The following is a 57,671-nucleotide window of genomic DNA, read 5'->3' as shown; positions in this document are numbered from 1 at the left end:
GGCTGTTGTTATTCCATTAAAATTTAAGCTAGGGTGAAAATCCTCACTAAACTCCTTCTCGATACTGTTTTTCCTTTTAATAGAATATAAAGAAGTAATCCCAATATCCTTTACCTCTTTACCATTTCCTTCCTCTTCTATTCGATGATAAAAAGCCTCTAATTCTTCAACAGAAGAGAATTCCAATCGTTGTCCTACCACACTTTTTGGACTTTTTTTCCACTCCTCCTCCTCTTGATTACAGGATACAAAACCAACAAGAAGAACACTAAATAAATACATGCTACATTTTCTAATTTTCACTTTAATACTATTAAAATTTAAAATTCTTAAGTTCATCTAAGAATTCAATCGGACACCCTGCCTTTAAATTCTTAGATACCCCCAACAACAAAAATGAGTCCAAAAAAGACAACTAATTTGAATAGTATATTTAAAAAGAATAAGTATTTGAAATTATTATTGTGTGATGCGTAATTGAAGAATAAAAATGGGAAAAGGGAGATCCATCGAACACCTAACAAAACATAAACTGGGTGAGATAAATGAAAAAAAGAGTAGAATTTACTAGACAGACGATTATATCTTTATAGAAAAACTTAACCGTAAACCGTTAACTATATAAAAAAGAGGCTACTCCTAAAAAGGGTAGCCGCTCTGATTTGATTGTATTAAAGCAATTATTCATTTAAAATTACTTCCTCAAGCTTTGGCAGCTCTTCTGGTGTAAACATACGATACTGTATTTGAAATGTTTTTTGTTTGGGAATTTCCAAGGAGAATCCACCAGTTCCAAAACCATCTGCCACATCTAAAGTGAAATGGGCGTGTTTCCAATATTCATATAGATCGCGATCGACCCAAAATTCAAAACCACACACTTCTCCAATTTTCACATCTCTACGTCTTAAGTAGTATCCTCCTTTGACAAAACACATGGGTTGGGTGCCTTCACAGCATCCTCCGGCTTGATAAAACATCAAGTCTCCGTGTTCTGCTTGCAGCTCGGTAATCAAAGCTTTCGCTTTGTCTGTTACATCAATTCGGCTAACTTTTGACATCTTGCTTTATTTTTTAAAAGAATCCCATTTTGTTCTTGTTGTATGAAATCAACATATTTTTCGTTTGACGGTAGTGTCCCAACATCATTTTGTGATTTTCACGGCCGATTCCCGATTGTTTATATCCTCCAAAAGGTGCTCCTGCAGGATAATTATGGTAGTTATTTACCCAAACACGTCCTGCCTTAATAGCGCGTGGAATTTGATATAATTGATGCGCATCGCGCGTCCAAACTCCTGCTCCCAACCCATACAAAGTATCATTGGCAATTTCAATGGCTTCTTTTTCATCCTTAAACGTCGTTACGGCTAATACAGGACCAAAAATCTCCTCTTGGAAGATTCGCATCTTATTATGTCCTTTAAACAGTGTTGGTTGAATGTAATACCCTGTTTCCAAGTCACCACCCAAGTGATTTACTTCTCCTCCAACTAATACTTCTGCTCCTTCTTCTTTTCCTAATTTTAGGTACGAACTAATTTTATCGTACTGCATTTTAGAAGCTTGTGCTCCCATCATCGTAGTAGGATCTAATGGGTTCCCCACTTTAATTGCTTTAACGCGTTCTAAAACACGAGCAATAAATTTATCATAGATACTCTCTTGAATCAGCAAACGCGACGGGCATGTACAAATTTCTCCCTGATTAAAGGCAAATAATACCGCTCCTTCAATTGCTTTATCTAAGTATTCATCATCGTGATCCATGATTGATTCAAAGAAGATATTCGGGGACTTTCCTCCAAGTTCTAGCGTTACAGGAATAATATTTTCTGTTGCATATTGCATCACCAAACGCCCTGTAGCAGTGGATCCTGTAAATGCTGCTTTACTGATTTTTGGATTAGTCACTAATTTCTGTCCTAATTCCGAACCAAATCCATTGACAATATTAATAACTCCAGCAGGCACTAAATCTCCGATGAGTTCCATCAATACCATAATGGAAATTGGCGTACTTTCTGCGGGCTTTAACACCACACAGTTTCCAGCGGCCAAAGCAGGCGCTAGTTTCCATACAGCCATTAAAATTGGAAAGTTCCAAGGAATAATCTGTGCCACTACACCCAGTGGTTCATGCACAATCATCGACACGGTATGTTCATCTAACTCTACAACCGATCCTTCCTCTGCACGAATTACACCTGCAAAATAACGGAAGTGATCAATTGCTAACGGAATATCGGCATTCATTGTTTCGCGAATGGCCTTTCCGTTGTCAACGGTCTCTACTTGAGCAATATAGTCTAAATTTTGCTCCATGCGATCCGCAATGCGGAACAAAATATTACTGCGTTCGGTCGCTGATGTTTTACTCCAAGTTTCAAAGGCTTTATCCGCTGCATCAATGGCTAAGATTAAGTCCTCTTCTGTGGAGTGAGCCGCTTTTGTAAAAACCTTCCCGTTAATTGGGGTAACAGAATCAAAATATTTACCTTGAACGGGCGCTACAAATTTACCTCCAATATAGTTATCATATTTTTCTTTGAATTTTGGGAACTGCATGTTGTTTGACATATATAATTCTTTTTTTTATGGTTAATCCCCCTAATATACAACTATTTACAAGCAAACACAATGGCAATAAATGCATTATATAAATTTTAACACAACCATCTAAAACAAACCTACTTTCTTCTTTTTTCTAATTCTTACTCAATCATTGTTTATCTACAGGGATAGTTTTACTTTTGTTGAAACACGAAAAAAACATGAGAAAAATAGTTGCGCTTATCGGATTATGCTGTACCCTAAGCTATGCACAGCCCACTGCATTTAAAGAGGGAGATTTGATCTTTCAAAACCTCAAATGCGGGCCTTTATGCGATGCCATCAACGAAGTGACCTATGGCTATGAGGGACTAAATTTCAATCATATTGGAATGGTGATTGAACATGAGGGACTTTTACAAGTGATTGAAGCTACTTCGCCAGCCGTGTGTATTACGCCCATGGATCAGTTCTTAAATAAAACCACAGAGCCCGCTTACTTAGGACGTCTTATTTCAAAATACGAAAAGCTAATTCCTCAAGCGAAAGCTTTTGCTTTAGAGCAACTAGGCGTTCCTTATGACGAGAATTACTTATATGCCAATGGCAAATACTACTGTTCGGAACTCCTGTATGATGCCTTTAAGTCCGCCAATAAAAACAAAGAATTTTTTAAACTTTATCCGATGACCTATCGCTCCAAATATACAGGGGAGTATTTTCCAGTTTGGGAACAATACTTTGAGAAATTGGATCAAATTATCCCAGAAGGAGCTCCAGGATGTAATCCAGCGAGTATGTCCTGGTCAAAAAACATCACTATTGTAGGACCTATCGTACAATAGTGACTATTTTTTAGTTATCAAGGGAGGTCATCAACGCAGCCACTTCTTGTTGCACTTGTTGACCTTTATTTTTGGTGTACCATTTATTGAGCAAGATAATTCCATCCTCATCAAACGCACCGTGTTCGGTTTTATAGTCATGAACTAATTGTGCGGCATCCGCAGGGCGTGGTCCCCAATGACCGAGAACTTCCATCGTATCCTTATCTACAATTAACAATTTAGGAATGGCTCTTCCTCCGTTGGTTAGGTATTGATCCATCAACTCCAAGTTTTGATCGCGAAACACAATACGCAACTCTACTTTATCCGTGATTTCCGCCATTTTGTTTAGCATTGGTACTGATTGAGCGGCATCACCACACCAGCTTTCTGAAAGTACCAACCAAATATAGTCTTTCGCCAAGTTTTCCATAACCAGCGCCACTTCAGGTGCTACAGCTAAGGTTTTATCTAAACGGTGTAAACGCGCTTCATTTAACTCTGCATACGGCAAATAGTCCGCCGATAGATTCAATTTATCTGGGTTATTTTGTAATGCCGCTGTCACATAGGTACGGAACTCCGCATAGGAAAGGCTATTATTCCACTCTTTTGTCTCGACTTTGTTCATTTTTGTTTACTTTTAGTAGTTTGAATTCAAAGTTAACTTTTAAACCCGAATCCATCAATACTTTAGTTATGAAAACCCAAAAAATTGGTTTAGCCTTATCCGGAGGTGGTTATAAAGGAATTGCCCACGCTGGCGTGCTTTCCTTCCTAGTGGAGCAAGACATTCAGCCTAAAGTCCTAGCGGGTACCAGTGCGGGATCTATTGTTTCTTGTTTGTACTCCTTCGGATTAACTCCCCATGAAATATTGAATTTTTTTAAGTCTGTCAATATCTTAAACTGGCATTTTTTTACCTTTAAAAAAGCGGGATTAATCGACTCCAATGCCTTTGAGAAGTACTTGTTTTCGATCTTCGAAAATAGAACCCTAGACGATTTACCTATTCCCGTTCAGATTAACTCTACCGATATAGCGAAAGGAGAAATACACGTCTTTGATCCAGCTACCCGAGTCATTGATGCTATTTTAGCTTCTAGTGCCTTTCCAGCTATTTTTTCTCCTCATACCATAAACGAACAATTATTCAGCGATGGTGGGATTCTCAACAACTTTGCAACGGATTTAATTCGAGAAGATTGCGACTTCCTCATAGGGAGTAATGTTTGTCCGATTGAACAATTAGACAAAAAAAACCTAACGTCTTTGCGATCAGTAGCTATACGCGCCTATGATCTGATGGCAGCCAATCACAACCGCTCTCAATCGGCTTTATGTGATTGGTTGATTGAATCTCATCACATCACCCAATATTCTACTTTCGAGCGAAACAAACAGCGAATGGATGAAATTTTCGACTTGGGATATCAAGCAGCATCGAGAACCTTTAAAAATCATGCGGATAAATTCGCAAAAGCTGTTTTATAGTAGTATATAATCTTTATATTTGCAAAACTTTAAAAATATCATATCCATGAAATACAAAAGAATTCTACTTAAATTAAGTGGAGAGGCTTTAATGGGAGAGAATCAATATGGAATTGACCCTAAGAGATTAGCTGAGTACGCAGCTGAAGTAAAAAAAGTACACGATTTAGGAGTTGAAATAGCGATTGTTATTGGTGGTGGAAATATTTTTAGAGGCGTAGCAGGAGCAAGTGTAGGGATGGACCGCGTGCAAGGAGATTATATGGGTATGCTAGCGACAATCATCAATGGTATGGCACTTCAAGGAGCTTTGGAAGATGCGGGAATGCTAACGCGTTTACAAACAGCTTTAAAAATTGAAGCAGTAGCTGAGCCTTACATCAAAAGAAGAGCAGTTCGTCACTTAGAAAAGGGAAGAATCGTTATTTTTGGTGCAGGAACAGGAAACCCCTATTTCACTACAGATACGGCTGCCGTATTACGAGGAGTTGAAATCAATGCAGATGTTATCCTAAAAGGAACGCGCGTGGACGGTGTATACAATGCCGATCCTGAAAAAGATCCTACAGCCGTTAAATTTGAGCGAATCACCTTTAGTGATGTTTTGACGAAAGGACTAAATGTGATGGATACCACCGCTTTTACCTTGAGTAGAGAAAATGAATTGCCAATTGTAGTATTCGACATGAATAAAGAAAACAATTTACTAAAAGTTTGCCAGGGAGATGACACAGTAGGAACTACTGTTTCCGTTAACCTTAATTAATAAAAGTTATGACAGAAGAAATAGATTTAATTATTGCAAGTGCAAAAGAGGCAATGGAAGGTTCTATTGCTCACTTAGAAAAATCTTTATTAAATATTCGTGCAGGAAAAGCATCACCTCAAATGCTTGGTAGTGTTTTTGTGGAGTATTACGGTTCACAAACACCCCTATCACAAGTAGCAAGTGTAAACGTTCCAGATGCGCGTACCTTAACGGTAACCCCTTGGGAAAAAAACATGTTACAACCCATTGAAAAAGCAATTATGATTGCTAATCTAGGGTTGAATCCCATGAACAACGGGGATAATATCATCATCAATATCCCAGCATTGACTGAAGAAAGACGTAAAGAATTGGTTAAACAAGCCAAAGCGGAAACAGAAGATGCTAAAATTGGTATCCGAAATGCGCGTAAAGACGCCAACAATGACATCAAGAAAGAGGAGAAAAACGGAGTATCGGAAGATATTTGCAAAGAAGCGGAAGAGCAAGTACAAAAGTTAACGGATGCTTTCGTGAAGAAAATTGACGAAATCTTAGTGAGAAAAGAAGAAGAAATTCTTAAAGTATAAAGCCAAGAAAGAGCTTAAACAAAGTAAAAGAGGGTGTCCTAAATGGTCATCCTCTTTTTTTATTCCTGAACCTTAACTAAGCGTGAGTTGTGAAGTGTGAAGCGTGAAACATACCTGTAGGGACTGTAGGGGGTATGTTTATAGTGAGTCCATAATACCTCCATAGTGAGTCCGATAAAACAAGGTTTTTAATGGTGTCACCTCCCCCTCACTATCCTCTCTAGACGGAGCCAACAACAAAGGAACCCTACAACCTGCACAAAAACGGTATTTCAATTTTATTCTTTGATTAATAACGCAGTTGTTTACACAAATATCTATTGTTTTTTAGTACATTTGTTCGTATTTCAATTCTACGATTTGATCTACCAGGTAACAAAAATATAATCAAAAATGAAACACACCAAAATTATCGATCTACTTACTGGAAAGGCACTTTTGCATGAAGTAAAAGCAAAAGGCTGGGTAAAGGCATTTAGAAACAACCAATTTATTGCTTTAAATGATGGATCGACAATCAATAACATCCAATGTGTTGTTGACTTAGATAAGTTTCCTGCTGAATTACTGAAGAAAATTCACACAGGAGCAGCTATTTCTGTACGAGGTACCTTAGTTGAAAGTAGAGGAGCTGGACAGAATGTAGAAATTCAAGTTGAAAACTTAAAAGTGTATGGTGAATCCAATCCGGAAGAGTATCCTATTCAACCGAAAAAACACTCTTTGGAGTTTTTACGTGAAAATGCTCACTTGCGAATTAGAACTAATATTTTTGGTGCGATTATGCGCGTAAGAAGTACGCTTTCTTATGCAGTACACAAATACTTCCAAGACAATGGTTTCTTTTACTTCAATGCGCCCATCATTACAGGATCTGATGCAGAAGGAGCGGGAGAAATGTTTAAAGTAACCAACTTCAATTTAAATAATTTGCCTCGTACAGCAGAAGGAGCGATTGACTTTTCAGAAGATTTCTTCGGAAAAGCAACGAATCTTACGGTTTCGGGACAATTAGAGGCTGAGACCTATGCGATGGCGTTGGGATCGGTCTATACGTTTGGACCAACGTTCCGTGCAGAAAACTCGAATACGTCTCGTCACTTGGCGGAATTCTGGATGATTGAACCCGAAGTTGCGTTCAATAAATTGGCGGACAACATGGATTTAGCAGAAGATTTCATTAAATATGTCATCAACTATACGTTAGAGAAATGTTCGGATGATTTGGCTTTCTTAGAAAAGCGATTACTCGAAGAAGAAAAAAACAAGCCACAGGCAGAACGCAGTGAAATGGCACTATTGGAGAAACTTCGTTTTATCACGGAGAACAACTTCAAACGCGTAAGCTATACCGAAGCGATTGATATTTTAAAAGCTTCTAAACCAAACAAAAACAAGAAATTCAACTATATCATTGAAGAATGGGGCGCTGACTTACAAAGTGAGCACGAGCGTTATTTAGTGGAAAAACACTTCAAATGCCCTGTAATCCTATTTGATTATCCTGCGGATATCAAAGCGTTTTACATGCGCATGAACGAAGATGGAAAAACAGTACGCGCGATGGATATCCTATTCCCTGGAATTGGTGAAATCGTAGGAGGCTCTGAAAGAGAAGAACGCTACAACGTTTTATTGGATAAAATCGAGAAGATGGGAATCGATAAAGACGAATTGTGGTGGTACTTAGATACGCGTAAATTCGGTACGGCTCCACACAGTGGATTTGGTCTTGGATTTGAGCGTTTAGTGCTGTTCGTTACAGGAATGACTAACATCAGAGATGTAATTCCTTTCCCGAGAACGCCTCAAAATGCAGAGTTTTAATCCTTCCTAAAAAGAAACCCTCTAAATGTTTACTTTTATCGTATTTTTTCTTTAATTTAGAAGGAGTACTGATTAAAAGTAAACATTTTTATTTCGTTAATTTTATTTAGCATGCTAAAACAAAGTTTACAGCTTAAATTATCGCAAAAACTATCTCCTCAGCAAATCCAGTTGATGAAGCTGATTCAATTGCCTACACTGGCCTTTGAACAACGATTAAAAGAAGAGCTTATTGAAAATCCTGCCTTAGAAACCGGAAAGGAAGAAACCACAGATGAGTTCGATAGCTTAGATAATGATTTTGATGACTTTGACAGTGAACGCATTGACGCCGAGGATATCAATATTGATGACTACCTCAGTGATGATGAAATTCCCGATTATAAATTACAAGCCAACAACTACAGCTCGGATGACGATGACTATGAAGCTCCTATTATCGCTACAGAATCCTTTCATCAAAACCTCATCAATCAATTAAATACCTTTATTCTCTCTGACCTCGATCGAATTATTGCAGAATTCTTAGTGGGTAGTATGGATGAAATGGGCTACATCCGTCGCGATGTGCAAGATATTGTCGATGATTTGGCCTTTACTCAAGGGGTTTATACTGATATTGACACGGTTTCCCGTATTCTCTCAATTGTACACGAGTTGGAACCCATAGGAGTAGGTGCTCGTGATTTACAGGAGTGTTTATCGCTACAGCTGAAACACAAAACACCCACTGATGCCGTTAGCACTGCCAAAGACATCATTGATAATCAATTTGATGCCTTTACCAAAAAACACTATGACAAGCTCTTAACGCGTTATAATATTACTAAAGAACAATTGCGTAAAGCCATTGACGAGATTGAAAAACTCAATCCAAAACCTGGGGGAGCTTTTACTGGTTCGAATCGCTTTATTGAACAGGTGATTCCCGATTTTACCATCAAAATTGTCGATGGTGAAATTGAATTGACCCTAAACAATCGAAATGCGCCAGAGCTACACGTCTCTCGTGATTATCAAGAGATGTTGCAAACGTATAAAGATTCTTCACAGGCAAGCTCTTCACAAAAGGATGCAGTGCAGTTCATCAAGCAAAAACTAGATGGAGCCAAGTGGTTTATCGATGCAATTAAGCAGCGTCAAGAGACATTATATGTCACGATGAGCGCCATTGTACATTACCAACAGGAGTACTTCTTAACGGGAGATGAAACCAAACTCAAACCGATGATTCTAAAGGATATTGCGGATATGGTCGGCTTGGATATATCTACCATTTCTCGTGTTGCTAATAGCAAATATGTAGAGACGCCATATGGAACGAAATTGATTAAAAACTTCTTTTCAGAGGCTATGATGAATGACCAAGGGGAAGAAGTATCTACCATTGAAATTAAAAAAATTCTCGAGAACATCATCAATGACGAGGACAAGAAAAAGCCCTATCCCGATGATAAGATTGCGGATTTACTCAAAGAAAAGGGCTATCCCATCGCTCGTAGAACCGTAGCTAAATACAGAGAACAACTGGATATTCCCGTTGCTCGCATGCGCAAACAAATATAACCACCTCAACAGCCAGCCAATTTAGGTTCAGCCTTATGAAAAATCTAGCACAGCTTGTTTCCTATCTTTTTCATCCGATTCTCGTGCCTTTACAAACGGTTGGGTTGTATTTTATTGTTGAGTATTACTATTTCACGCCACTGGAGTTATCCATTATTCTCAGTCAAGTGGCTATTGTCACTTTTTTCATTCCCATCTCCCTCTACTATTTGATGCGTTCCTTGCGTATTTTACAGTCTAGTGTCATGGTGAGCGAAACCAAAGAGCGCATCTTTCCTTTTGCGCTGAATATTTTATTGCTTTACACCCTGAAATCCCTGGTGCTATACAACAACAGTGCCTATGAGCTCAAAATCTATTTTTGGGGCTTGATGCTGTCGTATTCTCTTTTGTTGGTTGGTGCCCTATGTAAACAGAAATACAGCGTGCACACGACTTTATTAACCGCTGGGCTTAGCTTTTTTACCTTATTGCTGATCCACCAAAAAACACCTGCTTTAATCTTATTGATTGGCTGTATCCTCATCACGGGATTAACAGCAAGTGCTCGTTTATATTTGCGTGCGCATACCTCCTATGAAGTTATTCTAGGTGGATTAATTGGAGCTATTCCTCAAATTTTGTGTTGGGTACTTTTACAATAATTCCATTCTTAGGTGTTAATTTTTAAATTTAATTAATAAAAAGGAATACCTTTTCCGCAAATTCAATCGTTTACCTCCCATAACAGATGAAAAGGATTCTCTTATTTTTACTATTTTCTTTAGCTGCACAGGCACAAAATGCTGCACTGGATTCCATTTGTATTGAGTATAAACTTGAACATGGGCTTTTTCTTGTTTCACAGCACAACAAATATGGTCTGATTGACAGCTTAGGAAACTCTATTGCTCCTATTATTTATGATGATATGGACAATGCAAAAAAATGGCATTTTGCATACTTACCATTTGAAGGCACAGACTATATCACCGTCAACAAAGGAGGCAAAATAGGCCTTATGGATAAAACAGGAAAACTAATTGTTCCAACAGCCTACGAGGACATTAAAATAAAATCTAACCTCAGCTTGATTATAACAAAATCAGAAGAAGGAATGCGTCTATTGGATTTGGAAGGCAAACCACTATCTCTCTTTTATGATTGGATGGATTTCAGTGGGACATATATTGTGGTAAGGAAGAAGAATAAATATGGATATGTCAATCCAAGGGGAAAAATAACCTTACCCATTTGCTACGATAAAGCAATGGATTTTAGGAGTTATGATATGTACACACAAGACTATGCGATAACAACATTAGGGGACAAGAAAGGCTTTATTCACAAAAGTGGTTCTGTTGTTGTGCCCCCTATTTATGATGAAATTGAACCGGACTTCAGAACGCCTTATATACGCATTCGTTTGGATGGTAAATACGGCGTAATAGATCGAGCTGGAACTGTATTAGTTTCGCCTGACTACGAGGAAATGGAGTTAAACTTCGAACAGGGCTATGCCCTTATCTATCACTATCGTGATTCACTTCCTAAAGCATTAAAAAACCGATTATATGGAGCCGTTAACTTTCAGAATAAACCAACCTTAGCCCCTATTTATAACCAAATTTTTCATTCCCCTACTAGTCATAAAGACCTTGCTATACTATCTACAAAGACGGGAGTAGGATTGGCAAATCCAAAAACCGGACAAATCATAGCCCCTCCAATTTTCATGACGATTGAAGACGAGTATTTAGATGAATATGGAATAGCCATTCTCATCCAAGCGAGAGAAAAAAACATATCTCGAGAATATTACTCCGAACTTCAACGCAACTATTATGCACATAAAAACCCAGGACCAAACAACTTAACCGCTTTACTAAAAAACCCAGAAGCGTACCAATATGGAGCAGTAGATAGAGAAGGGAACATCCTCGTTCCCTCTACCTATCAACATGTAGAACTTATTCGAGGATATGGGTATGAGTATCCCGTTACCTTTTTTAAAGCGCAAACATACGATAACAAAGAAGTTGCCTATGACCTAAAAGGAAAGCAAGTAGTTGCCGCAAAATATGATAAAGTACAGCCCCTATACAAGGGAGTGGACAAACAACTAGGCTATGTTATTGTCAAGCAAAACGACCAATTTGGTTTAGTTAATTCTAAAGGTAAGATCCTAATCCCCATTACCTACGATTATATAACTCAGACACCTAGTGGTTTACTTCAAGTAACAAAAGATAAGAAAAAAGGGCTGATGAACCTAAAAGGCAAAATTGTACTTCCGCTTGGTTATGATCAACTAATAAATGATTGGTACCAACCTGACCTCATCAAAATAGAACAGGACAATACGTATGGTATGCTAAAAGTAAATCGTACAGCACAGACGGTACAGCACATCATTTCGTCGGATTATTCCGCTATTACTCCAGCAATTCATAAAGAAAAAAATGAATTACTATTTTTTATCGTCAAAAAAGATCAATATTACGGTTTATATTCACCCCAAGGTACTTTAGTCTGTCCCCCTATTTATGACAACATCACCGATTACAATGGAGGAAAATACGCCTTAGTGTATAAGGACAATCAAGTCGGTTTACTGAAAATGGATGGTACATTTGCATTTCCGCTACAAACCTATACCAACTTTCGTTATAACCAGGCAAATGGTATCTGGACGTTGTATTTAGACGAAAATAAATTTACGATAGAAGAGTAAATCCGTATAAACGTCTTTTTAAAGCTATAAGATATAAAAGATAACGCCGACTTTGAACAGCCTTAGCTTTTCTGCATCCCCTTGGATGGGAGCTTCTTTATAGATTGTATTTAAGCCGTAATACGCATAGAAGTTCCACGTATTAAATCCAGCACCAATATACATACCTAAGAGCCATTTGTTAATATTTTCATCCCCTCTCAGGGTAGTAGAATAGCTATCCGTTGACGTTTTTAAGCGACTTCCCAGCACATAGCTTGCTTTAAACCCCACATATGTACGCCAGAACTTATGGCTTTCTGGGGTTGATGTTCTCCATCGTAACTCAATGGGAAAGTCCAACAAATGAAGCGAAAGGCTATTTTTCTTGTAATTGGGTAAAGGGATATAACTTCCGTCTTGGGCTATTCCAAAGTTATTGCGCAAGTTTTGGTATGAAAATCCGAAGCCAGGTGCAATTGCTACCGTACGACTTTTATTAATCGGAAAATCACGAAGAAAACCAATATCTACTCCTAAGGAAACAGAATTCCCCTTAAAACCCGCAGGTTTTCCCTGCATAAGTGTATGTGATATACCAAAGTAGAATTGATCTTCCCTATACTTATAATCCAACGCTGAGCTGTCTTTTTTACTAGTCAAATTCGCTAACACCTCATCTTCTTGTGCAAAAGAAAAGGACGAAAAGAAACAACATAAACCAAGTAAAAAGACATTCTTCATGCTACTAATTTATAAAATTAAAAGGAATAAACGAGGCCTACGCCTAGGGTTTGTTTGAATTGAACTTTAGGTCCTTCCATCACTTGTACGCCATCGCGTTCCACTTTTGTTTTTACATTATCGTCATAGATTAAGTTCACCCCAACATTGGCGCGTACGAAATCATTCACTTTCATGTCGAGTTTTAAATCCCACATAACATCAATATTGCCAAACTGATCGATGTAGTCACTGTAGAAGGTTAACTTCGTATCAATAAAAATATTGGTAAATACTTCTCTTTTCCATTCTGTACTGACTAATAACCCGACTTCTGCTTTGGAGCGTTTTCCGCGTCTTAGGATATTTCCGTCATCGTCTTTTATCGCGGGATCCACACCAAAAGCCCCTTGATCGGCCAAGCGCTGATCATTGACAAAGGTGGCTTTATAGGTCAAAGGAGAGATGTAGTATTTAATTCCTGTTTTGGAGTCCATATATTCTCCCCCAATCCCGACGAATAAGTAAGCAGGCGCAAACCATCTGGAAACAGGATCATCAGTATTGGGGTAATTAAACCCATCTGTAAATTGAGTTTTGAAATTCAACTTGGATACATAGTACCAATCTGAACCAGCTGAAGATTTATATCCAAACGTTGAATTAAGTTCCAATACGTCATCCGTTTTGCGCAGCTCGCGATCAGACTGTTTATTTACACCATAGCGTACATTTAAGACATTATCCCAGATCAAACGCCCTTTGATATACTTTCGACTAAAATCACCTTTTAGCAAGCCGGAAATCGAATTATCTCCCCCTGCACTCCAGTTGACAAAGGCAATTTGATTAAAATCTAAACCTACTCTATTATTCTTTTCCCAGTACCCTACAATTTCGTTATTCACAGGAATTGCAGATAATTGAATCTGAGGATTAAACTTCGTTTTGATTTGCGTGTACTTCGGCGCGGCTCTTTCCACAAAAACTTCGGGCTTAAAGAAGTTCAAATCTTCTCTACTACCCAAGTTCATATAGCTCATCAATAAATCTTCTTCTGCATAATTTTGACGTGGCAAAAAGTTCATTAAGGGATTGAAGGGATTCTCTTGTACTTTCAAGGTATCCTGTGCTACGGGTGTCTGAGGTTGTGGATTTCCTTGCGGCGTTTGTCCTTCTTGTGCCTGTACACCGATTCCCCAAAAACTTAATACAGCAGTTAACAAAGCAATCTTTCCTGACTTATTCAAAACTTTCACGAATTAATTTAACAATTGATTCCAGGTCTATGCCACACATTTGGTATTGTTCTTTTACCGTCGCATGTTCGATGAATTCATCGGGAACACCTAAATTGAGTACAGGAATACCGGGATAGTGTTTAGCAACAAATTGCGCAATAGCACTTCCAAATCCTCCGATAATCGTTCCATCTTCGATCGTTACAAGGCGCTCATGTGTTTGACAAATGCGATGTAAGACCTCCTCATTTAGCGGTTTCACAAACATAAAGTGCTCATGGGACCAAGCCTCTGTTTCTACTTCTTTAAAGGCATCAATAACCGTATTGCCTATTACCCCCGTAGAAATCATCGCAAATTTATTGCCTTTTCTTAAATTTTTAGTTATTGAAGCGTTAACTTTTTTAAAGTCTTCACGCCAATTGGTTTCTTTTACTCCTTTTCCTCTAGGATAGCGTATTGCCCAAGGGGTGTCAATTCCCAGTTGAACCGTATAGAGCAAATGACGCAATTCTATTTCATCTAGAGGTGCTGCAATCACCATATTGGGAATACAATTCAGATAGGCTAAATCAAAAACTCCTTGGTGGGTAGCACCATCTTCACCTACTAGCCCAGCACGATCCAAACAAAAGACAACAGGTAGTTTTTGCAAGGCCACATCGTGAATGAGTTGATCATAGGCCCGTTGTAAAAACGTAGAGTAAATAGCACAATATGGAATGAGCCCTTGTGTTGCCATTCCCGCTGCCAGTGTTACAGCATGCTGTTCCGCTATTCCCACATCCAAGGCGCGTTCAGGAAAAGCTTCCATCATATATTTCATGGAACTTCCTGTAGGCATAGCAGGGGTAATTCCGACAATCAACGGATTCTGTTCGGCCAATTCCACCAACGTATGCCCAAATACATCCTGATACTTCGCCGGATATTCTTTTTCCTCCTTGCGGATGAGCTCACCTGTAGCACTGTCAAATTTCCCTGGAGCATGATATTTCACCTGATTTTCTTCCGCTTGCTTTAACCCTTTTCCCTTAGTGGTAATCACGTGTAAAAACTTCGGCCCTTTGTGCTTTTTCAACTTGGTTAATTCCTTGATGAGTTGCTTTAAATCATGCCCATCAACAGGTCCTCGATAATCAAAATGCAAGGACTTAATCATATTGTTGCGCTTGTGATTTTTTCCTTCTTTTACCGCAGTGAGGTAGTCTTTCAATGCCCCAACACTTGGATCAATTCCAATGGCATTGTCATTTAAAATCACCAGCATATTTGCATCACTTACTCCTGCATGGTTGAGGCCTTCAAAGGCCATACCCGCAGCGATAGACGCATCGCCAATCACCGCAATATGTTGCTTGTCGTAGTCCCCTTTGAGTTTAGAGGCAATAGCCATCCCCAATACAGCAGAAATAGAAGTAGAGGAATGCCCTACACCAAAAGCATCATAGACACTTTCCTCCCGCAATGGAAAACCACTTATTCCTCCTTTTTGGCGATTGGTATCAAAAATAGCTTGACGCCCCGTTAACAATTTATGGCCATACGCCTGATGTCCCACATCCCAAACCAATTGATCTTTGGGGGTATCAAATACATAATGCAAAGCAATGGTGAGTTCTACAACCCCCAAACTCGCTCCCAAATGACCTTCTTTGGTGGCCACAACATCAATAATAAATCGTCGAATTTCAACTGCTAAGTCTTCCAACTGAGCGAGACTCAATTTTCTGAGGTCTGAAGGATCCTTGATTTGTTCTAATAACATAGGGCAATGGCTAATCGGTTCTACAAGAAAACAAAATTACAACTTTGTTTTTGCTTTTCTGCTTTTTTGTTTTTTTGCGCGGTTTGTTGTTTGTTCTTTGCTATTTGTTCTTTGTTATTTAAACCCTCACCTAATCCTCACCAATCCTCACCAAACCCTCACCAAATCGTAACGCAGCGTAGATTCATCGAACACCAAAACAAAATATAAACTAGATGAGATAAATCACCAATCTCCCCCTAAATAGTGATTTTTTAACATTATCAAAAACCGAAAACCTTTTTCAGTTAACTTTGTACAATTAACAAAAAGAGGATGGATATTTTCACAGACGAATATTTTATGCGTATTGCGCTAAGTGAAGCCCAATTAGCCTTTGAAAAAGGAGAGATTCCCGTAGGAGCGATTGTCGTTTCAGACAATAAAATCATTGCTAAGTGCCATAATCTAACTGAATTACTGCACGACGTTACGGCTCATGCCGAGCTACAAGCCGTTTCCTCAGCCGCAAATTATTTAGACGCTAAATACCTGAAGTCATGCACTTTATTTGTAACTTTAGAACCCTGTCAGATGTGTGCAGGCGCTTTATATTGGAGTCAAGTTTCTCGCATCGTGTGGGGAGCTAGTGATGAAAAAAGAGGATTTCAAGCCATGGGTGGACAACTCCATCCAAAGACAACGGTAACAAAAGGGGTATTAGCCGAGGAATGTGCGGCACTCATGCGTTCATTTTTTGAAAAAAGAAGATAAAAAACCATAAAAAAGCTATGAAGAACAAAATTGTATTAACCGTAGTATGTCTACTTTTAGCCTTTCTACAAGCGTGTAAAAAAGACGCTACCCAAGATTTTCCGCTATCCGATCCCAAGGACTTTAGCGCGTACATCGGCGCCTTTACTACAGGAATGATTTCCTCTAAATCGCCCATTGATATTGCTCTAACAAAAAACTGGGGCGAATGGACGGATCAACAAGAAGTGGATGCAAAACTATTCACGATTTCACCAGCAGTAAAAGGGAAACTACACTATTTAGCTAATCAAACCCTGCGTTTTGAACCTACTGAGCGCTTAAAACAAGACCAAAAATACTATATTACTTTTCACTTAGGAAAGCTAACTACAGTAGAGGAAGGCCAGCAGTCGTTTTCTTTTTTGGTTCACACCGTACCTCAACAATTTACTGCTGAATTCGCCGATTTACAATCAGCAGATAAGGACACTTATATCCTCAATGGAACCATCAAATCCAGTGATTGGATCAGCACAGAAAACATCAAAAAGATCGCTACAGCTCAACAAGAGAAACAAGGCCTTGAACTTACTTTTCAAACCAATGACAGTCAAGAAAGCAAAGAATTCCCCTTTAGTATTCGCGGCATCAAACGTCAAAAGGACAGCAGTGAACTGACGTTAGCCTTAGACGGAAAACCAATGCAATTGGACCAAAAAAACACGCAAACATTTGAGATTCCAGCGCAAAATGTATTTCAAGTTCATCAAGTACTAACCACAGTAGGAGATAATCACGCTTTTGCCATCAACTTTTCCAATCCCATCAAAAAGAATCAAAGTTTAGAAGGACTCATTCGCTTACAAGGATTAGAGAGTCTTCCCCTTACTTTTTTAGTAGAAGGAAACCTCATCAAAGTGTATAGCGAAAAAGCATTACCCGAAGAGGTTGTCTTAAATGTACAAGAAGGAATTAGCGATAGCTATGGCACCAAATTAAGTGGAATCTACGCAGAAACCATTACGTTTGCTATTCCGAAACCCGAGGTGCAATTGCTGCAAAATGGAACGATACTGCCCTCTTCAGAAAATTTAAAAATTAACTTCAAAGCGACTTCTTTACGAGCTGTTGATGTCAAAGTATACAAAGTATATCAAAACAATATTTTACAATTCTTACAATCCAATAATTTGGATGGTGCCTACTCGCTATACACCGTTGCGGCCCCTATTGCCAAAACAACCATTGAATTGACCAATCCGGATCCAAAAGCGCTTATGCGTTGGAATGCTTATGCGTTGGATTTATCAACCTTAATCAAACCCGATCCAGGAGCGATTTATCATGTTAAGTTCTCATTCAAAAAAGCCTATGCGATTAACTGTGTATCAGATGGAGAAGAAGAAATCGACATGGAAGAAGAAGAACTTTCTCCAGAAGATGATGAATACGAGTATTACTACCGCTATTATCCATGGGAAGAAAAAGACGACCCCTGCTCAGAGGCCTACTATTACTATATGCAAATGCCATCTACCAATGTATTGGCAAGTGATTTGGCTCTTATCATCAAAGGTGGAAATGACAATGTCTATACGGCTGTTGTAACGAATATTCTAACCACTGCCCCTGTCAATGGCGCTACGGTTGAATTTTACAGCTACCAACAACAACTAATCACGTCAGCAAAAACAGATAACAACGGAATTGCTAAGGTTAATTTAGGCAAAGACAAAGCCTATTTTGCTGTTGCCAAACAAGACAACAATACCACCTATATCAAGATTGATCAGGCCAATGCTTTATCCATAAGTAATTATGATGTGGACGGAACAACCCTACAAAAAGGGATGAATGGTTATATGTACACAGAACGTGGAGTTTGGCGACCAGGAGATGATATTCACATCGGATTTATCTTAGATGATATGGCCAATCCACTCCCTGAAAATCATCCAATTAAACTGACCCTATCGGATCCTTTCGGTAAGGTAACAGAACAACTGGTTCAGAAGAAAAATACCGCCAACCACTATGCCTTTAAAATTAAAACGGATAGTGAGGCTCCTACAGGAAACTGGGAGGCCGTGATTCAAGTAGGTGGTGCAAAATTCTATAAACGCATTAAGGTTGAAACGATAAAACCCAACCGCTTAAAAATAAAAAATAATGCAGAGGGCAAAGTCCTTACTTCCGATTATTACAACAAACAGGTAGATTATACAGTGGAGTGGCTACAGGGAAGTACCGCTAAAAACCTAAAAGCGGATGTACAAATCAAATTACTTCCAGAGCAAACGACCTTTAAAACGTTTCCAAACTATCGTTTCAACAATAGTTTATCTTCTTATGCAACAGAAGATATCAACGTATTTTCAGGACGAACAAGTGAAAATGGAACCTTCTCTTTTGCTTTAAACTTGAAAAATACGGTGGAAAATTCTGCCATGTTAAAAGCTATTTTAACTACCAAAGTCTATGAAAATGGAGGGGATGTTTCAACCGACGTCTCTACATTAACATATTCTCCTTATGCGAGTTATGTTGGAGTAAAAGCACCAGAGGCTAACAAATACGGCTATTATGAAACCGAAAAACCACTAGCTTTCTCGGTCGTAACCGTTGACAGTGAAGGGAAAGCCTTAGCGCAAAATGTACGCGTAGACGTATACCGCAAAAAAGGCTACTGGTGGTGGAGTTCAAATGAGTATGGAATATCCAACTACAATGCCTCGGATTATTACAGCTTATACAGCTCGGACGAAATAACGACCTCTTCTAAAGGAGGAACGAAATACGAGTTAAAAATTCCGGAACAAGATTGGGGGAATTATGAAGTAGTCCTAACCAATTTAAATAGTGGACATATTGCCTCTCAACAAGTTTATGTGGACTGGCCGTATTGGTCTGCCAAAACTCAGCATAGAGAAGGAAAAGATGCGATTGCCTTATCCATTGCAACCGACAAGAAGGAATATACGGTTAATGAAAAAATTAAATTGTCATTCCCATCGAGTGAAGGTGGGCGCGCACTTGTTTCGATTGAAAGTGGAAGTAGTGTATTAGAAACCCATTGGGTGCAAACCAAACAAGGAGAAACAACCTTTGAAGTTCCTGCTACCGCAGCGATGGCTCCTAATGCGTACATCAATATTACGTTGATTCAACCACATGCTTATACCATCAACAATGCGCCAATTCGCTTGTATGGAATCGCGCCAATCAGCGTATACAATAAAAAAACAAAGTTAGAACCGGAGATTATCATGCCGGATAAACTGCGTCCAGAGGAAAAATTCACCCTCAAGGTGAAGGAAAAAAACGGACAAAAGATGACGTATACGGTAGCGATTGTAGAGGATGGTTTACTGGATCTAACGCGTTTCAAAACACCTGCTCCTTGGTCCAACTTCTACAGCAAAGCCGCTTTAGGCGTACGTACGTGGGACGTTTTCGATTACATTATTGGGGCTTATGGCGGAACGATTAACCAAGTATTCAGCATTGGTGGGGATGAGGATTTAGGAGCGGGGCAAGTGAAAAAAGCCAACCGCTTTAAACCTGTCGTTATCTTCTCTGGTCCACATACCTTAGAAAAAGGAAAGACAGCAACACATGATATAAAACTGCCGAAATATATTGGTTCGGTTCGAACCATGATTGTCGCTTCTCATACCGAAAGCAGAGCCTATGGACACACAGATAAAACGGTAAAAGTCAATAATCCGTTGATGATTTTAGGTTCTTTACCAAGAAGAGCCGTTCCAGGAGAAAAAATCACTTTACCCGTGACTGTATTTGCCATGGAAAATCACGTTAAAAATGTACAGATTACCGTTAAAACAGATGATAAATTCAGTATTAATGGAGCATCCACTCAATCCTTAACTTTTAGTGAACCAGATGAAAAAGTAGCGTATTTTGATTTAGAAGTAGCCAATAAAACAGGAATTTCCAACATTGAAATTGAAGCAACTTCTGGAAAAGAAAAAGCAACCTATAGTATTGAATTGGACGTACTCAATCCAAACCCAGTAACCACACGTACGCAAGTGGTGAGCATTGATCCACAAAGCGAAGAAAACCTAGATTGGAATCCTTTCGGTATTGCGGGAAGTAACAAAGCAACCTTAGAGCTTTCTACCTTCCCAAATATCAACTTAACCACGCGTTTAAATTACCTAATTACTTTCCCTCACGGGTGCACCGAGCAAATCACTTCGGGTGTATTTCCTCAGCTTTACCTTGGGGAGTTAATTACGTTGGATGACAGCAAAAAACAAAGCATTCAACGCAATGTGAACGAAGGTATTCAACGCTTAGCACAACGTCAATTCTCTGATGGTGGATTTGCCTACTGGCCTGGCAATAGTTATGCGGATGATTGGGCTACGTCCTACGTAGGTCATTTCTTCCTCGAAGCGGAGAAAAAAGGATATGTATTACCTGTCAACAGCAAATCCAATTGGATTTCCTATCAACAGAAAATGGCGCGTCAATGGAAGTATGATTCCCGTTATAGTACCGATTTCGCGCAAGCCTATCGCCTTTATACCTTAGCTTTAGCAGGTCAACCGGATGTAGCTTCCATGAACCGATTAAGAGAAACACAAGGCATTTCGACTAATACGAAGTTTCGACTAGCAGCGGCTTATGCTTTAGCAGGGCAAAAAGAGGCCGCACAGAAATTAATCGCCCATTTATCACTCGATGATATTGCTGGTTATTCCTACTACGGCTCGTATGAAAGAAACTTAGCCATGGTGGTAGAAACGATGATTCACAGCAATGGAAACAAAGTGAAGACGCATGAATACGCAATCGAACTAGCGAATAAATTAGGGTCATCTCAATGGATGAGTACCCAAACAACAGCCTATGCCTTACACGCCATTGCCAATTATGTTGGCGTACACAAACCTGGAGATGGAATCAACGCGATTTACACCTACAATGGACAAGCGTCTACCGTGAATACAACTAAAGCGATGCTTCATTCGGATTTAAAAGGAATTAAATCTACTAACTCCTTAGCTGTACAAAACAAGAGTAATGCAGTTGTATATGCGCGTTTGACTTCTAGTGGAATTTTACCTGTAGGACAAGAACAAGCGGATCAAAGTAATTTAACGATTAAAACAACCTATCGCGGCACAAATGGTCTTGCTCTTAATCCAGCAAGTTTACAACAAGGAACCGCATTCATTGGTGAGATTGTTATCTCTAATACCAGTAATCGCCGCATTGAGAACGTTGCCTTAACGCATATTGTCCCTTCGGGGTGGGAAATTGTCAACCTACGTTATACCGATGCAGGAGGAACAGAAAATCAAGTCGATTACACCGATATTCGCGATGACCGTTCCCTCTTTTACTTTACGTTAAATGCCAACAGCAGTAAAACGCTAAGAGTTACTTTAAACGCATCGTACTTAGGAAACTACTACTTACCGGGTGTACAAGCCAATGCTATGTATGACAACGCCTACCGTTGTAGAACCATCGGTCAATGGGTGGAAGTAATTAAATAACAGAATAGTAAATCAAGATAAAATACAGGGATTTTCATCCCTGTATTGCTTTATATGAAATTCAAACCCAATTTACAGTGGAAAACATGGAGCATCAAAAAAAAGGTGCTTGTTATTCTTGTAGGCATCGCACTGATTGCCTACTATTTTTGTTTACCTCGAACCTTGTTTGACGCCTCCTATTCTACCGTGATAGAAAGTCGAGACCATCAATTGCTAGCCGCTCAAATTGCTCCAGATGGCCAATGGCGATTCCCCGAAATGCAAACGGTTCCAGAAAAATTCAAAACTTGTATTATCCTGTATGAGGACGAATACTTTCAGTATCATTGGGGATTCAATCCTGTCTCCATGAGCAAAGCTTTCGTATCCAATCTTTCCGCTAATAAAGTAAAAAGAGGAGGAAGTACGCTTACCCAACAAACCATTCGATTAGCCAGAGCAGGACAACCCCGTACCTATGCAGAAAAAATCATTGAATTTATCCAAGCCACACGTTTGGAATTTAAATACAGTAAAGCCTCTATTTTGAAATTATATGCGTCACATGCCCCTTTTGGTGGCAATGTGGTAGGCTTAGATGTTGCGGCTTGGCGTTATTTTGGAACGGCTCCAGCGCAACTATCGTGGGCAGAAAGTGCCACCTTGGCCGTGTTACCCAACGCTCCACGTTTAATTTATCCTGGAAAAAATCAAGAAACACTCTTAAAGAAGCGCAATGCCCTACTCAAAAAACTCTACGATCACCAGAAGATCGATCAAAGTACGTATGAATTAGCCCTGAGTGAACCCTTGCCACAAAAACCACATGAATTGCCACAAATGGCTCCTCATCTTTTGCATCAGATTGCGAAAACCAATAAGGAAGAACGACTGGTAACTACAATCGATTACCAAATACAACAACGAGCAAATGAAATCATTGCCAATTACTATGCGCATTATAAACAAGCCGAAGTGTACAATATCGCGGCACTGATTGTCGATGTTGAAAATCGAGATATCATTGCCTATATTGGCAATTCACCTACGACAGCAGCCCATCAAAAAGACGTAGATATTATTCAAGCTAATCGAAGCACAGGGAGTATTTTAAAGCCTTTTTTATATGCAGCTATGCTCGATGACGCTTCCCTCTTACCCCACCAATTGGTTGCAGATATTCCTGTCGTTATTTCAGGCTACAAACCCACGAACTTTTCCAATAGTTATGAAGGCGCTACTACAGCAAACGAAGCCCTATCACGATCGTTGAATATTCCCTTTGTTCTCTTATTACAGCAATACGGAGTATATCGTTTTTACGACAACCTGCAACAACTACAACTAACCTCTATCAACAAATACCCGGATCACTATGGTTTATCCTTAATTTTAGGAGGAGCAGAAAGCAGCTTATGGCAGTTAACTCGAGCATACGCGGGGATGGTAGGAACCGTAAATAACTACAACCAAACCCGTGATTATCGCACACAAGAAATACAAGAATTAAATTGGAGGGCGAATTACATGCAATCGTTTGGAACGAGCTATAAAGAAAAGACTATTTGGGGTGCAGGAGCGATTTACAATACGTTTGAAGCACTAACCAAAGTCAATCGACCCGAAGGCGACGAAGCTTGGCAATACTACGACTCTGCGCTTAAAATCGCTTGGAAAACAGGAACGAGTTTTGGAGGACGAGATGCCTGGGCTGTTGGCGTGAACAAAAAATACGTGGTAAGCGTATGGGTAGGCAATGCTTCTGGAGAAGGACGACCTTCTATTAGTGGTGTGCGTATGGCAGGGCCGATTCTCTTTGATTTGTTTAAATTACTACCCAAACAAAAGGATATGCCTGCTCCCTTAAACGATATGGAAGAAGTGACTATTTGTGTACATTCTGGTTATTTAGCAGGACCGAATTGTTTGCAAACCCAAACAGATCTCATCCCATTTCGAGCAAAGAAAACAACCTTATGCCCCTATCACAAACTCATACATTTAGACGCGACCTTACAGTATCAGGTTAATAGTCAATGTGAAACTATTGATCAAATCAAACCCACATCCTGGTTCATTTTACCACCAACAATGGCTTATTTTTATCGGAAATCACATAGCGACTATCAAGATTTACCGCCATTTAGAGGGGATTGTGCTCCACAAGATCAACTCAAAAAAATTGAATTTATCTACCCGAAACACGGTGATCATATTTATTTAACTAAAAACTTTTACTCCGAACTTCAGCCCTTTATCGCTAAGGCAAGTACAAGTAGTGCTAACAAAGCCCTATTTTGGTATTTGAATGAACAGTATATAGGAACAACCAAACAGTTTCACGAACTGGCGATACAAGGCAAAGCGGGAATCAACTACCTTGCGATTACGGACGAAGAAGGCCATACACAAACCATTGAATTTTACCTTGAAAAACAAAACTAACAAAAAACCCAAAACGGTCTTCGTTTTGGGTTTTTCGTTATTCTGATATTTCCTTTCCTTTCTCATCAAAGAAATGGTATTCTAAATACGTGTAAGCGTCACGCGGTACAATTTTGATCCATTTCTTGAACTCCATCCACCACTTCACTCGTAAAGAAGGCAATCCTTTCGTTAGATAGGCAGCCACAAAAGGGTGTGTATTCAAGATTATTTTACAAGATGGATCTCTTGCAATAATATTTTCGATTCGAGCTCTAATCTTGTCAATAACCAAGATTGGTGCTTCTATCTCTCCGTGTTCATTGGGATCTTCTTCTCTAGTTTCGATAGAAACCTCAGGTCTCACACGTTGTCTAGTAATCTGAATCAACCCAAATTTACTCGGTGGTAAAATTTTGTGTTTGGCTTTATCATCGCTCATTTCTTCTTTCAAGAAGTCATACAAGGTCTTTCTATTCTCTGGGTTCCCCATATCAATAAAATCGACCACAATAATCCCGCCCATATCACGTAATCTCAACTGACGGGCAATTTCTGCCGCCGCAATTAAATTAACTTCAAGGGCCGTATCTTCTTGTGATTGTGCTTTGTTTGAACGATTTCCGCTATTCACATCAATAACATGCAACGCCTCTGTATGTTCTATAATCAAATAAGCACCTTTGCTCATAGAAACCGTTTTACCAAAAGAGGTTTTAATTTGGCGTTCAATGCTGTATTTCTCAAAGATAGGAACTTCTCTCGATTGGTAATGTTTCACAATCGACGCCTTTGCAGGGGCGATTTCTTGTAGATAGTCCTTGGTTTGATAATACAAATCCTCATCATCAGTAATGATTCCAGTAAAGGTATCATTAAATACATCGCGTAATATGGAGGAAGCTTTATTTACTTCACCCAATACCTTTGAAGGATGATGTGCGGTTGTTAACTTTTTGCACATATTGTTCCACTTCGACATCAAGTTGCGCAAATCTTTATCGATCTCGCTTACTTTCATGCCTTCGGCAACTGTGCGTACGATTACACCAAAACCTTTGGGTTTGATGGATTGTACTAATTTTTTTAGTCGATCTTTCTCCTCTTTAGACTCAATTTTTTGTGAAATTGAGATGCGATTGGAAAAAGGCACAAGTACGACATAGCGACCTGCAATAGACAATTCCGAACTAATACGCGGTCCTTTGGTTGAAATAGGCTCTTTTACTATTTGAACTAGCAAAGACTGATTGGCACTTAAGACATCCGTAATAGCACCATCTTTATCTATTTCTTCCTCAAAAACAAAGTTTTCTAAGGCGTAATCTTTTAATTTACCTCCACTTACAAGTTTAGTGAACTTCAGCAGCGTTTTTAAGTTTGGCCCCAGGTCGTGATAGTGCAAAAATGCATCTTTTTCAAAACCAACGTGTACAAACGCAGCGTTTAATCCAGGAACGGGTTTTCTAATTTTGGCAATAAAAATATCACCTACTTGAAAACCTTTACCTTCATCTGCTTCACGCTCTCTGTGTAGTTCAATTAGTTTTCCATCTTTTAATAAGGCAAAATCTACTGTATCAGAATTCGACCTAATAATTAGCTCTTTATTCACACTGTACATTTTTATCCATACTCATTCATTACACTGTTTTTAGGATGGTTGAAACATCCGTTAAAACAAAATGAGTTTGTATAGATGGATTAAACATTATTTTAAAAACAAGCGTACACTTGTTTATTCCTTCTTTAACTTGATAAGATAGCTATCAATGTGCGTACGTCAAATTTCTTAGAAAAGAAAAAAGTAGTATTAAACTACTTTTTCTTTTTGTGACGGTTAGCTCTCGCTCTTTTTTTACGCTTATGCGTTGCTACCTTATGTCTTTTTCTTTTTTTACCACTTGGCATAATGTGTGTAATTTAGAGATTAATAAATTATTTTACTTTTACTTCTGTGTTTGATTTTACACCTTCTACAAACACTTTAGCTGGTTTAAATGCAGGAATGTTGTGAGCTGGAATTCTAATCGTTGTGTTTTTTGAAATGTTTCTTCCAGTTTTCTCAGCTCTTGTTTTGATGATAAAACTTCCAAAACCTCTTAAATACACATTTTCACCTGTTTCTAACGACGCTTTTACTTCATCCATAAAAGATTCTACTGTCGCTTGAACGTCACCTTTCTCAAGCCCTAATTTCTCTGAAATTTTAGCTACAATGTCCGCTTTAGTCATTTTAGATATTAATTATATTTGTTGTTGTCCGTTTTTTTTTAGAGTGTGCAAATATATTAATTTATAATCCAATAATTCAATCTTAATCGATTAAAATTTAATTATATATCGTTTATTTTTGCCCCTCACACATTTTAATCATGATTTTCTCTAACAAACTAATAGCTTGGTATTTAGACAATAAACGTTTTTTACCTTGGCGTGAAACAAAAGATCCGTATTCCATTTGGCTATCAGAAATTATTCTTCAACAGACGCGAGTAGCGCAAGGACTGCCCTATTTTGAGGCCTTTAAACGGACGTATCCTACTGTTTTTGATCTAGCAAATGCCCAAGAAGATGATGTTTTATTACTTTGGCAAGGGTTAGGATACTATAGCCGAGCGCGTAATTTACACGCAACCGCTAAAAAAGTAGCCTATGAACTTCAGGGACAATTTCCAACAACCTATAAAGACTTACTCTCACTCAAAGGGGTAGGTGAATACACCGCCGCTGCAATTGCCTCTATTGCCTATGATGAAGTCATTCCTGTTGTTGATGGAAACGTTTTCCGAGTTCTCGCACGAATTTACGGAATTACATCTGATATATCTACGCAAAGAACAAAAAAAGAATTTCAACAGATTGCTGCTGGTCTAATTTGTACCAAACAGCCCGCTATTTTTAACCAAGCCATCATGGATTTTGGCGCCCTCCAATGTACCCCCAAAGGAACAGATTGCACCCCTTGCCCTTTTATAACGACCTGTGTCGCTTACCAAACAAATCAAGTGGATAAACTCCCTGTAAAGCTAAGTAAAACAAAGGTTAAGAACCGATATATGGACTTTGTTATCTACCTGGATGACAAAGGAAATACACTATTGGAGCAACGTACCCAAAAAGACATTTGGCAAAACCTCTACCAATTTCCAGTCCTAGATCGATTTGAGGACACTCCTGTCAAGATTGAGGATTATCTTGCACAACAGTCCATTGCTAAAGAGATAACGCATATTGAACAGCTAACATCCGAGCGCATCATACACCAACTTTCCCATCAAAAGTTACATCTTCACTTTTGGTTGATTAAGACCAAGGGCATTCACGGAACCCCAATTCCTTGGTCTGAATTAAATAAATTTGGTTTTCCGATTGTAATTCATAACTTTATTCAATCCTTAACGGTATAATTTTTTCACTTATGAATGGCACCTTGAACAAAGTTACCCTTATTGGTCACCTAGGCGAAAATGTAAAAATACACTATTTCGAAAATGGCAATTGCATTGGGCGTTTTTCCTTAGCAACGAACGAAGTTTACATTAATAAGTCCACCAATGAACGTATTACTTCAACAGAATGGCACAATATTGTGGTACGCAATAAGCAGGCTGAAATTTGTGAAAAACACCTCACGAAAGGAGATCGCATCTATGTAGAAGGCAGAATCAGAACCCGACAATGGACCACAGAAGAGGGAATACAAAAGCAAATTGTAGAGATTATTGTTACGGAATTTCTATTTTTAGACACCAAAAAAGAGGCTGGAAAAACAACGACCCCTGAAGAAATTGAACGCAAAAAGGCCATAGACAACTTCACAATTCCCGGAGAAAACAACAACGATAATTTACCTTTTTAATCGGATAAGTACATCAAATTTATGTTTCAAAAAACATTAGCCTACTATGGCGTCGCCTTTTTAGGCCTATTACTTACACTAGGATCTTGCAAAAAAGAAACTACACCAAGACCACCTGCGTATTTAACATTAGAATATCCCCAGCAAGAATATCAACGCTACGAGAATTCATACCATCACTTTACGTTTGATTTAAACAAAAATGCGCGTGTAAAGGAGATTAAATCGACCGCTTTCGAGGTGCATTATCCGCAAATGAAAGCTACCATTTTCATGAACTACAAAACAGTTGACAACAATTTAGACGCCTTACTCAAAGATGCGCAAAAGTTAACGTATGAACACTTTATTAAAGCGGATGAAATTATCGAACAGCCCTATCTTAACGAAGAAAATCGCGTGTATGGTATGTTTTATCACGTCGGTGGTAATGCAGCAACCAATGTACAGTTTTACGCCACAGATAGCGTCAAAAACTTCGTAGTTGCCTCGCTGTATTTTTATGCCAAACCAAACTTTGATTCCATCCTTCCCGCTAGTCATTACATCCAACAGGATATGCGAAAAATGCTAGAATCACTGCGTTGGGAACAAACTAAAAAATAAAAAAAAGCTTTCGATAATCGAAAGCTTTTTTTTTCTATCACACAATTAAAGTGCTTTTACTTCTAAATTTTCTACTGTATAGGCGCCATTGGCAATCTTCTGAACCGTTTGTGTCAACGATTCACTATTTTGTTTGGCGTCATCAAAAACAACTGTTGCCGTTTTGCTGTCAAAATCAACCATCGCTTCTTTTACTCCTTTCAAACCACTTAACTTTCCTTCTATCATCTTTGCACATCCTAACGCACAAGTCATTCCTTCAATTTGAAAAGTAGCTTGTTCCATGTTTCCTGCTACTTCATTCGTCTCTGTAGCTGCTGTTTCTACTTGTTCCACTGCCTCTACTTCTTTTTTAGTTTCTCCTTTACATCCCACTAAAAAAACTCCTCCTATCAAGGCCACTAATCCTAGTTTTACTATTTTCATTTTGTTCGCTGTTTCTACTTTGATTAATACAATGTTTTAGTAAAACAAAAATACAAAAAAATACCCGCCTTTTTGCTCTAATTCATTCTTTTTGTTTTGATAATCAATCTAAACGGTGGACAGTTGACGGTTTACAGTGGACAGTAGATAGTAGATGATAAACTGTTAACCGTTAACCGTTAACTAAAAAAAAATCGCTATTCAAATTGAATAGCGACTTTCACAAAAGAATTATAATTAATTTTAAACAAGATTATTTAAAATCTGCATCCGATACTCCTTCGTTAACTTTTACTTCCTTGATTTTCATTTCGATTTCAATTCCAACATTCATCGATTGAAGAAACGGAAATTTAATTCCTTTTACTTCTTTGTAATCCGAATAGTTAACTACTTGTTGCATTTTTTGCCCCATTTGCTCGACCTCTTGCACTACAGCAACTTTCAATCCTGTTGTAGTATCGTAATAGCTTGTGGTGTTTCCCACTTTCACTCCGTATGCATCAACTCCATTGATTGCTTCAATTCCTGTTAATACCGCCGATGGATTCGCTTTTAACTCACCAAACGGTGTTGCTTCTGCTTGTGCATCTTTCAATTCTTCTCCAGCAAGTTCTGTTTTTTGTCCTTGTACAACAGCATAACCTGTTTTAGGTGTAATCACTTGTTTTGACATCACCGCTCCCATCATCTTTTGCTCAGAGGATAAGAATCCGTCTTTTATTTTATTCACCATCTCCAATTTCATACCTTGTACTTCCGCTTCACTTGTGATGAATAGCGATTTCACCGCTTTCACTTTTGCTTCACCACCAATAGCTTGGATATAGTCGGCTAAAACTGTTTGCACCGTTACTCCTGCAGGAACTTCTTTCTTGAATACTGGTTTTTCTACCGCATTTGCTTCTTTATCATAGAAGAACATAGGTTTATTCAGCCCTTCTAATCCTGTTACAACATCGGCTCCTTTTCCAACAATCACAATGCGCATTTGATCATTTAAGAAATACTTTTGCGCTGCTTTTTGGATATCTGCTGGCGTTACCGCATTAATGCGTTTGATATAATTTTCGTAGAAATCTGCAGGTAATTTATGCAATTCTTTATTTAAGGCATAACGCGCAACAGTTTCTGGTTTTTGAATTTGCATCACAAAGTTTCCAATGTATTTTGCTTTTGCCATTTTCAACTCCTCGTCTTTGACTAGCGTTGTACGCATTAAATCAATTTCTTTGATGAATTCTGTTACTGCACTATCTGTTACTACGTTGCGAACAGAAGCGCTTGCTCTGAATTTACCTGGGTATTTGCGAGCCGTACTGATTGAAGAATACGCACCATACGTCCATCCGTGTGCTTCACGTAAATTTAAGAACAAACGTCCTTCACCACCACCACCTAAGATTTGATTGGCCAATAAAGCAGCAAAATAATCCTCATCTGTCATTTTTAAGTTCACCTCATTCACTAAGGCAATCTCAGACTGTACCGCATTTGGCATATTAACAAAGTCAATTTGCGTCGTTGCTACGTTTTTATTAGTTTCTATTTCTTCAAAAGCTACAGGTGATTTTTTCCAATTGTTAAACAACGACTTAACCGCTTTTTCTGTTTTTTTGTAGTCTACATCTCCTACTACTACTAGATACGCGCTATTGGGTGTAAAATACTTGGTATAATAAGCTTGTACGTCAGCTAAAGTTACATTGCTTACGGTTACTTCTGTTTCAAACTCTCCCGCTGCTGTATGTTTCCCATACAACAACGCATCTTCTACGCGACTTGCAACAGCTGACACACTTTTTTCACTTGTTTTTAATGACTCGATAACTTGCGCTTTTGCCTTGTCAAATTCTTCTTGTGTAATCACTGAATTCAAGGCTCCATCCGCTAATAATCCCAAAATAGTTTCATTGTATTTAGACAATCCACTAGCAAAGGCTCCACTAGAGAAAAAACGAATATTTGCGCCTAAGAAGTCAATTTCATCATTAAATTGTTCTTTGGACATTTTTTTCGTTTGATTTCCTAAAACTTGGGATAAAATAGAGGCAACCCCAGCCTTATCTCCCTCCACAACCAACGGATTATCAATTGTTAAGATATATGATACTTGAGGTAATTTATGATTGGGAACAACCAAAACTTTCAATCCATTCTTCAAGGTAAATGAAGTAGGCTGTCCTACGTGAACGGTAGGTACAGGTCCTGAAACGGGTTGTTTTCTGTCTTGTGCTTGTAATTGAGCAGCCGCTAAAGCAAAAACTAAACTAGCTGCATATAGATATACTTTTTTCATTTCTCTTCTTCTTGTTTCGCATTAGTTATTCGCTTCTTTCTCTGGCGTGTAATCTAAAATCAATCGCTGATTTTTATTCAAATATTTCTTTGCCACTTCGCGGATTTCCTCACGTGTAATAGCTCGGTACATTTCAATATTTGTATTGATTAAATTCGTATCACCATACAATAAGCTATACGTAGCTAAGTTATGAGCCAATCCTTCTAAATCAGAATTACCACTTACATACTCATTTTCTAATACGTTTTGTAATTTTTGAAAATCGCGTTCTGAAATTAACTCCGTTTGCAATTTTTCAATTTCTTTATCGATTTCGGTTACTAAATCTTGTGTTGTATACCCTTGCATTGGTAAACCATAGATTAAATAAGCGCCATAATCTTCTTGACTTAAATTAAACGCACCAATTTCTAAGGCTTTTTTCTGCTCATCTACGATTTTTTTGTACAGACGCGAACTTTTTCCATTCGATAAGATAGACGAAATCATATCCAATACGCGAGCATCACGTGTTTTCATTGATGGTGTGCGATACGCTTGCACCAACATTGGAATTTGAACGTTTGGATCTTGGTATTCAGCTTTAATTTCTTTGGTAATTGGATCTTCTTGAATTGCCGTACGTGTTACTGGCGTACCTTTGGCAATCGTTCCAAAATACTGTTTGATCCAGTTTTTTGCTTGTGCGGTTTCAAAATCACCAGCCACAACTAATACAGCATTGTTTGGAATATAAAACTTCTTATTAAAAGCCAAGAACTCCTCCAATGTAGCAGCATCTAAGTGCTCCATTGATCCAATAGGTGCCCAACGGTACGGGTGTTTTGTAAATAAGTTCTTTTTCACTTCTGGAAGTAATTGCCCATAGGGTTGGTTATCCATACGCAAACGCTTCTCTTCTTTTACCACCTCATTTTGGGTATCTACCCCAATCTGATTGATGATGGGATGCATCAAACGTTCAGATTCCATCCACAACCCTAATTCTAAATTATTGGATGGAAATACTTCGTAATAATAGGTTCTATCATCAGAGGTATTCGCGTTGTTTTGCCCTCCATTGGCTGTTACGATTTTAAACCATTCTCCGCGCTCAATGTTTTTTGTTCCTTCAAACAATAAATGTTCAAAAAAGTGAGCAAATCCCGTACGCTCCGGGTTTTCATCTTTTGCCCCAACGTGATACATCACAGAGGTAATAACAACAGGCGCTGATTTATCCTGATGTAAAACAACTTTTAGCCCATTGTCTAACGTGTATTCTTCGAATTCCACTTTTTGAGCCGACGCTGTCATTCCATAAAATAATGCGCCCAAAATCAAGAGTGATCTTTTCATTTTGTAGTTTTTGAATTTAGTTATGACTATATGAGACGCGTATTTTTGGAAATGTTACAGGTTGAAGTGTTATTTTTTGTTCTTTGTTAGTTTCTTTTTGGAATTTTTTTTGCAAAGATTAGTTGATTGAACCGACTTATCTTGTTCGTTCGTTTATTGTCAAGTGGCCATATAGTCAAAATCGAATACAAATCGAGAATTATGAGCTGTAAACTGTAAACTATCAACCGTTAACCAAATTATTCTCCAAAAAACATTTGACAATTTAAAAAAGATATGTACATTTGCACACTTAAATAAACCTTAATAATTTATTGTTATGTACGCAATCGTAGAGATAGCTGGGCAACAATTCAAAGTTAGCAAAGACCTTAAAGTTTATGTTCACCGTTTGGCAACAGAAGAAGGAGCGACTATCACTTTTGATAAAGTTCTTTTAGTTGATGACAACAACAACATTACTGTAGGCGCCCCAGTTATAGAAGGTGCTTCTGTAGAAGCTAAAGTTTTACAACACCTTAAAGGTGACAAAGTAATCGTTTTCAAAAAGAAACGAAGAAAAGGTTACAAAAAGAAAAACGGTCACAGACAAGCTTTGACTCAAATCGTAATTGAAGGAATCAACTTCGGTGGAGCAAAGAAAAAAGCGACTAAAAAAGAAACAGCTGAAGCAGCTGAGTAATTAACAATTTAAAATTATAACGTCATGGCTCACAAAAAAGGTGTCGGAAGTTCGAAGAACGGTAGAGAATCAGAATCGAAACGCTTAGGTGTTAAGATTTACGGTGGTCAAGCAGCTATCGCTGGAAACATCCTTGTAAGACAAAGAGGTTCTAAGCATAATCCTGGTGAAAACGTTTATATGGGAAAAGACCATACTTTACATGCTAAAGTTGACGGTGTTGTTAAATTCCAAAAGAAAAAAGACAACAAGTCTTACGTTTCTATCTTACCATTTGAAGCTTAAGAATCTAGTTTATCTGAAACACAGATAAAAAGATTACAAAATAAAAAAGGTATTGCGCTTTGTCGTGATACCTTTTTTTTTGTTCTTTGGCTTTTGGCTTTTGGCTTTCGCTCTTTGCTTTTTTGCCTTTGGCTTTTCTGACAAAACTAAATGCTTCTTATCAACCCTCAACTAACTCTCAACTAACTCTCAACTAACTCTCAACTAACTCTCAACTAACTCTCAACTAACTCTCAACTAACTCTCAACTAACTCTCAACTAACTCTCAACTAACCCTCAACTAACCCTCAACTAACCCTCAACTAACCCTCAACTAACCCTCAACTAACCCTCAACTAACCCTCAACTAACCCTCAACTAACCCTCAACTAACCCTCAACTAACCTCAACTAACCCTCAACTAACCCTCAACTAACCCTCAACTAACCCTCAACTAACCCTCAACTAACCCTCAACTAACCCTCAACTAACCCTCAACTAACCCTCACAAACAACATTCTTATTTAGAAAAGATAAAAATAATATTGCACATCTCATTTTTCTTATTTATTTTTGGTCTAAATTAATTATAATACGAAACTTAATAACCCAAACATGATGAAAATAACTAAACTCTTTTCGGCTTTAGCAATTTTTGCACTACTTATAACAAGCTGTTCAAGCGACGATGATGTAATCAGAAATCCACCACCAGAGCAAGGAGGACAAAAAGAAGTAGGAACAGAGCTTTCTTTTGAAGGAACATATGCTTATGGACATGCTGGAAACCCAATTCCATTTGAGTTTAAAAAGAAATCAATCTCAATGCAAATGTCATTAATGGCAGGAAGCGGACAAGAGGATGATACTTACAACATCATCAAAATATACGAAAATGCTGAAGGTGTATTAAAAGTAGTATCTAAACACGAAACAGAAAGTGAATACAAAGCATTTTTCTTGCGTAACATCAAAGAAGGAGAGTCTTTAGACATTAATATCGACTACACATTCCCATCGGAATTAGAGGCAAAAGAAGCTGCATACCCAGCAGCAGGAAATTCAACACCAGACCACGTAAACAACAAATTTGGTTGGTTGAAGTTAACTAAAATGAATGGAGAAGAAATCAAGCTACCCGTACAAGGAAAATACGTTTTCTCTGCTCAAGGGCACACCTATTTCTATAACTTCACGAATGAAACCGTAAACTTCAATGGTTCATATGATATGAAAGTATTGAAGCACAATACGAATACAAATAAAATTTTGATGGAAGGTGAAGGAGAAAAAGCAGGTACTTTCTATGTGGCTCAATTGAAAAACATCACAGATAATACAGTAGACATCGCAAGATTAACGTTTGGTGAAGCTGATGCAAAAGCAAAAGCAGAGGCAGAATTTGCTTTAGCAACTGACGTAGGAGCAAATTTCACTACCTATACAAAAGAAACAACACCAAGTGTACCTTCATTTGACGGATTAAACGGAAAATATGTAAGTGCGATGATTGTTATCGATGGACAAGATATGGGTCAATATGAATTCCATATCGGAGAGAATGACAACGCCTTTTTATTAATGGCTGATTTCTCTGGAACAGGTACTTTCACAGCAGGTGGTAAACTTGACTTAAAAAGAGTATTTACTGACGAAACTAAAGGACAAATGATTTACGAAATCACGGAATCAGCGGGTTACTATGCAGGAAGAACAGGTCAATTCTTAACTTTATATGTTAGAGACTACCAAACAGGTACAAAAGCTTCGTTTGCTATTGCTACAAAAAATGGAGGTTCTTCAATTGCATCAAGTAAAGGTGATATCATCGGTACAACAATAGAAGAAGCTAAAGCAATCGCTGCTCCAGACGCAATGAAAGCTTGGGATGGCGGAATGATGAACTATGCACACGTTTGGATTCCAACAACTAAAAAATAAGGCATTTCCATATTTGTTTAAATAATGAAAAAGGGCTTTTGAAATTAATTTCAAAAGCCCTTTTTTTATTTGGTCACTTTTATTGTATGATACAATTCTAATGCTTTACCATCGGTTAACATGGATACAAAATGACAGATACTCATTAAACGCTCGTATAAACTATCACTTTCAATAATATAACGTTCTGGCAGCAATTTAAGTATTAAACCATCATAGTGATTATCTTCTCCATAATAACGGTTATTTGTAGCCGTTATAAAGCGTTCTAAGAGCGTTTCGATAACTTGATACCCAATGATTTCCTTTTCAATAACTTCTTTGCTCTGGTACACGTTATTAATGCTCACCGCCAAAATATCCTTCATTTGTGCAATATAGGAACACTTTTCTGTCAGGGCAAAAGGATAATCGCCAGCTAAAATCTTCTCTTCATTCTCAATAAACAAACGCGTTACATCGTCAATTAAACTTCCAATAGCTAAAGCACGTAAATAGCTCACGCGATCTTCTTTGGAATTCAATTGGGAATACTTTTGGGTATTGATGCTATTTTGAACAATCATGATGAGAAACTCTAGGGCGTGTTCTTCTGGAATCCAACCCAGGTTAATTCCATCCTCAAAATCAGTAATGGTGTAGCAGATATCATCGGCTGCTTCCACCAAATAGGCCAAAGGATGACGGTGAAAGGCTGTTTCTACGCGATCGTCTTTCATAATCATCCCTAATTCAGAAGCCACATCAATAAACGCTTCTTTATCTCCTTGAAAAAAGCCATACTTTTTATCTGAGATATCACGGGTTGGTTTTTTAGGCAAACTCTCCTTCGGATATTTCATAAACGCTCCAAGCGTTGCATAAGAAATACGCAATCCTCCTTCGATACCCGGGCGCGATTTGGTTAAAATCGAAAATCCGTTAGCATTTCCTTCAAAATCAATCAGGTCTTGCCATTCTTTATCTGTTACTTGCTCTTTAAATCCTTGTCCTTTACCTCGACTAAAGAAATCGCCAATTGCCTTTTCTCCTGAATGTCCAAAAGGTGGATTTCCAATGTCATGTGCTAAAGAAGCTGCAGCAACAATAGCACCAAAATCATTGACGGTGTACCCGTATTCTTCCGATAAATAGGTATATTTCTTTAAAAGTTTTTCTCCTACATTTCGTCCCAAGGAACGACCAACAACCGAAACTTCTAAACTATGGGTTAACCTTGTGTGAACAAAGTCCGTTTTTGATAAAGGGATAACTTGTGTTTTATCTTGCAAGCTGCGAAAAGGAGAAGAAAAAATAATGCGATCATAATCTACTTCAAAACCGATTCTCGTCTGACTTTCATCTAAGCGATTTCGTACAAAGGTGTCACCGTGCTTCTTTAAAGACAGTAACTTTTCCCATTTCATCATATATTCTATTCTTTTATTTCTTTACTAATTTTCTAACGCCAGTTGGCTGGTAATAATGTTATGCTTTACCGTGCGATAAATATGCGTCTTGGCTTCTGCATAGGAAATATCATACAATCGCTCTACTTTCGCATATTCTGGTGGATATACCGCTAACATTTTATCGTAATACAAATCCAAGGCCTCTTTGACAGGTGCCGTATATTCTAACTTCAACTCAAAACGACGCACCAAAGCTTCGTCAATCATTTGAATCTGATTGGTAGCTGCAATTAAGATAGATTTTTGTGGAAAGTTATCGATGAGTTGTAAGATTGCATTAACGACGCGTTTCATCTCACTATTATCCTTGTTGTCATAATCGCGAATTTGACCTAAAGAGTCAAACTCATCAAAAAACAAAACCGCACTCTCGTATTGAATTTCCTTAAATAGGCTTTCGATGTTTTTGGCTGTTTCCCCTAGTTTAGACGAAACAATAGTTGCCAAATTCACAATGATTAGCTTTTTGTCTAGCTGTTTCGCAATGGCTTTTGCGGTCATTGTTTTACCACAACCTGTCTTTCCGTATAACAGAATCTTATTACTCACGGGAAGGTTGTACTTCGTCAAGATTTCACGATACTTATATTCCTTTAAGAACGCTTCGATTTCTCTAGCTACGGCTTCCGTAAACATTACGTCTTCTAAGCGAGTATCCGTTCGATCGATATAATACAAAGAACTCATCTCAAAAATAGGATTTGAACATTATTAACTACAAATATAAGCTAAAAAAAACGTTACACTCTCACGAGTTCCTTTAAAAAACAAAGGAAAATCAATCGCTACTTAATACAACTAGAACTTAGGTTTCCGGCCGTGCTTATTGGGTAAATCTTCTCCTTTTAGTAAAAGTAAGATAAGCAACACTGCAATATTTAATAACGGAATCAATAAAAGTAAAGCAAGTATCCCATGTCGATTAACATCGTGAAGGCGTCTAGCAGAACAAATAATCAAGACATAAATTAATGCAGTACAAATAAAAGAATAGGTTCCTTCAACTTCAAAATAAGGAGCATAAAAATAAGCACTTAAAAATAGACTTCCTAGAAAGGCTACACGCAAGCCGTAATCCTTTCTTGAACTTCTCCCTAAAGGAGCTAAAAATCCTATACTCCAATGGTGAGGATTTGCATAATTCACCTGATCTTGCAAATTAGCTTCTGTGAAATTCATATACACGCCATTATTCAAGTGAATACTTCGCTTTTCCACATGTGCACTATACTTATTGGTCGCTGTCAATTCAAAAGACAAGTACTTCGCATCTAATTCTTTGACGCGATACATAACTTTACCCCTTAATTCGTCCATATAGCCCAAGGGATAAATTCGAATCATATCTGCTTGTTTGCATTCCCAACTAATTTCAATCCAATCTCCCATAAAAAAATACGTCTGATTACAACTAAAATTCACCACTTCGGGTTTATAATAATCTGCTGTTGGTTTAGCTTTTCTGGTTGTTTGTGCACTAGAAGAGGTAGAAGTTGATTGATACAACGTCAAGTCATAAGCTTTTCGTTCTACTTCATTTCCCAGCACCTCATACGCTTTAATCACTTCAAACAACTTGTTTTGATGCGTTGTATTCCCTTGATTCATATCGGGATGATACAGCTTAGACAACCGTCGAAATGCTTGTTTAATTTCGTTTGAACTAGCAGTGGGATTCACTTCTAAAATAGCATAATAGCTGCGCATATACTTGTGTGAATTAAATACTTGAGTTTCTTTCTGTATCTATTTCTTGCAAGAGATACAGCACTCTAATGGAATGGTAATGTAGGGCAATACCAGCAGTTAACAAAATAAATCAGCAGTAAATTCGCTCCTCTCATTTCATTTCTTTGCAGCCCTACTATAAAGACATAAAAAAGGAGATAATTACCCATTATCTCCTCAATTTCTTTATAGTCTTTCACTTAAATACAGCTATTTATTCTTCATCCGCTAAGAAAAACTTCATCGATTTCATGGGGTAAGCTGTTCTACTTTTCCCACTTGGATTCGCAATCACCGATTTGATACTCACCAAATCACCTAATTTAAACTGTGCTTCTGTATATTGGTAATCCAATAAATAAGGGCCACAGAAATAATTACCCTGCTCATCCTTTTCAATGATACCCTTAAATATTCCCTTTTTTGTTTCTTTCGACATGGTTTACTTGTTTTAAGGCACAAAGATACGTTATTTTGTTGACGGTTGACGGTTGACAGTTTACCTTGACAATTGACGGTTGACGATTTCTTCCTTTTCCAAAAAAAATGCTTTTGGCTACTGATGGTTTTATCAAATGCCAAAGAACAAAAGATTGAACAAAAAAAAAGCAACCCTTTCGAGTTGCTTTTTTTTATATTAAAGTTCTAAAGCTTTTTTAGGATTGTTATCCATCAATAATTCTGTTGGGTTTTCTAATGCTTCTTTCACAGCTACTAAGAAACCAACTGATTCACGTCCGTCGATGATACGGTGATCATACGACAACGCTACGTACATCATTGGGTGGATTTCCACTTTTCCATTTACTGCGATTGGGCGCTCGATGATGTTGTGCATTCCCAAAATTCCCGATTGTGGAGGGTTGATAATTGGCGTAGATAACATCGATCCGAATACCCCACCATTTGTGATTGTAAATGTACCACCTGTCATCTCATCCACTGTAATTTGTCCATCACGTGCTCTTGTCGCTAAACGTTTAATTTCAGCTTCTACCCCACGGAAAGATAATAATTCAGCGTTGCGAACAACAGGCACCATCAATCCTTTTGGTCCAGATACTGCAATTGAAATATCACAGAAGTCATATTTAATTTGCTCTTGTCCGTCAATCATTGAGTTTACGTCTGGGTATAATTCTAAAGCGCGAGTAACCGCTTTCGTAAAGAACGACATGAAACCTAATCCAACCCCGTGTTTTGCTTTGAAAGCGTCTTTATATTCGCTTCTTAGCTTGTTTACGTTTGTTAAGTTCACCTCGTTAAACGTAGTTAACATCGCTGTTGTATTTTTAGCTTCAACCAAACGCTCCGCTACTTTACGACGTAACATAGACATTTTTTTGCGCTCTTCCCCTCTTGGTCCTCCTGTTGGAGTTCCCATCGAATGTTTCGCGTTTAAAGCATCTTCTTTCGTGATTCTACCATCTTTTCCTGTTCCAGAAACAGTAGCAGCGTCAATGTTTTTCTCATCTAGTATCTTTTTAGCAGCTGGAGAAGCTGTTCCTGTTGCGTATGTTGCCGCTGCAGGTGCTTGTACTGGTTCTGCTTTTGGAGCCTCAGCTTTTGGGGCTTCAGCCGCAGGCTTAGCCTCAGTAGAAGAACCTCCTGCTGGTTTTGCAGCACTAGTATCGATTAAACAAACTACTTGACCTACAGCCACTGCGTCACCTTCTTCTGCTTTTAAAGTAATGATTCCACTTGCTTCAGCAGGCAATTCTAATGTTGCTTTATCTGAATCAACCTCAGCAATTGCTTGGTCTTTTTCAACATAGTCTCCATCTTTTACCAACCAAGTTGCAATTTCAACCTCTGTAATTGATTCACCTGGTGAAGGAACTTTCATTTCTAAGATGCTCATCGTATATTCTTTAATTAAATATTGTTATGTAAAAATACTCTTTTTTTATTATAAGTTCTTATTAAAAACTTTTTCTACCGCGTAAGCGAAACGTTTTTTCGAACGCGTTGAACTACCTGAAGCTGGCGCACTATACGCTTTATTTCCTGCATAACGCAAAGGCTTCTCTTCAAAGTTCATCAACATATAGCCATAAGCCCCCATATTCTTAGGTTCTTCTTGTGCCCATACGAAATCATCTGCATTTGGATACGCCGCGATAACCGCTTTAATTTGCTCTACTGGTAAAGGGAACAATTGTTCAATACGCACAAAAGCAATATCCTCTCTTCCTAATTCTTCGCGTTTTGCTACTAAATCATAGTAGAACTTACCAGAAACAAAAACTAATGATTTCACTTTTGCTTTATCCACACCTGCATCATCAATAACATATTGGAATTTTCCATCGGTCAAGTCGCTGATAGTCGAAGTCGCTTGTGGATGTCTCAACAAACTCTTCGGTGACATTACGATTAACGGTTTTCTGAAATCTGTTACCATTTGTCTGCGCATCAAGTGGAAGAAGTTCGCTGGTGTTGTACAGTTCGCCACATACATATTGTGTTCGGAACACAATTGTAAGTAACGCTCTAAACGAGCGGAAGAGTGTTCAGCCCCTTGGTTTTCGTATCCGTGAGGCAATAACATCACTAGCCCATTTTGGCTGTTCCATTTATCTTCTGCAGCAGAAATATATTGGTCCATCATGATTTGAGCTCCATTAGAGAAATCTCCAAATTGTGCTTCCCAAATCGTCAAGGTATTTGGATTAGTCAAAGCATATCCATATTCAAATCCTAGAACGGCATACTCAGACAATAAAGAGTTATAGATTCTCATTTGTCCTTTTTGGTCTTTCAACTGATTCAATAAGATGATTGACTCCTCTGTGTCTTCTGTTTTTACTACCGCATGACGGTGAGAGAATGTACCACGCTCTACGTCTTGCCCTGACATACGCACATCATATCCTTCTGTAATCAATGATCCGTACGCCAATAATTCACCCATCGCCCAGTCTAACTTGTCATTTTCAAAGAACATCGCCTGACGATCTCCGATTAGACGTTTTACTTTGCTGATGAATTTTTTATCTTCTGGAAGCGCTGTAATTACCTCAGCGATATCCGTCAATACTTGTTTCGATACTTTCGTATCATAATCCACAACCATTGCTTTTTCATCTACCACGCGGAAGTTCTTCCAGTTTTCATGCATGAACGTTCTGATTTTAGCAAACTCATTTTCACGAGACATTTGCAAATCTTGTTCTAATACCTCTTTATATTGTTGTTCCAAGTCTTTCACGAAGCTCTCATCGACAATTTTATCTTCTAACAATCTAGCGTTATAGATATTTCTTGCGTTCGGATGTTTCGCAATTAATTTATATAATAAAGGTTGTGTGAATTTTGGTTCATCCCCTTCGTTATGTCCATATTTACGGTATCCCACTAAATCGATGAATACATCTCTTCCAAAGGTCATACGGTATTCTAAAGCAAATAAGAAAGCGCGTACAGCAGCTTCTGTATCATCTGCATTCACGTGTAAAACGGGAGAGGCCGTTACTTTAGCAATATCCGTTGAATACGTAGAAGAACGACCATCTGCGTAATTTGTTGTAAATCCAACTTGGTTGTTTAATACAATATGGATTGTTCCTTCCGTTTTATATCCTCTTAGTTGTGCCATTTGCACGATTTCGTATACAATTCCCTGTCCAGAAATTGCGGCATCCCCGTGTAAAGCGATTGGCAATACTTTAGCCGGTTGATTGGTGTATACGGTATCTTGTTTTGCACGAGCAATTCCTTCAATAACTGCACCTACAGTTTCTAAGTGAGAAGGGTTTGGTGCTAAGTTTACGTGAATATCTTTTCCTGCGCGTGTTTTTCTCATGGAACTCAAGCCCAAGTGGTATTTAACGTCTCCGTCAAATCCTTCTACTGTATCATAATCTTTTCCGTCAAATTCAGAGAAAATTTCTTGCGTCGGTTTTTTGAATACGTTGGCTAACACATTCAAACGTCCACGGTGTGCCATCCCTACTACAATTTCTTCTACTCCTTTTTCAGCGGCAGATTCGATTAAGAAGTCCATCGCTGGAATCGCAGCTTCAAGTCCCTCTAAAGAAAAACGTTTTTGTCCTACATATTTTGTATTCAAGAAGTTTTCAAAAGAAACCGCTTCAATTAACTTGTGTAAGATTTCTTTTTTCTCTTCTGCATTAAATTTTGCTTCTGGGATTTCGAAGTGATCTTGGATCCAATTCACTTCTTTTTCATCTGTGATATATTTAAATTCGATACCTAAAGTAGCACAGTAGATTTTCTCTAGTTGAGCGATGATTTGTGCTAAGGTAGAGGTCGGTAATTGAATGGCTTTGGCAGCATCAAATTTGGTCTGTAAATCCGCTTGTGTTAAACCGAATTTCTCTAGGCTTAAATCGGGGTGAACGACTCTTCTTTCTCTAAGCGGGTTTGTTTTCGTCAATAAGTGTCCGTAAGTCCTGTAGCTATCGATTAATTTCAATACCGCTAACTCCTTTGTGATTTGGCTTGTATCCGCCGAATTACCTGTATTTGAACCTGTTGTTGGTGCTGAAACATACGTTACTTTTTCTGTTGTTCCGTCATTAAATTCGTTTGCAAAATCGAAACCTTGAAAGAAAGCTCTCCAACTTGGTTCTACGCTATCTGGATTTTCTAAATATTGATCATACAAATCTGCAAAAAATGCAGTGTGTGCCGCGTTTAAAAAGGAAAATCTATCCATAATTTTCGTCTAAAGACCTATTGATTAAATATTATATATACAAAAATACAACTCTTTGATTACAAAAGTATAAACTTTTTCTTATTTTTATCTCACAACAATTTCATAAAACAGCTATGAGAAGATTTTATGTCAAAAAAATGAGTGTTTTATTCATTTTTTCATTTTTTTTATTGTCCAATTTTTCACTTTTTGCACAACAAAACCGAAATCAGTCCGAAAATTACGATTCTGTCAAAAAATGGAGATTCGGAGGAGGCTTCGGTTTGGGCTTTGGTAGCGGATACACGGATGTGATGTTAGCCCCTAGTGCACTGTACGAAGTGAACCCCTATTTGAACCTCGGTGTAGGGTTACAAGGAAGCTACATCAACAGCAAAAATCGCTCCTTTTACTATAGTAGTGTAAAGGAATACCAATCTTGGATTTATGGAGGAAGTTTAATCGCCCTTTCTAATCCCATCCCTCAATTGCAGCTATCCATTGAATTGGAGCAATTGCGCGTCAACAACACCTATACCTATAAGGAGGATTTACACAAGTTGGATGCCAACTTCTGGAATACCGCTTTATTCTTAGGTGCAGGATACAGCAGTGGCCCTGCAACGGTTGGAATTCGATACAATGTTTTATATCGAGAAAAAGATATGGTGTACGGAAGTGCTTTTATGCCGTTTATTCGCGTTTATTTCTAATCAACCCAGTTTGGATAAGATACAAAAAAAGAGCCGATTGTACAAATCGGCTCTTTTTGTATGCTATGTGTCTTATTGTTCATTTGCTAAAGTAGTACGGAAGTACACCTTTTGAAACTCCCGTTTAACAATCAGGTAAGTCAGCTGTTGAAAGTAATTAAATACATCGCCCTCTTCCAGCGCTCGAATGTCCTTTTCTGCCACATCAATGCGATACAACAACATGGATAATTTGGCAGGCGTACGAGAAGCGATGACTTCCAACTGTTCTTGAATTTGTTGTACGAATTCAAGGGGTGTTGAAACGGGAAAGGTTACGTCCTCATCTACACTCATTCTAAAATCGCGCTCCACTTGCTGAACGAGTAATTCAAACAAAGGTTGCTGTTCTCTCAGTTGATTTTCTAGATAAGTAACGGCTACTTCCATGGCATATTTACATTTGTCTGTTCATTAATTCCTTGCTGAAAACGCGAAGCACCTCTTTCTTATGTTCATCAATCGCTAAAACCTCTACTATCTTCAACGCTTCCTCAGTGTACTGTTCGATTAATTGCAACGACGCTTGTTGAGATCCTGTTTCTACAAATAGTTGCTTTACACGATTGATTTTTTGCTCTTCGTCTAGGGTTTCTACGGTAGCATAAAACGTTGTCAATTCTTCTTTTTGTGCTGAATTTGCTTGTTCTAACGCTTTGAGGTATAAGAATGTTTTTTTATTTTCTAAGATATCCCCTCCAATGCGCTTCCCAAAGGTTGCTTCATCACCAAAGGCATCCAAATGATCGTCTAGTAATTGAAAGGCAATGCCCAAATTCAAACCAAAGTTATAAATCTGGTCGCCGTTCTCTGCGGTTGTTTGAGCGACAATCGCTCCCATTTTCAATGCTGCTGCAACTAGAACTGCAGTTTTATACTCAATCATTTTAATGTATTGATCAATCTGTACATCGGAACGATCTTCGAAACAAATATCGTATTGTTGTCCTTCACAAACTTGAATAGCTGTTTTGCTAAACAACTTGGCTAAATCTCTAAAAATAGCAGGTTCATAGTGTTCAAAGTATTGATACGCTAAAATCAACATGGCATCTCCTGAAAGGATTGCGGTATTGACATCCCATTTTTCGTGCACGGTTTGGTGTCCTCTTCGCAAAGAGGCATCATCCATGATATCGTCATGCATCAAAGAAAAGTTGTGAAATAACTCAATCGCTGTTGCGGCATAAATAGCTTTTTTAGGATCTTCATTAAAAACATCCGCTGCCATTAACGTTAAAACCGGTCTGATTTGTTTTCCTCCTAAAGAAAGAATATACGAAATAGGTTCATAAAGTTCTAGGGGTTGACCATCTAATTGAATGGAATTTAGATAATCCGCGATCTGTTCTTTGTACATTGCTATTGACTGCATCTTCAAAAAAATTTTGGTAAAAATACGCGTTTTTTAAAGACTTTTCGTTTCTCTGCGCTATTCTACCTTTTAACTGCGGCAAATATCCTAAAAATAGATTACTTATCCACTAGTTTTTCTAGAAAAACAACAGCAAAACAGGATCTATACTTTCTCCAATCTCCCATTTCCAATCCTCCTTTCTCCCTTCTGTTTCTCACCTTTATCTGCGGGCTAGTTTTTTCTATTTTTTCCCTGGAAACTTTCAAACTAGTTAAAGTTTTCATAATTAATAGGAAACTTTTAAACCGAATAAGTTTCCTGTCTATATTTGCCCGAATAAAAAGAGATACATGGAAACTTTAATATTAGAAAAAGCTACTCACTTGTTTTTATCCCAAGGATTTAAAAGCATTACGATGGACGATATCGCAGCCGAATTATCGATATCCAAAAAAACAATTTACCAACACTATGCTTCCAAACCGGAACTAATTGAAAAAAGTTTGGTTTACATCAATGAGAAGTTTTTAAAATCACTGGAGATTGTAATTGCTCAAAACCGACCTGCCGTAGCGGAAATTATAGCGGCTCATAACAATATGAATGAGGTTTTTGCTATTGAAACGTCGGTTTGTTTGTACCAACTAAACAAGTATTATCCTAAGATAGCGCAAAAGCAAAAGATTTTTCACAAGAAAAAGTATGTGGGTATCATTGAACGCAATTTAGAAAAGGGAATTAAAGAGGGGGTTTACCGCTCTAATCTCGATGTAGAATTCACCGCACGATTGCATATTGCTTCGGTAGTTTTACTGGATGATCACGATTATTTTGAGCCAGATGAATATACCCATATGCAGCTACATGCTTTACACTTGGAGCATCACATGCGCAGCATCACCACAGACAAAGGATTGAAACAATACTTAGAATTAAAAGAAAGCATCAAACATGACTAAGACCTTCTTAACCGTATGCAGTCTATTCCTTTCTTGTAGTGTATGGGCTCAAGAGCCTTTGACCTTACAAGAAGCGCTAAATTATGCCTTGGAACACAAAGCAGAAGCCAGACAAGCGGCTTTGGATGTCACCAACAGTGACTATCAAATCCAAGAAGTCAAAGCTAATGCACTACCTCATCTTAACGTAGAGGCAAATATTGCCAACAATGTTAAGATTCAAGAGATGCCGTTAACCTTAGGAGGACAAACACAAATGATTCCGTTTAACCTCAAGTGGAATTCTCAAGTGACAGCAACGGCTTCCCAAATCCTATTCAATCAAGCCGTATTTATGGGGTTAAAAGCAGCGCGCTCGGCTAAGGAATTCTACATCATCAACAAAGAATTAACCGATGAGCAAATCATAGAGAAAGTGGCTTCTACCTACTATCAAGTGTTTCAAGCCAAAGCCATGCTAAAAACCTTAGAGACAACCATTGGCAGCACCACGCGCATCAAAGACATTATCGAGGACTTACACCGCAATGGCTTAGCTACTCAAATTGATTTGGACCGTACCAAAGTAAGTTTGAGCAATTTAAAAGCCAATCGTCAGCAAATCATCAATGCCGTTGATTTGCAAGAAAATGCGCTAAAGTTTTTCATGGGGATGGACTTACAAACAGCAATTCAACTGCCAGAAAACACCTTTACCGTTGACGAAAGTGCGGTATTAGCAGAGCAAAAAATAGAGGAAAGAACAGAAATCTATTTACTGGAAAAACAAAAAGAGCTGTTAGGCTATAAGCTCAAATCTATTCAAGCGGATTACTACCCTTCTCTAGCGGCCTTTGGTACATTTGGCTATCAGGGAATGGGAGATAAATTTCCATGGGGTAACAAACCTAGTGATGGGGTCTTTTGGACCAGTGCCTCAGCAGTAGGAATATCATTAAAGCTTCCCATTTTTAATGGTTTTGAAACAAGAGCTAGAGTAAGACAAGCGAAAATTGATCTGGATAAAATTGGCGTACAGATGGAAGACACCAAACAAGCTTTAGCTCTAGATTTTGCCAATGCACAACAATCGATATCCAATGCTTTGATTAGCATCAATATTCAGCGAGAAAATGTAGATCTAGCGCGCAGTATTTTGACCAATATGCAAAACAATTACAAACATGGTTTAGCTACTTTGACTGATTTATTGAATGCAGAAAATGCCTATACGGAAGCGGAAAACAATTTTACAACGGCTTTGCTGGATTTTAAACTAGCCGAAATTCAGATCATCAAATCACAAGGAGCATTAAAAACCTTACTCGACTAAATATCAAACAACTACACCATGAAAAAAATAATAACAGCCTTAGTCCTAGTGGCCTTAGCGGGAGGGACGATTTACATATTAAACCGCAACAAAACCAATAATGATGCGGAAACAGCTATTGTGGCTGAGCAAGATGCAACCGTTACAGTTCGCGTAGAACAAGCGACAGTACGTGTGGTAGATGCTACCTACAAAGCCAATGGGAACTTTGTGCCCTATCAAGAAGTAACCCTAGCAGCTGAAACTCCAGGACGCGTAGTTAAACTAGTCGTTGACGAAGGGGCTTCCGTACGCAAAGGCCAAGTTTTAGCCTTAGTCAATAGCGACCAAATTAACGTACAAGTACGCAATGCTGAAGCTGCTTATGCAACGGCCAAAGCAGATGCATCGCGTTTTGAAAGTGCTTATACCACGGGTGGGGTAACCAAACAGCAACTAGACCAAGTCAAGTTGATGCTACAAAACGCAGAAGCGAATTTAAAATCAGCTCAGATTACTGCTGGAGATGCACATATCAAAGCTCCAATTGACGGAATTATCAACAAAAAACACGTCGAACAAGGAAGTTTTGTGGCTCCAGGAGCGCCTATTTTTGATTTAGTCAACGTCAATCAGTTAAAATTAAGAGTCAATGTAGATGAAAGTCACGTGGCCAACCTCAAAGAAGGAGATCTCATTGAAGTAAAAGCCAGTGTTTTTCCCAATGATCACTTTGAGGGAAAAGTTACTTTTATTGCACCAAAGGCTGATGCTGCTTTAAACTATCCCGTTGACTTACTATTGACAAACAACAAGGACAATAAATTACGAGCAGGCATGTATGGATCCGCTTATTTTGATGCCGATCAAAACCAAGATACTCCCTTACTTCTCGTTCCCCGCAATGCTTTTGTAGGCAGCGTAAGTTCCAATTTAATCTACCGTGTGATTGACAACAAAGCTGTAGCTACCCAGGTAGTTTCAGGACGAAACCTGGGTGACTTTGTGGAAATCCTCGACGGATTAAAAGAAGGAGAAACTGTGATTACTTCTGGGCAAATTAACCTCACAGATCAAGCCCCTGTAACGATTATTAAATAACAGCCGAAAGAATAGGATTGACATATGAAAATAGCCGAAATATCCATCAAGCGTCCGAGCCTTATTATTGTGCTCTTTATTGCACTACTTCTCGGAGGTATATTTAGTTATAAAAATCTGAGTTACGAGTTAATTCCGAAATTTGAAGTAAACGTGATTACAGTCGCTACTGTATATCCAGGAGCTTCGCCTTCAGAAATAGAAAACACAGTAACCAAGAAAATAGAAGACGCCGTAGCGTCCTTAGAAAATGTAAAAAAAGTAGAAGCGTTATCTTTCGAGAGTTTATCTACGGTGATGATTTACTTGACGTCTGAAGCCAATGTAGATTTATCGTTGAACGATGCGCAGCGTAAGATTAACGCCATTCTTAAAGATTTACCCAAAGATGTAGATCCACCTTCTTTACAGAAGTATTCGCTAAGTGATTTACCGATTATGACCTTGAGTGTAACGAGTAACTTAACGGAAAAGGAACTATACGATTTATTAGATAAAAAGATCCAACCGATTTTTTCTCGTGTGGCCGGAGTAGCCAAAGTAGAGCTTATCGGTGGTGAAGAACGCGAGATTCAAGTTTTGCTTGACCCTAAGAAAATAGAAGCGTATGGCTTAAGCGTACCCTATGTACAACAAGCTGTTCTGAGCTCCAATTTAGACTTCCCTACTGGAAGTGTTAAATCAGGAGACAAGCAAACGCTGATTCGCTTGGCAGGTAAATACAAGAATATCGAAGAAATGCGAAACTTAGTTATCGCTTCACAAGGCGGTATTGACATCCGTCTGAGCGACATTGCTGATGTACAAGATGGTATTAAAGAGGTAGAGAAAATTGCGCGTTTGAATCAGCAATCGACCATTTTAATGCAAGTAATCAAACAATCGGATGCCAATGCGGTAACCGTGAGCGAATTGACACAGCATTCCATCGCTGAAGTGGAAAAAAACTATGCTGATATCCAATTGAATATCAAAACAGCCAATGACTCTTCTCAATTTACGCTAGAAGCTGCTAATGCTGTAATGTTTGACTTGTTTTTGGCCATTGTATTAGTGGCTTTTGTCATGCTGTTTTTCTTACACAGTTTCCGAAATGCCTTGATTGTAATGGTAGCGATTCCGCTGTCTTTAGTGGCCACTTTTATTGGAATTTACCTGTTGGGATATTCCTTAAACTTATTGAGTTTACTTGCCCTTTCGTTGGTGGTAGGTATTTTAGTGGATGATGCCATTGTGGTTATTGAAAATATTCACCGTCACATGGAAATGGGAAAAAACAAAGTACGTGCCTCTTTCGATGGAGCAAAGGAAATTGGTTTTACAGTTACTGCCATTACCTTGGTGATTGTTGTGGTATTCTTGCCGATTGCGATGTCATCGGGCTTAGTTCCTAACATCATTAAACAGTTCTGTGTTACCGTCATTATTGCCACTATGTTGTCTTTATTGGTTTCTTTTACCATTGTCCCTTGGCTATTCTCTCGTTATGGAAAAATAGAGGTCATTCAACCGACTTCTTTCTTTGGAAAAATCTTACATGGTTTTGAAAAAGGATTAACCTCTTTTACGCACAGTATTTCTGGTTTACTCGTTTGGTCCTTAAATTCAACAAAAAATACCATCATCGTGTTGGTTATTGTTGCCATGGCATTCTTTGGATCCTTAGCCCTTCCTTCGTTGGGGTATGTAGGAGGGGAATTCTTCCCTAAAACAGATAAAGGGGAGTTCTTAGTTCAATTGGAATTAGATAAAGACGCTTCTGTACAACAAACCAATCGCATGACCCAAAAAGCAGAAGCCTTTTTGCGCACTAAACCCGAAGTAGTGGATATGATTACGACCGTAGGACAATCGTCTGAAGGCTATGGAGGAAGTCAAGCCACCAAATACAAGTCGGAGATTCACGTGATTTTAACCGATAAAAAACAGCGTAGTGAAAGTTCCTTCGTCTATGCGGCAAAATTGAAAAAGGAACTAGCTCCGCTCATGGTAGGCGTTAAAGTAAAAACCGTTCCTGTGGGTTTAATTGGAGCAGAAGAAGCTCCTTTAGCCTTAACAATTACGGGGTCCAATTTAGATGACGCCATGGAATTTGCCATTCAAGCTAAAGCTTTGTTAGACGAGATTCCTGGTACGATGGAAACCAAATTAACCACAGAAACGGGTAGTCCAGAGATTAATGTACAGGTAGATCGCGATAAAATGGCAGCGCTTGGCTTGGACATGTACACCGTAGGGATGACCATGCAAACTGCATTTAACGGAAACACAGACGGTAAATACCGAGCAGGAGAATATGAATACGACATCAATATTCGCTTTCAAGAATATGCGCGTACTACCATTGACGATGTCAAAACCATCAATTTCAAGAGCAACAACGGTCAAGATGTGAAATTAGAACAATTTGCTACGGTTAGCTATAGTTCGGGGCCTTCCATTTTAGAACGTCGAGATAAGAGTCCATCCGTAACCATCAAATCGCAAACCATTGGTCGTTCCCCAGGGGATATTGCCAACGATTGGTTGCCTAAATTTGATCAGCTAACCTTAAAGCCTGGCGTAAAATATCAATGGACAGGTACGATGGAAGATCAGGAAGAAGGTTTCGGAACATTGGGAATTGCCTTGTTAGCTGCTATTATTTTGGTTTACCTCGTTATGGTTGCGCTATACGATAGTTTCTCTAAACCTTTCATCGTTATTTTCTCTGTACCTTTATCCTTCATTGGAGCGTTACTAGCTTTGGCTATTGCCAATATTTCCTTGAATATTTTTACCATTTTGGGGATTATCATGCTAATTGGTCTGGTTTGTAAGAACGCCATTTTATTGGTGGATTTCGCCAATCACCGCGTAGAAGCTGGGGATAGTGTACACGATGCTTTAATTGCAGCCAACCACGCGCGTTTGCGTCCTATTTTAATGACAACCATTGCCATGGTTATCGGAATGGTGCCCATTGCACTCGCTAATGGTGCAGGAGCAGAAATGAACAACGGATTAGCTGTAGTAATTATTGGGGGACTACTCTCTTCTTTACTACTTACTTTAGTAATTGTTCCTATCATCTACTCTATTTTTGACAAAATCGGCAAGCGATTGGGCAAAAAAGAAAAGATGGATTATCAAGCAGCAATGGAAGCAGACTATGCACCTAATGACCATTATGTAGATCACTACTAGGATATAGTCTGCATTGAACGAAATAAAAAAAGTATCCAAAATAGAGTAGAAAGTCATTTTCTACTCTATTTTTTTTCTTAACCTAAAACAACTTTTTTATCCGTTGGACTTCTTATTTTTACCACTTTAACTATACCCTGTTATTGTGAAGCATAATTACATACAATCCTATTCCATTGCCGATATCCTAAATCGATATGAGCGTTTTATCGTTGATAAGCGATTAGCGGTAGTAGAGATTGGTCCTAAACACAGTCAGTATTTTGTTATTGGCAAACCCTATAAATTTGCCTCTTTTGGATTAATCCTCATCACTGCGGGTGAATGTGAGATTACCATAAATTTAGAGCCTACCAAAGTTAAGAAAAACGACATTCTCGTGGTCTTACCACAACAGTTTTTTGAAATTATTCGATACACCAAAGACTTTAGTGTACAGGCTTTTTTTGCCAGTGGAGAACTATTTCTAGATGCGGGATTTCATCTCAAATCCAATAATTTAATCCAATTTTTTTCTTCACAGTATCCCAAAATTTTGCCACTGAATACCTATATCATCAAAGAAATTAAGTATCATTTAAAACGGTTAAACAAACTCGTTTTCACCCAAGACAACTTGTTTACGCACCAATTAATTTTGCATCATTTCTCCATTTTAATGTATGAGTTAGGGCACTTCTATAATAAACGCGTACTAGCGAAAACAGAGAAAAAGACACTTCGAAAAGAAGAATTAACCAAAAACTTTCTCTTGTTGGTTTCCTCCCATTTCAAAAAAGAGCGAAGCGTACAATTTTATGCGGACCACATGTTTATCAGTCGCAAGCACCTCACCAAAATTATTACCGATGTATTTGGCAAAGCCCCCAAGGACATTATTGTGGAGACCATCATTCTCGAGGCTAAAATATTGTTGAAAGATCCTCAGAATTCCATTACACAAGTAGCCACTGAACTCAACTTTCAGGATGTAGCACTTTTCAGTAAGTTTTTCAAAAATAGTACAGGAATCTCCCCTCGTGAATTTAAGTTAACAAATTAACATTTGAGTAATTTTATGCGTCTTTTTGACAACTTATTCCGTTTATTTAACCACTATTATTTAGCTAAAAATAGCGATATTTGAGTCCTTTTAGAGGAAAAACACATCCAAAACTGTAAGTAATTATTATTTGCACATAAGACGCAAAACAAACAACAATGTTGAAGAATAAACAACAATATGCTCAAATAACAGCCATTGGGGGATATCTACCGACACAAAAACGCACCAATGCTGATTTAGAACGTTTGTCAGACACTTCTGATGAATGGATTATAAAGAGAACAGGAATTAAAGAACGCAGAATTTTAGAAGATGGTCTAGCGACATCGGATATGGCTGTAGCGGCCATTCAAGAACTGTGTACTTCCTATCAAAAAAAAGCCAGGGACATTGATGCTATTTTGATTGCAACGTCTTCTCCAGACATGCCCATGCCCTCAACGGCTAACATTGTTTGTGAGAAGTTACAACTGAGCAATGTATGGGCCTTTGACCTGAATGCGGCTTGTTCTGGTTTTCTCTATGCGTTGGACATGGGAGCAGCTCTAGTTGAAACAGGGCGTTACAAAAATGTTGTGGTTGTAGGAGCAGACAAGATTAGTTCCTTTGTTGATCGCACCGATCGTTCAACCAATATTTTATTTGGCGATGGCGCAGGAGCTGTTTGGCTAGAACCATCACCTGAAACAGGTATTTTGGATGCTTTACTCCTCAGCGATGGCAAAGGGGTTGACTACCTCAACATCAAAGGTGGTGGAACGCAATATCCGTATGATGCAACTGATTGGAATGCCGAACACCGCTATCTAAAACAAGACGGCAAAGTTGTATTCAAAAAAGCTGTAACTGCAATGAGCACCGCCTGCAAAGAACTCTTACAAAAAAACAATTTATCCATTGAGGATGTCCATTGGTTAGTTGCTCATCAAGCCAATAAACGCATCATTGATGCAGTGGGAAAAGAATTGGGAATTGAAGAACAAAAAGCACTGAATAATATTACCTATTCCGGTAATACCATTGCCGCAACAATTCCCTTGTGTATCTGGGAATTTAAACACCAAATTAAAAAAGGAGATTTACTTCTACTTACTGCTTTTGGTGCTGGGTTTTCCTGGGGAGCAAGTTTGTTACAATGGAATATATAGAAAATGAAGGCTTTGGCTTTTGTTGTTTGGCTTTCGCTTTTTTGTGAAGTTAGTTCATTAAGAGAAAATCTATTGTATCTTTTAAAAGAAAAAACGCTCTGTCTAAAGATGTATTGGATAAAAAAACAAACTACAAAAAAACATCTAACAATAAACAAAAAAGCCTCTAACGAGGCTTTTTTGTTTATAGCGATTTAAACGATAGGGTTTTTCTTACTGGCGCGTTTATTAACTTAATTCTTCGGGAAAGTCAACCCCATTCTCTTTCAAGTATTCAATCAATTGTCCGTGCTTGGTTTGTAAATCGGATGTACAATCACAAGCAATAGGGCAAATTTGAAATGGAGAGATTTCTAAAATAATAGCAATTTCATTTAATACATCATTCTTCAACTTTGTCTTTCCGCTCTCAATATCAGAATAGGCTTTTTGAGAAATATTAAGCTTCATCGCTACATATTCCTGAGAAAAACCAAGTTCTTTTCGCCTTGAACGCATCTTTTCTGACTGAATTTTACATTTCTGTGCTGGTGTTTGCATAATAAACCTCGTAGTTTAATAAATTATCTCACACAAAGGTAACACTTTATTATATTTTAGTTCCTTTTTATTAAACTTTATCGTACCTTTGGTTAACATAAACAACAAAATCAATGTCAAGCTTAAAATGAATATACTGAAAATTGAAATTCAAAGATTCATATATGCTTAACGAAAAACTGCTTTCCCCAAAAGCAGTTTTTTTTATGTCCACTTTCGTGTTGTCCGTTGTTCATAAGCGAACACTCTTCCGGAAAGGCAATACAGCAAGGTACTAATTTTCAATGAATTAAAAAAGAATTAATTTTTTGGCACAGCTTTGGTTTTCTATTGATCAAATCAAACTATCGATGAAAACTAAACTAATCACTTTATTCTGCTTTCTTGTATCACTAGTTAGCCTTAGCCAAGTTAAACTTTCAGGTTCTGTTGTAGATGCACAACAACTACCTATTGACTTTGCAGAAATCTTGCTGTTAACACCTCAAGAAGCCGTAGTTCAACACACCTATACAGACGAAAACGGCGCTTTCTCTTTTGGCCCTATTGCGACAGACTCCTATATCCTACGCGTAACCAATTTAGGAAAAAAACAGTATGAAACCCAACTAACCCTTTCCCAAGACCAAGAGCTTGCCCCCTTCATCATTCAAAATGACAACCTTCTCGACGAAATTGTCATCGCCAAACAAGCCAAAGTATTTGAGCGCAAAGTGGACCGTACCATCTTCAATATTGAACAATCTATACACGCTAACAACAGTAATGCCAAAGACCTATTAAAATTAACTCCCGGGTTAAAGGTAGATAAAGATCAAATTTCTTTAATTGGAAAAAGCAGCATGCAAGTCATGATTAATGACAAACTATTGCCGTTAACTGGAGAAGAATTAATAAGCTACTTAAATACAATCCCTTCCGAAACTATTCAAAAGATTGAAATAATTAGCACACCCCCAGCTAAATATGAAGCGAGCGGAAACAGTGGACTAATCAACATTGTGTTGAAACAAGCCAAACACAATGCGTGGAACAACCAAATTAGCACTGGTTTTGTGGGCGCAGACAAAGCCCTTTGGAAAGTGAGTGATGTATTCAATTACAGCAAAAACAAGGTATCCCTGGCTGCTTCCGTTCATGCTAGTCGTGGATACAACCAAGAAATTGGCAAAATGGACTTATACTATCCAACTGAAACATGGAAAACAGTGTATCGAGAAACCAAACAAAATAAGGATTTATCCGGTACCTTTCAATTGGATTACCAGCTAACACCGAAAACGGGAATTGGCTTTCAATACAGAGGCAATACAAACAGCCAAAAAACGACAGATAAGAATCAGGTCGATGTGTATAACCTTGTTGATAACTTGCTAAAAAACATCGATACAAAGGGGAAATCGAGTCCAGATTTCAACAATCAGGCTTTGAATTTAAATTTCGCTCATAAATTTGATACTGTGGGAACTAAGATGAATATAGACTTGGATTACTTCAACTATAATACGGATAAATTCCGCGTTTTCAACACAAATACAAGAGTTGTTGATAACATTGTTAACAAGGACCAATTTGCACAAACAAGTGGCGATCAAAAGATAGACAATTACAGTGCGAAAATCGATATGGAACAACCCCTTTCTTTTGTCAATTTATCGTATGGTGCAAAAGCGAGTTTTGTTCAAACAATAAACAATGCCCATTCATCAAATATCAACAGGCTAACAAGTATATCCAACATCCTACAGGAAGACCATTTTGTGTACAAAGAGAATATACAAGCGGTTTATTTCAGTGCAACGAAAGCTTTTGGAAAAAAATGGGAAACCCAAGTGGGACTTCGCATGGAGAGTACACAAACTACAGGAGAATCGAAGGCTACAGAAACCACAGAAAAAACAACATACACTAAGTTGTTTCCTACGTTATTTGTAAGCTACAAGGTCAATGAAGAAAACACATTATCTTTTAGCGCTAATCGCCGTATCAACCGACCTAGTTTTTGGCAGCTCAACCCATTTAGATGGTATGTCAATGATCACAACTATGTCACTGGAGATCCAACCTTACAACCAACCTATATCAACACCGCTAGTGTTAACTATACGTTCAAAAACAAGTTATTTATTCAAGCGTCTCATTCAAAAGTAACGAATCTGTTTTCTCAATATTCCAATATTGATACGGTTAACAACATTCAAATACTCAAGCAAGGCAATATCTTTGACGCTACGAATAGCAATATTAGCGTGACTCATATTTTTGATACCTGGCATTGGTTGAGTTCGCAAAACACTCTTTCTGCTTTTTACAATTCCTCTGCGCTT

46 protein-coding genes (2 of these 46 running past the window's edge) are annotated in these 57,671 nt (G+C 38.2%); 25 read left to right on the top strand and 21 right to left on the bottom strand.

The genetic code is table 11. From position 1 onward, the window contains the following. From ACLJX0_RS03765 to ACLJX0_RS03755, 3 genes are all read right to left on the bottom strand, one after another. Positions 1-282, bottom strand: the start of a protein-coding gene (locus ACLJX0_RS03765; protein ID WP_410878577.1) for a hypothetical protein. Its footprint begins 1,248 nt before the window's first position; the window shows 282 of its 1,530 coding nt (coding positions 1-282); it begins with the start codon at positions 280-282; the stop codon falls past the left edge of the window. A 398-nt stretch (positions 283-680) separates the two neighbouring features. Further along, entirely contained in the window at positions 681-1,061 is a 381-nt protein-coding gene (locus ACLJX0_RS03760; protein ID WP_410878575.1) for a DUF779 domain-containing protein, read from the bottom strand. Between the two features lie 13 nt (positions 1,062-1,074). Further along, positions 1,075-2,580 (bottom strand): aldehyde dehydrogenase family protein, encoded by a 1,506-nt coding sequence (locus tag ACLJX0_RS03755; protein ID WP_410878573.1) that lies wholly within the window; start codon positions 2,578-2,580, stop codon positions 1,075-1,077. Between the two features lie 194 nt (positions 2,581-2,774). Between ACLJX0_RS03755 and ACLJX0_RS03750 the strand changes: the two genes are divergently transcribed. Further along, positions 2,775-3,398, top strand: coding sequence for a YiiX/YebB-like N1pC/P60 family cysteine hydrolase (locus tag ACLJX0_RS03750; RefSeq protein WP_410878571.1), 624 nt, complete (start codon positions 2,775-2,777; stop codon positions 3,396-3,398). A 10-nt stretch (positions 3,399-3,408) separates the two neighbouring features. On the opposite strand, the gene ACLJX0_RS03745 is transcribed toward ACLJX0_RS03750, so the two are convergent. Then, positions 3,409-4,011 (bottom strand): thioredoxin family protein, encoded by a 603-nt coding sequence (locus ACLJX0_RS03745; RefSeq protein WP_410878569.1) that lies wholly within the window; start codon positions 4,009-4,011, stop codon positions 3,409-3,411. Positions 4,012-4,079: 68 nt separating this feature from the next. On the opposite strand from ACLJX0_RS03745, the gene ACLJX0_RS03740 reads away from it, so the two are divergent. The 7 genes from ACLJX0_RS03740 to ACLJX0_RS03710 all read left to right on the top strand — a co-directional run bounded on the left by ACLJX0_RS03740 (position 4,080) and on the right by ACLJX0_RS03710 (position 12,318). Then, entirely contained in the window at positions 4,080-4,874 is a 795-nt protein-coding gene (locus ACLJX0_RS03740; RefSeq protein ID WP_410878567.1) for a patatin-like phospholipase family protein, read from the top strand. A 46-nt stretch (positions 4,875-4,920) separates the two neighbouring features. After that, positions 4,921-5,640, top strand: coding sequence for a UMP kinase (gene pyrH / locus ACLJX0_RS03735; protein WP_410878565.1), 720 nt, complete (start codon positions 4,921-4,923; stop codon positions 5,638-5,640). A gap of 8 nt (positions 5,641-5,648) precedes the next feature. Next, the gene (gene frr / locus ACLJX0_RS03730) at positions 5,649-6,212 is read left to right on the top strand and encodes a ribosome recycling factor (protein WP_410878563.1); all 564 of its coding nucleotides are present in this window, start codon (positions 5,649-5,651) and stop codon (positions 6,210-6,212) included. 393 nt (positions 6,213-6,605) lie between these two features. Continuing rightward, entirely contained in the window at positions 6,606-8,039 is a 1,434-nt protein-coding gene (asnS, locus tag ACLJX0_RS03725; protein ID WP_410878561.1) for an asparagine--tRNA ligase, read from the top strand. Positions 8,040-8,150: 111 nt separating this feature from the next. Then, complete coding sequence (gene rpoN / locus ACLJX0_RS03720; protein ID WP_410878559.1) at positions 8,151-9,605, top strand: RNA polymerase factor sigma-54; 1,455 nt, start codon at positions 8,151-8,153, stop codon at positions 9,603-9,605. 35 nt (positions 9,606-9,640) lie between these two features. After that, the gene (locus ACLJX0_RS03715) at positions 9,641-10,249 is read left to right on the top strand and encodes a hypothetical protein (RefSeq protein WP_410878557.1); all 609 of its coding nucleotides are present in this window, start codon (positions 9,641-9,643) and stop codon (positions 10,247-10,249) included. An 86-nt stretch (positions 10,250-10,335) separates the two neighbouring features. Beyond that, entirely contained in the window at positions 10,336-12,318 is a 1,983-nt protein-coding gene (locus ACLJX0_RS03710; RefSeq protein ID WP_410878555.1) for a WG repeat-containing protein, read from the top strand. A gap of 24 nt (positions 12,319-12,342) precedes the next feature. Here ACLJX0_RS03710 and ACLJX0_RS03705 read toward each other — a convergent pair whose 3' ends face one another. From ACLJX0_RS03705 to ACLJX0_RS03695, 3 genes are read right to left on the bottom strand one after another with little or no spacing between them, the layout of a single operon-like run. Next, entirely contained in the window at positions 12,343-13,041 is a 699-nt protein-coding gene (locus ACLJX0_RS03705; protein WP_410878553.1) for a porin family protein, read from the bottom strand. Between the two features lie 17 nt (positions 13,042-13,058). Beyond that, on the bottom strand, positions 13,059-14,279 hold the full coding sequence (locus tag ACLJX0_RS03700; protein ID WP_410878551.1) for a DUF3078 domain-containing protein: 1,221 nt from the start codon (positions 14,277-14,279) through the stop codon (positions 13,059-13,061). Continuing rightward, the gene (locus ACLJX0_RS03695) at positions 14,263-16,029 is read right to left on the bottom strand and encodes a 1-deoxy-D-xylulose-5-phosphate synthase (protein WP_410878549.1); all 1,767 of its coding nucleotides are present in this window, start codon (positions 16,027-16,029) and stop codon (positions 14,263-14,265) included. The genes ACLJX0_RS03700 and ACLJX0_RS03695 overlap by 17 nt, the downstream gene beginning before the upstream one ends. A gap of 315 nt (positions 16,030-16,344) precedes the next feature. Here ACLJX0_RS03695 and ACLJX0_RS03690 point away from each other — a divergent pair, with 315 nt between their 5' ends. From ACLJX0_RS03690 to pbpC, 3 genes are read left to right on the top strand one after another with little or no spacing between them, the layout of a single operon-like run. Continuing rightward, positions 16,345-16,782 carry a nucleoside deaminase gene (locus ACLJX0_RS03690; protein ID WP_410878547.1) on the top strand — a complete coding sequence of 146 codons (438 nt, stop codon included), beginning with the start codon at positions 16,345-16,347 and terminating at the stop codon, positions 16,780-16,782. A gap of 17 nt (positions 16,783-16,799) precedes the next feature. Continuing rightward, the gene (locus ACLJX0_RS03685) at positions 16,800-22,295 is read left to right on the top strand and encodes an alpha-2-macroglobulin family protein (RefSeq protein ID WP_410878545.1); all 5,496 of its coding nucleotides are present in this window, start codon (positions 16,800-16,802) and stop codon (positions 22,293-22,295) included. Between the two features lie 54 nt (positions 22,296-22,349). After that, the gene (pbpC, locus tag ACLJX0_RS03680; RefSeq protein WP_410878543.1) at positions 22,350-24,722 is read left to right on the top strand and encodes a penicillin-binding protein 1C; all 2,373 of its coding nucleotides are present in this window, start codon (positions 22,350-22,352) and stop codon (positions 24,720-24,722) included. 37 nt (positions 24,723-24,759) lie between these two features. Here pbpC and ACLJX0_RS03675 read toward each other — a convergent pair whose 3' ends face one another. After that, a complete protein-coding gene (locus ACLJX0_RS03675) occupies positions 24,760-26,316 on the bottom strand; it encodes an Rne/Rng family ribonuclease (RefSeq protein WP_410878541.1) in 1,557 nt (518 codons plus the stop codon). Positions 26,317-26,639: 323 nt separating this feature from the next. Then, a complete protein-coding gene (locus tag ACLJX0_RS03670; protein WP_002989807.1) occupies positions 26,640-26,936 on the bottom strand; it encodes an HU family DNA-binding protein in 297 nt (98 codons plus the stop codon). Positions 26,937-27,076: 140 nt separating this feature from the next. Between ACLJX0_RS03670 and mutY the strand changes: the two genes are divergently transcribed. Genes mutY through gldD form a run of 3 tightly spaced genes read left to right on the top strand, consistent with a single transcriptional unit; the run spans position 27,077 to position 29,169 of the window. Then, on the top strand, positions 27,077-28,111 hold the full coding sequence (gene mutY / locus ACLJX0_RS03665; RefSeq protein WP_410878539.1) for an A/G-specific adenine glycosylase: 1,035 nt from the start codon (positions 27,077-27,079) through the stop codon (positions 28,109-28,111). Positions 28,112-28,122: 11 nt separating this feature from the next. After that, positions 28,123-28,563: a single-stranded DNA-binding protein gene (locus ACLJX0_RS03660; protein ID WP_410878537.1), complete on the top strand. Its 441-nt coding sequence runs from the start codon at positions 28,123-28,125 to the stop codon at positions 28,561-28,563. 21 nt (positions 28,564-28,584) lie between these two features. Continuing rightward, the gene (gene gldD, locus ACLJX0_RS03655; protein ID WP_410878535.1) at positions 28,585-29,169 is read left to right on the top strand and encodes a gliding motility lipoprotein GldD; all 585 of its coding nucleotides are present in this window, start codon (positions 28,585-28,587) and stop codon (positions 29,167-29,169) included. A 45-nt stretch (positions 29,170-29,214) separates the two neighbouring features. Here gldD and ACLJX0_RS03650 read toward each other — a convergent pair whose 3' ends face one another. The 3 genes from ACLJX0_RS03650 to ACLJX0_RS03640 form a co-directional block, all read right to left on the bottom strand. Beyond that, positions 29,215-29,595, bottom strand: a complete 381-nt coding sequence (locus tag ACLJX0_RS03650; RefSeq protein WP_410878533.1) for a heavy-metal-associated domain-containing protein — start codon at positions 29,593-29,595, stop codon at positions 29,215-29,217. A gap of 253 nt (positions 29,596-29,848) precedes the next feature. Beyond that, positions 29,849-31,894, bottom strand: a complete 2,046-nt coding sequence (locus tag ACLJX0_RS03645) for a M16 family metallopeptidase (RefSeq protein ID WP_410878531.1) — start codon at positions 31,892-31,894, stop codon at positions 29,849-29,851. Between the two features lie 21 nt (positions 31,895-31,915). Then, positions 31,916-33,235: a M16 family metallopeptidase gene (locus tag ACLJX0_RS03640; RefSeq protein ID WP_410878529.1), complete on the bottom strand. Its 1,320-nt coding sequence runs from the start codon at positions 33,233-33,235 to the stop codon at positions 31,916-31,918. Between the two features lie 319 nt (positions 33,236-33,554). On the opposite strand from ACLJX0_RS03640, the gene rplU reads away from it, so the two are divergent. The 3 genes from rplU to ACLJX0_RS03625 all read left to right on the top strand — a co-directional run bounded on the left by rplU (position 33,555) and on the right by ACLJX0_RS03625 (position 36,123). Next, positions 33,555-33,917 carry a 50S ribosomal protein L21 gene (gene rplU, locus ACLJX0_RS03635; protein WP_002989791.1) on the top strand — a complete coding sequence of 121 codons (363 nt, stop codon included), beginning with the start codon at positions 33,555-33,557 and terminating at the stop codon, positions 33,915-33,917. Between the two features lie 24 nt (positions 33,918-33,941). Further along, positions 33,942-34,202, top strand: a complete 261-nt coding sequence (gene rpmA / locus ACLJX0_RS03630; RefSeq protein ID WP_002989789.1) for a 50S ribosomal protein L27 — start codon at positions 33,942-33,944, stop codon at positions 34,200-34,202. A 595-nt stretch (positions 34,203-34,797) separates the two neighbouring features. Then, positions 34,798-36,123, top strand: a complete 1,326-nt coding sequence (locus ACLJX0_RS03625) for a hypothetical protein (RefSeq protein WP_410878526.1) — start codon at positions 34,798-34,800, stop codon at positions 36,121-36,123. Between the two features lie 65 nt (positions 36,124-36,188). On the opposite strand, the gene dgt is transcribed toward ACLJX0_RS03625, so the two are convergent. The 6 genes from dgt to ACLJX0_RS03595 all read right to left on the bottom strand — a co-directional run bounded on the left by dgt (position 36,189) and on the right by ACLJX0_RS03595 (position 43,983). Next, the gene (dgt, locus tag ACLJX0_RS03620) at positions 36,189-37,532 is read right to left on the bottom strand and encodes a dGTP triphosphohydrolase (RefSeq protein ID WP_410878524.1); all 1,344 of its coding nucleotides are present in this window, start codon (positions 37,530-37,532) and stop codon (positions 36,189-36,191) included. Positions 37,533-37,556: 24 nt separating this feature from the next. Next, positions 37,557-38,261 (bottom strand): AAA family ATPase, encoded by a 705-nt coding sequence (locus tag ACLJX0_RS03615; RefSeq protein WP_410878522.1) that lies wholly within the window; start codon positions 38,259-38,261, stop codon positions 37,557-37,559. A gap of 111 nt (positions 38,262-38,372) precedes the next feature. Then, complete coding sequence (locus ACLJX0_RS03610) at positions 38,373-39,281, bottom strand: DnaJ domain-containing protein (RefSeq protein WP_410878520.1); 909 nt, start codon at positions 39,279-39,281, stop codon at positions 38,373-38,375. 235 nt (positions 39,282-39,516) lie between these two features. Then, the gene (locus ACLJX0_RS03605; protein ID WP_410878518.1) at positions 39,517-39,741 is read right to left on the bottom strand and encodes a hypothetical protein; all 225 of its coding nucleotides are present in this window, start codon (positions 39,739-39,741) and stop codon (positions 39,517-39,519) included. Positions 39,742-39,939: 198 nt separating this feature from the next. Next, a complete protein-coding gene (gene odhB, locus ACLJX0_RS03600; RefSeq protein ID WP_410878516.1) occupies positions 39,940-41,163 on the bottom strand; it encodes a 2-oxoglutarate dehydrogenase complex dihydrolipoyllysine-residue succinyltransferase in 1,224 nt (407 codons plus the stop codon). A gap of 48 nt (positions 41,164-41,211) precedes the next feature. Next, the gene (locus ACLJX0_RS03595; RefSeq protein ID WP_410878514.1) at positions 41,212-43,983 is read right to left on the bottom strand and encodes a 2-oxoglutarate dehydrogenase E1 component; all 2,772 of its coding nucleotides are present in this window, start codon (positions 43,981-43,983) and stop codon (positions 41,212-41,214) included. Positions 43,984-44,099: 116 nt separating this feature from the next. Here ACLJX0_RS03595 and ACLJX0_RS03590 point away from each other — a divergent pair, with 116 nt between their 5' ends. Beyond that, entirely contained in the window at positions 44,100-44,678 is a 579-nt protein-coding gene (locus tag ACLJX0_RS03590) for a hypothetical protein (RefSeq protein ID WP_410878512.1), read from the top strand. Between the two features lie 72 nt (positions 44,679-44,750). On the opposite strand, the gene ACLJX0_RS03585 is transcribed toward ACLJX0_RS03590, so the two are convergent. Both ACLJX0_RS03585 and ACLJX0_RS03580 read right to left on the bottom strand, forming a co-directional pair. After that, positions 44,751-45,107, bottom strand: coding sequence for a hypothetical protein (locus tag ACLJX0_RS03585; RefSeq protein WP_410878510.1), 357 nt, complete (start codon positions 45,105-45,107; stop codon positions 44,751-44,753). A gap of 7 nt (positions 45,108-45,114) precedes the next feature. Next, positions 45,115-46,092, bottom strand: coding sequence for a polyprenyl synthetase family protein (locus ACLJX0_RS03580; RefSeq protein WP_410878508.1), 978 nt, complete (start codon positions 46,090-46,092; stop codon positions 45,115-45,117). 332 nt (positions 46,093-46,424) lie between these two features. On the opposite strand from ACLJX0_RS03580, the gene ACLJX0_RS03575 reads away from it, so the two are divergent. The 6 genes from ACLJX0_RS03575 (at position 46,425) to ACLJX0_RS03550 (ending at position 54,804) form a co-directional block, all read left to right on the top strand. Beyond that, entirely contained in the window at positions 46,425-47,033 is a 609-nt protein-coding gene (locus tag ACLJX0_RS03575) for a TetR/AcrR family transcriptional regulator (RefSeq protein WP_410878506.1), read from the top strand. Continuing rightward, positions 47,026-48,345, top strand: a complete 1,320-nt coding sequence (locus ACLJX0_RS03570) for a TolC family protein (protein WP_410878504.1) — start codon at positions 47,026-47,028, stop codon at positions 48,343-48,345. The genes ACLJX0_RS03575 and ACLJX0_RS03570 overlap by 8 nt, the downstream gene beginning before the upstream one ends. Before the next feature lie 18 nt (positions 48,346-48,363). Continuing rightward, the gene (locus ACLJX0_RS03565) at positions 48,364-49,425 is read left to right on the top strand and encodes an efflux RND transporter periplasmic adaptor subunit (RefSeq protein WP_410878502.1); all 1,062 of its coding nucleotides are present in this window, start codon (positions 48,364-48,366) and stop codon (positions 49,423-49,425) included. A gap of 24 nt (positions 49,426-49,449) precedes the next feature. Beyond that, entirely contained in the window at positions 49,450-52,611 is a 3,162-nt protein-coding gene (locus ACLJX0_RS03560) for an efflux RND transporter permease subunit (RefSeq protein WP_410878500.1), read from the top strand. Positions 52,612-52,756: 145 nt separating this feature from the next. Next, positions 52,757-53,653 (top strand): helix-turn-helix domain-containing protein, encoded by an 897-nt coding sequence (locus ACLJX0_RS03555; protein ID WP_410878498.1) that lies wholly within the window; start codon positions 52,757-52,759, stop codon positions 53,651-53,653. Between the two features lie 158 nt (positions 53,654-53,811). Then, complete coding sequence (locus ACLJX0_RS03550) at positions 53,812-54,804, top strand: beta-ketoacyl-ACP synthase III (RefSeq protein WP_410878496.1); 993 nt, start codon at positions 53,812-53,814, stop codon at positions 54,802-54,804. A gap of 228 nt (positions 54,805-55,032) precedes the next feature. Here ACLJX0_RS03550 and ACLJX0_RS03545 read toward each other — a convergent pair whose 3' ends face one another. After that, positions 55,033-55,302 carry a helix-turn-helix domain-containing protein gene (locus ACLJX0_RS03545; RefSeq protein WP_410878494.1) on the bottom strand — a complete coding sequence of 90 codons (270 nt, stop codon included), beginning with the start codon at positions 55,300-55,302 and terminating at the stop codon, positions 55,033-55,035. A gap of 392 nt (positions 55,303-55,694) precedes the next feature. Between ACLJX0_RS03545 and ACLJX0_RS03540 the strand changes: the two genes are divergently transcribed. Beyond that, positions 55,695-57,671 carry the 5' portion of an outer membrane beta-barrel protein gene (locus ACLJX0_RS03540; protein WP_410878492.1) on the top strand. Its footprint extends 405 nt past the window's final position, so 1,977 of the gene's 2,382 nt are visible here — the first part of the coding sequence; it begins with the start codon at positions 55,695-55,697; the stop codon falls past the right edge of the window.

Source organism: Myroides sp. DW712 (assembly GCF_046557355.1).
Taxonomy (GTDB): domain Bacteria; phylum Bacteroidota; class Bacteroidia; order Flavobacteriales; family Flavobacteriaceae; genus Flavobacterium.
The sequence above is the reverse complement of the archived record's forward strand: the minus strand, read 5'-3'. Positions and strand labels throughout refer to the sequence as shown.

What these genes read in the sequence shown, in the direction of transcription:
- ACLJX0_RS03760 (WP_410878575.1), bottom strand. Translation starts at nt 1,061, where the DNA reads ATGTCAAAAGTTAGCCGAATTGATGTAACAGACAAAGCGAAAGCTTTG.
- ACLJX0_RS03755 (WP_410878573.1), bottom strand. Translation starts at nt 2,580, where the DNA reads ATGTCAAACAACATGCAGTTCCCAAAATTCAAAGAAAAATATGATAAC.
- ACLJX0_RS03750 (WP_410878571.1), top strand. Translation starts at nt 2,775, where the DNA reads ATGAGAAAAATAGTTGCGCTTATCGGATTATGCTGTACCCTAAGCTAT.
- ACLJX0_RS03745 (WP_410878569.1), bottom strand. Translation starts at nt 4,011, where the DNA reads ATGAACAAAGTCGAGACAAAAGAGTGGAATAATAGCCTTTCCTATGCG.
- ACLJX0_RS03740 (WP_410878567.1), top strand. Translation starts at nt 4,080, where the DNA reads ATGAAAACCCAAAAAATTGGTTTAGCCTTATCCGGAGGTGGTTATAAA.
- pyrH (WP_410878565.1), top strand. Translation starts at nt 4,921, where the DNA reads ATGAAATACAAAAGAATTCTACTTAAATTAAGTGGAGAGGCTTTAATG.
- frr (WP_410878563.1), top strand. Translation starts at nt 5,649, where the DNA reads ATGACAGAAGAAATAGATTTAATTATTGCAAGTGCAAAAGAGGCAATG.
- asnS (WP_410878561.1), top strand. Translation starts at nt 6,606, where the DNA reads ATGAAACACACCAAAATTATCGATCTACTTACTGGAAAGGCACTTTTG.
- rpoN (WP_410878559.1), top strand. Translation starts at nt 8,151, where the DNA reads ATGCTAAAACAAAGTTTACAGCTTAAATTATCGCAAAAACTATCTCCT.
- ACLJX0_RS03715 (WP_410878557.1), top strand. Translation starts at nt 9,641, where the DNA reads ATGAAAAATCTAGCACAGCTTGTTTCCTATCTTTTTCATCCGATTCTC.
- ACLJX0_RS03710 (WP_410878555.1), top strand. Translation starts at nt 10,336, where the DNA reads ATGAAAAGGATTCTCTTATTTTTACTATTTTCTTTAGCTGCACAGGCA.
- ACLJX0_RS03705 (WP_410878553.1), bottom strand. Translation starts at nt 13,041, where the DNA reads ATGAAGAATGTCTTTTTACTTGGTTTATGTTGTTTCTTTTCGTCCTTT.
- ACLJX0_RS03695 (WP_410878549.1), bottom strand. Translation starts at nt 16,029, where the DNA reads ATGTTATTAGAACAAATCAAGGATCCTTCAGACCTCAGAAAATTGAGT.
- ACLJX0_RS03690 (WP_410878547.1), top strand. Translation starts at nt 16,345, where the DNA reads ATGGATATTTTCACAGACGAATATTTTATGCGTATTGCGCTAAGTGAA.
- ACLJX0_RS03685 (WP_410878545.1), top strand. Translation starts at nt 16,800, where the DNA reads ATGAAGAACAAAATTGTATTAACCGTAGTATGTCTACTTTTAGCCTTT.
- pbpC (WP_410878543.1), top strand. Translation starts at nt 22,350, where the DNA reads ATGAAATTCAAACCCAATTTACAGTGGAAAACATGGAGCATCAAAAAA.
- ACLJX0_RS03670 (WP_002989807.1), bottom strand. Translation starts at nt 26,936, where the DNA reads ATGACTAAAGCGGACATTGTAGCTAAAATTTCAGAGAAATTAGGGCTT.
- mutY (WP_410878539.1), top strand. Translation starts at nt 27,077, where the DNA reads ATGATTTTCTCTAACAAACTAATAGCTTGGTATTTAGACAATAAACGT.
- ACLJX0_RS03660 (WP_410878537.1), top strand. Translation starts at nt 28,123, where the DNA reads ATGAATGGCACCTTGAACAAAGTTACCCTTATTGGTCACCTAGGCGAA.
- gldD (WP_410878535.1), top strand. Translation starts at nt 28,585, where the DNA reads ATGTTTCAAAAAACATTAGCCTACTATGGCGTCGCCTTTTTAGGCCTA.
- ACLJX0_RS03650 (WP_410878533.1), bottom strand. Translation starts at nt 29,595, where the DNA reads ATGAAAATAGTAAAACTAGGATTAGTGGCCTTGATAGGAGGAGTTTTT.
- ACLJX0_RS03645 (WP_410878531.1), bottom strand. Translation starts at nt 31,894, where the DNA reads ATGAAAAAAGTATATCTATATGCAGCTAGTTTAGTTTTTGCTTTAGCG.
- ACLJX0_RS03640 (WP_410878529.1), bottom strand. Translation starts at nt 33,235, where the DNA reads ATGAAAAGATCACTCTTGATTTTGGGCGCATTATTTTATGGAATGACA.
- rplU (WP_002989791.1), top strand. Translation starts at nt 33,555, where the DNA reads ATGTACGCAATCGTAGAGATAGCTGGGCAACAATTCAAAGTTAGCAAA.
- rpmA (WP_002989789.1), top strand. Translation starts at nt 33,942, where the DNA reads ATGGCTCACAAAAAAGGTGTCGGAAGTTCGAAGAACGGTAGAGAATCA.
- ACLJX0_RS03625 (WP_410878526.1), top strand. Translation starts at nt 34,798, where the DNA reads ATGATGAAAATAACTAAACTCTTTTCGGCTTTAGCAATTTTTGCACTA.
- dgt (WP_410878524.1), bottom strand. Translation starts at nt 37,532, where the DNA reads ATGATGAAATGGGAAAAGTTACTGTCTTTAAAGAAGCACGGTGACACC.
- ACLJX0_RS03615 (WP_410878522.1), bottom strand. Translation starts at nt 38,261, where the DNA reads ATGAGTTCTTTGTATTATATCGATCGAACGGATACTCGCTTAGAAGAC.
- ACLJX0_RS03610 (WP_410878520.1), bottom strand. Translation starts at nt 39,281, where the DNA reads ATGCGCAGCTATTATGCTATTTTAGAAGTGAATCCCACTGCTAGTTCA.
- ACLJX0_RS03605 (WP_410878518.1), bottom strand. Translation starts at nt 39,741, where the DNA reads ATGTCGAAAGAAACAAAAAAGGGAATATTTAAGGGTATCATTGAAAAG.
- odhB (WP_410878516.1), bottom strand. Translation starts at nt 41,163, where the DNA reads ATGAGCATCTTAGAAATGAAAGTTCCTTCACCAGGTGAATCAATTACA.
- ACLJX0_RS03595 (WP_410878514.1), bottom strand. Translation starts at nt 43,983, where the DNA reads ATGGATAGATTTTCCTTTTTAAACGCGGCACACACTGCATTTTTTGCA.
- ACLJX0_RS03590 (WP_410878512.1), top strand. Translation starts at nt 44,100, where the DNA reads ATGAGAAGATTTTATGTCAAAAAAATGAGTGTTTTATTCATTTTTTCA.
- ACLJX0_RS03585 (WP_410878510.1), bottom strand. Translation starts at nt 45,107, where the DNA reads ATGGAAGTAGCCGTTACTTATCTAGAAAATCAACTGAGAGAACAGCAA.
- ACLJX0_RS03580 (WP_410878508.1), bottom strand. Translation starts at nt 46,092, where the DNA reads ATGCAGTCAATAGCAATGTACAAAGAACAGATCGCGGATTATCTAAAT.
- ACLJX0_RS03575 (WP_410878506.1), top strand. Translation starts at nt 46,425, where the DNA reads ATGGAAACTTTAATATTAGAAAAAGCTACTCACTTGTTTTTATCCCAA.
- ACLJX0_RS03570 (WP_410878504.1), top strand. Translation starts at nt 47,026, where the DNA reads ATGACTAAGACCTTCTTAACCGTATGCAGTCTATTCCTTTCTTGTAGT.
- ACLJX0_RS03565 (WP_410878502.1), top strand. Translation starts at nt 48,364, where the DNA reads ATGAAAAAAATAATAACAGCCTTAGTCCTAGTGGCCTTAGCGGGAGGG.
- ACLJX0_RS03560 (WP_410878500.1), top strand. Translation starts at nt 49,450, where the DNA reads ATGAAAATAGCCGAAATATCCATCAAGCGTCCGAGCCTTATTATTGTG.
- ACLJX0_RS03550 (WP_410878496.1), top strand. Translation starts at nt 53,812, where the DNA reads ATGTTGAAGAATAAACAACAATATGCTCAAATAACAGCCATTGGGGGA.
- ACLJX0_RS03545 (WP_410878494.1), bottom strand. Translation starts at nt 55,302, where the DNA reads ATGCGTTCAAGGCGAAAAGAACTTGGTTTTTCTCAGGAATATGTAGCG.